Here is a 57102-nt window from a genome sequence, read left to right on the forward strand (position 1 = left end):
GCCTCCAGATAGAGGTGTCGTTGCGAGCGGACGAGGCGTTCCAGCTCCTTGCGCGACGGCCCATAGATACGGCGGTCGCGGCACCACAGGAAAACATGCTCGAGCATGGCATTGATCGACTGCCCGCCCGCACAAAGATCGTCGGAAATCCACCCCGACAACGCCCTGCGATCCGTCTGCGTCATACGGCGGAACCCGAGATGCCGCAAAATCTCCGCGCAATGCCGGCGGGCGGTGCGACCGGAAAAATCATAGTGGTTCACGGATTTGGCATCGAGACCAAGTTGCTCCGCCAGATACAAGACACCGTCGGAGGGTATCGACGCATGATCCGGCACAAAGAAGCCATGCGCGGCGAAAAATCTAAGCTGAACCGCCAATCCCAGTCGCGCCGTCTCCGCTTTGCCGGTCACGAACGCGATGTCCGAAAAACTCAGGCTCCAGGAGCCGATCAGATCCCCACTCGAAACGCCAAGGCTCATAACGCCACTCCCTTATCGGAGCGGAACGTCGTTCCTCGCATGGGCGACCGTCAACAACAACCAGCCCGTTCCCGACGTGTTCTCCAAGATGACCAAAATCGCAGCTTCGGGCCGACTGGGCCTATTCTGGAACACCATGAAGCTCGGCGAGGTCGTCAATACCCGGGCCGCCAGCGGTACCCATATCGCGCCTGATCTACTCGCCCACGTCTCGCCGTTGGGATGGGAACACATCAATCTAACCGGGGAATATCGCTGGCCCAAATCCTTAGCGTAGGATTCCGCCCCCTCCCGCAAACGCCCCCAAAGACATGGTCCGTCGCGCCGCCGGTATCAGTGTAATGCTCATGCAGCGGTAGCGCGCCGGCGCCGAGCATCAGGCCATCCACCACGTAGGGGGCCTCGCCGGCGGTGGCCGACATGATCCGCGATCCGAACGAGGCAAAATGATCGGACAGGTGGGAGTAGATCTTCAGGCCCGGCTCGCTGCCATATTTCGCATTGATGTCGGCCGCCGCCGATCGGTTGCGGCCCGAGCGGAAGAACTGCCCATCGGAGGATGAACTAGTGCCGGCTCCCCAATGGCGCGTGAAAGGAAGATCATGGTGCGCGGCAACGATCATCCCCAACGCGGCCTGATAGTTTTCGGGCGACAAATACCAGTTGTGGGTCCAGGCAAGCTGGGCGTAGCTCACCCCGTCGCTGGCGTTGGCCATGCGCTCTAGACCCAGATTCGATCCATCAGCGAGAATGGCGGCGAGGATCGCGTGCGGGTTGTCATGCTCCTTGCGGGACCGAAGATCGCGAAATGCGCTCAGGAACCCGGTGCGCTCGGCCACCTCGACCAGGAGTTCGGTGATCCGCACGCGCGGAAGCAAGGCGTCGAGCCTGCGATCGAGAGCCTCCGCCTCGGGTGGAGTGATCGCCGGCATGGGTTGCAGCTTGAGCCGGTCGCGTTCGAGCGCCACGCCCGCGAGCCTGTTCGCCTTGAGTTGCTTGGCGAAACGGCGCAGCCGCCAGTCGAGCGTCCTTGCCCGCTCCTCCAGATAGGCGGCCGCATCGGTCTGGAATGGCAGGCTGTCGGCCACCTTATCGGCATCGCGTCGACTCAGCAAATAGGTGTCGAAGCGGCGATAATTGCGGGTTCCTTCGACCCATATGTCGCCGGCGCGCAACCGATCGCGCAGCGTGGCCATGATGGCCGTCTCGTATCGCCGGCGATCGACCTGGCCACCTTCGGTGATGAGGCGCTTCCACTGCCGGTTGGCGAATGGGAGCGGAACGCCCTCGGGCAGGCTGCGGGCCTTGCGGGCATTGGTATCGCGGATGACCTCGATGGCCTTGACCAGTTGCGATCCGCTCCCCGATGCCTTGAACGTGAATGTATCGAGGAAAGCCGGGCTGAACCGCCGCAGCGTCGCATAGCGACCAGTCGCCGCGACAAGCGCATCTTCGCCCGCCAGCTCGGCCAGCGCATCGACCTGCGATTTGGCTGCGACCAGTCTGTGCCAGCCTACCGCTTCGTCGATCAGTTCGAGCGGATTACCGCCATGTTCGACCGCCTCTCCCAGCGCGGCGATCGTCGCGCCGAACAGCCGCATAAGTTCGCCGACCGAGCGGATGCTGTCCTGATAGCGCCTTTCCCGCCCGCGCCGCGCCCGTGTGAACAGGCTTCCGACAAGCCTGTCGAACATCTGGATCGCACCATCGGCGAGCCTGGCATCGAGGTCGATGACCGCCGCGATCAGCGTCGCGCGGCGCCTGTTAAGGCTATAATCGGAGAGCAGGAACGCCGGCGCAACGCCACCTTCGCGCATGAACTGCGCGAACCGGAAGTCGGGGATTTTCGCGCCGATCGCCGGGTCGATGCCGATTCCGCGCACATAGCGTAGCCGTTCCAGCAGCCCGTTGATGTTCGCCGTGGTGGGCGCTTCCTCGAAATTGCGCAGCCAGGCCAGCGGCGTCATGCCGAAGTCGCTGTTGTTGACGATCAGATCATCGATCCGCGCCAGTTCGGCATGACCCAGGCTTTCGACAATGAGCGCCGCCGCGGCTTTGCGGGCGCGTGCCCTGCCGGCGAGGCCCGCACGTTCGAGCGTGTCTGCCGATGGAAGAATGAAGCGTTCCTGCTTCAGCCCCTCCATCAATGCGCGGACAATAGGTTCGCCCCGATCGGTCCGCTCCGCAGCTCTTGCGGCGAGATCGAGCGCGAGCGGTATATCCCCTCGCCGAAAAGGGTGTAGCCCCAGATGCCGTGCCGCAATGTCGGCATGATCGTTACGTGTTTGCGCGCGCTGGTCATAGTCGGCGAACGCATCAACATCGACGAAGAGCTGGGCGGCGAGATAGTGAAGGACCGCATCGGGGACGTCGACGTCGGGCTGCAAACCGAAGCCGGGATGCCGCATAAGCGCGATCTGCGTTGCCAGACCGAGGCGGTTGGCAGGGCGATAGCGGCGACCGACCAGTTCGAGATCCTCGGCGGCAAGGGTATAGTGGCCGACGATCGCGGTTTCGTCATGGGGGATATCGAACAGGCGACGCCTTTCTTCTCCGGTCAATAATCGCCGCCGCGCCATCCTGCCTCCATCCCGAGTCGAGAGCGACAGGCTAGCGTCAATCTGGAGTATAGCCTAACCGGACGTCAGGATGCAGCGGCGGTTTCTGTCAGGATAGGGTTATGGCAAGCATTTATTGACGCATGTTCCGCCGTGTCATAGAATTCAACCTGACATTTTGACCGGAGGCGGCGATGAAAGGCCAGAGGATCGGTTACGTCCGGGTGAGCACATTCGATCAGAATGTCGATCGCCAGTTGGACGGGCAGTCGCTCGACCGGATTTTCACCGACAAGGCATCGGGCAAGGACATCAACCGCCCCGAACTCGATGCCATGCTCGCCTTCGCCCGCGAGGGTGACACCGTCGTGGTCCACAGCATGGATCGATTGGCGCGTAATCTCGACGATCTGCGCAAACTGGTTCAGTCCCTCACCAAAAGAGGCGTCCGGATCGAGTTCGTGAAGGAAAGCCTGGCCTTCTCGGGCGAGGATTCCCCGATGGCCAACCTGATGCTCTCGGTCATGGGTGCGTTCGCCGAATTCGAGCGCGCCCTGATCCGGGAGCGGCAGCGCGAAGGCATTGCGGTCGCCAGACAACGCGGTGCTTATCGCGGGCGGAAACGTTCCCTCTCCGACGAAATAGTCGCCGAGCTGCACCGCCGTGTTGATGACGGCGAGCGCAAGGCCGTCATCGCCCGTGACCTGGGGATCAGTCGCGAAACCCTCTACCAGTATCTCCGCGCTGCCACCTGAGCCGGTTTCACCCAGCCTCGCTCACCCTTAGGCTTGTCTGATTGATACGACCAATGTCACGTCTCTTGAATTGCTTGAATCATATCAATGAGGATTGGAGGTCTCCTTCGTCAAACGAATGGCAAGAACGCGACCGATTGCCGCTGCGGCGACTGGCTGGACGGCGCTTGGCGGAAATGGTGCAACCGAACTAGCATTGATCTCGCAAAGCGCATAGGAGCCATCGCTGATGGCTTCACCAGGGCGAAATAGGAAGTCGGCGTCCCAAAGAAGCGGAAGATCGTGGTCGGCGATCGACAGCAACCTTTGCATCTCTGGAATCCAGCGATCCTCCATCGCTTTCCGTAAGGCTGCGAAGCGCGTCACCTCCGGTCCGAACATGGCGCGGCCCATCGGCTGTGGGGTTGACGACGTTGTATCAATGGCCGTTGGCGTCATCAGCGCAGTGATCAGGTTGTGCCCAAAGCCAACCACTCGGTGCCCGCACACGTAGCAGCGGACCATGCCCTCGGACGACTGCGGCTGATAAGCCTGATCGATCAGCACGCCGCCGTCGTTTAGAAACGGCACCCACCTTTCCAAGCACTCGGCTAGGCTGATGCGCTCCGATTTGCTTCCTTGGCGGGCCTCTTGAACTTTCACCGACGTTTTCAAAGCCGGAGCGTTTCCCGCTTCGTCTAGTTGGACACGCCATACATTCCTGCCGCCGTTGCCGTAGTTCGGCTTCAGCACGCGCGGGCCTGCGGCAAGATGTTCGGGGAAACGAGCGCGAAGGCCTTCAGCGTCCACGTATCGATCGACATCGCTGCCCCATTCCATGGATCGCGTTGTGTAGAGCACTTCCTTGACGCCGATTTTGGCGATCACGTCAGGATGCGCGCTGACGACAACGCCGCACCCCGCGACTTCGCGCAGCATTGGATCGAGCTGCGAGCGGTCGCCTGAAATGTCCAACGGATTCACCCAGACCAGCACTGTGTCGCACGACAGCAGCTCGTCCCGAATCTCGCGAACCGCCTCGTCCCTGTACAGTACAGGCCTTGCGGTCGCCCCGAGCGCCCGCAAGGCCTGCATTATCGGCCACTGCCGGGCTTCATGAAAGCGATGCGTCCACTCGGCTGCTTGCCCACGCCAAAGAAGAGCGATGTTCGGGCCGGATGTCATTGTTGCATCTCCCCATCGGACCTGTCCCCTTTGTGGTCGCGAACTCAGGTGTCGCGCAGCAGTGGGTGTTAAGCCACGGCGGTCGGGTTCAGCCGCCGCCGCGCAAAGCCGCGGCATAGCGCCGGTCGACCACTTCCCAGTCGATGTTGCGGAAGAAGGCGTCGACATATTTGGCGGCGGCGGTGCCGTAATCCATGTGGAAACTGTGCTCGTACATATCGAGCGCGAGCAGCGGCACGCCGGCAATCGCACCGTGCATATGATCCCACGCCCAATGGTTGTGCAGCGAGCGCGTGTGGAGATTGTAGACGAGCACGCACCAGCCCGATCCGCCGGCAAGGCTCATCCCGGTACGGCGGAAGTCGGCTTCCCAGCGGTCGAACGAGCCGAACGCCGCGCCCAGCGCGTCGCGGATGGAACCGGCTGCCTGGCCGTTGCCGCCGAGCCCGTCGAAATAGACCTCATGGAGCACCACCGAGCCGGTGCGGTGCAGCTCCTCGCGCTTCAATCCGCCATAGACCACCGGCGGCAGGTCCGTGTCAGCGAGCGCGGCGGCAAGTCGTGTCTCGATCATATTCAGGGCCTTGACCGAGCCCGCATAATTGTTCTCGTGGTGCGATGTGATCAGCCTTTCGGAGAGGCCGTGAAGCCTGGCGGGATTGAACCTGAGCGGCTTGACCTGATGATTTCCGGCAAAGGCGGGGACAGCCGCCGGCGCTGCGGCCGGCGTCTGCGCAGAGGCTTCGTTGATAGTCATGGCGGCGGCTCCGATGCCAAGAGTTGCGATTGCACTGCGTCGGGAAAGATGGTCGATCGTCACGCGTCACTCCTTCAGATGATCATTACATATGCGGCCCCGAGGACCGAGCAGACGCCGAGCACCGGCAGCATGCCGGCCTTGAACCGGAACATGGCGAGTATCGCACCCACCGCGAGCGCCAGCGCCGGCCAGTTGACGGACGTTAGGACTGGGAGATCGATGGTGCCGGCTGCGAACGGCACTTCGCGGACTTGCTCGAACAGAGTGTGGATACCAAACCAGACCGCCAGATTGAGGATCACGCCGACCACTGCGGCGGTGATCGCCGAAAGCGCGGCCGACAATGCGCGGTTGCCGCGCAGCCGCTCGATGAATGGCGCGCCGGCGAAGATCCACAGGAAGCATGGCAGGAAGGTAACCCAGGTGGTGAGGATTGCGCCGAAGGTCGCGGCGACGAGCGGCGGCAGCCCGGTCGCTTCGCGGAAGGCCGCGAGGAAGCCGACGAACTGCGTCACCATGATCAGCGGCCCGGGCGTGGTCTCGGCCATGCCGAGCCCGTCGAGCATCTCGCCGGGCTGGAGCCAGCCATAGGTCTCGACTGCCTCCTGCGCGACATAGGCGAGCACCGCATAGGCGCCGCCGAAGGTCACCACCGCCATCTGGCTGAAGAAGGTGGCGATGCGGCTGAACACGTCGTCGGGGCCGAACGCGAACAGCAGCGCTGCGACCGGCCCGAGCCAGAGCAGCAGCAGGACGCCGGAGATGCGCAGCGACCAGGAAAGGTTCGGCCGCGCATGGTCGGGAAGGCCCTCGCCAAGAGCGGTGTCGCGGTCGTGGATTATCTCAGCGCCGGCGGGACCATGTCCGCCGCCGCCCTTGAATGCGGCGTAACCAGCGCGGCCACCGAAGAAGCCGATCAGCGCGGCGGCAAGCACGATCAGCGGGAAGGGCACGTCGAGCACGAAGATCGCGACGAACGCCAGCGCGGCAAAACCGCGCATGACGTTGTTCTTCAAGGCACGCGAACCCACCCGGACCACCGCCTGTAGCACCACCGCCAGCACGGCGGCCTTCAATCCGAAGAACAATCCCTCGACCAGCGGCACTTCGCCGAGCAGCACATAGACATAGCTGAGCCCTAAAATCGCGAGGAAGCCGGGCAGCACGAATAGCGCGCCCGCGACCAGGCCGCCCTTGGTCTTATGGAGCAACCAGCCAATATAGACAGCTAGCTGTTGCGCTTCAGGGCCGGGCAGCAGCATGCAATAGTTGAGCGCGTGGAGGAACCGCTCCTCGCCGATCCAGCGCTTCTCCTCGACCAGGATGCGATGCATCACCGCTATCTGGCCCGCCGGTCCGCCGAAGCTGAGCAGCGCGACCCTGATCCAGACGCGCACCGCCTCGCCAAAGCTGATGCCGTGCTCGTGCAGCGTCTCGACTGCGATTTCAGCGCGTGCGCTGGCCTCCATCTTTAGTCCTCTTTTCGCCGGGTGAAGTGAGCATAGAATCCGTCGAGCGCGGTCGATCCGCGCGCGATCCGCTCCTCGTCGTCGTCGGTGCCGGCACAGATGCCGGCGATAAGCGCGCTCACTCCCGGAGTTTCCGGGCGCTCGAACCGAGCATCGGCAATATCAAGGTCGTGAACAATTTCGCCGAGCGCCCGCAGCGCGGGGTCGGTCTCGAGACCGGTGAGGAACACCAAGGTCTCGAAGGAGCAGCGGTCGCCTTCGTGGGTGAACTCAGCGTCCGCCATGTCGAACCTCAGTTCGTCAGGCTCCGGCACATATCCTTTGCCCTCGACGAACTTGAAGCTCGCCTCGGGGTCGATGAAGCGGCGAATGAGCCAGGCGGACGCGATGCGATCGACATGGACATGGCGGCGCGTCACCCAAACGCGGCGCTTTAGCTCCGCCGGGGTCAGCTCGGGCGCACCGGGGCCGCTCACATCGGGATGTTGGTGAGAGCGGCGGTCCGCCTCGGTGATGGCGGCCTGTGCCGCCTGCCGACCATGCGCACCGAAAAAGTCGATCGCGGCGACCTCGTTCAGGCGTTTGCGCAGGCGGCCCACATCCGCCGCCGCGACATACTCGCCCTCACACAGCGCGCGCGCCTCGCGTGCCAACTCCTCATAGTCGGCGTCACGCGCAGCGTCGAACACTCCGCGCAGCTCCGCATCGCCCATGCCGCCGACAAGGCGCGCTTCGAGGATCAGCGCCTCGCCGCCATTTTCGGTGATCTCGCGATGCAGTTCTTCGAACAGCGCGCGCGTGTCCTCGCGATTGGGGAGCGCATGGACGGCGTTCTTGAGCGGCGCGGCCCCGATCGCCTGCAAACGCCGCCAGACCTTCACCCGCAAATAGGCAGGCTTAGCCGGAAGCTGCGGGATCAGGAGCAACCAAGGGGAAGCTTGTGTGTTTGTCATAGTTGTATCGTCACTAGCCTACAAGTGTAAGGGTTGCATCACAAGCCTCATGAGCATAGGACTGCTTATCCCGAAGAAAGAAACCGGAGCGCAATGTCGCGGCTCGCCGGCGGCGCGCTCGCATGACGTGAGGCTTTCCGTGTCGAGTGCGCTGATGAAGGATCAATTATGCTGAAAAAGACCATCGCCTTGGGATTCGCCAGCCTCCTGCTGGCAAGCCCGGCATGGGCAGCGCCGGACTGGTCGGCTGTCGACCGGGCGATAGGACGAGCGGGGGCCGAACAGCCGGGGGGCGTTCACCGCTACAGCTTCCCGCGTTCGGACCTGAGCGTCACGCTGGATGGGGTGACGATCAAGCCCTCCCTCGCGCTCGGCTCTTGGGCGGCGTTTCAGCCGATGGGCGACGAGGCGATGGTGATGGGCGATCTCGTGCTGACCCACGACGAGGTGAACCCCGTTTTGAGCCGCCTGCTCGCAAGCGGTTTTACGATCACCGCGCTCCACAATCACCTGCTCCGCTCTTCGCCTGCGACCATGTACATGCACATTGCCGGCCACGGCGACCCGGTGAAGCTCGCGGCCGCGCTCCGGCAAGCGCTATCAGCCAGTCGGACCCCGCTCGCCGCGCCGCAATCGCCTTCGGCCAGCGCAGCCGCATCGCGGCTCGACCTCGATGTGGCCGCGCTCAACCGGTTGATGGGCGGTGAGGGCAAGACGGCCGGTGGCATCCTCCAATACAGCTTTCCGCGCGCCGAGCGGCTGATGGACGGCGATATGGAGACTCCGCCGACGATGGGCACGGCGACCGCGATCAACTTTCAGCCAACCGGGGACGGCCGAGCCGCCATCACCGGCGATTTCGTACTTGTCGCAAACGAGGTCGATCCGGTCCTGCGCGTGCTGCGGACGAACGGGATCGAGGTCACGGCGCTGCATAATCATATGCTAAACGACGAGCCGCGGCTGTTCTTCATGCACTTCTGGGCCAACGACGACGCAGCCAAGCTCGCCCGTGGGCTGCGCGCGGCGCTCGACAGGATGAACAATCAGAGGAGTTGAACTCGGACGACGGCTCATTGGGCCGTAACCGCCGCCCGCCCGACCCCACGGCCCTTATGCAGGAAGTGGAATGGAACATGGCTAGCAAACGAACTCTCACTGTTGTCGCAGGCGTGGGCGCGGCCGCGCTGGCGATCGCGGGCGTGGCGATCGCGCAAAACCACGAGGCGAACGAAAACCGGATAATCGGCAAGCACAGCGAACGAGACATCCCGCTTGCTCAGGTGCCCGAGGCCGCGATGAACGCGGCACGCGCGCAACTCGCGTCAATAAGCAAAGCGGAGCAAGTCACCCGAAAGGCGGACGGAAGCACGCTCTATGAAATCAAGGGCAAGAACAGCGACGGAAAGACGATCGAACTGTTCGTCACGCCCGAAGGCCAGGTGCTCGGCCGCGAATGATGGATCAGCACGGGGCGCCGGCCGTCGAGGGCCGTGCGCCCCTTCCGAAATGATACTGCGGAATAGGAGACGAAAATGCGGCCAAGGCGATGGATATTGTTATGCGCCGCTTTGGCCGCCCTGCCTGATAGTGCGATCGGCCAAACCGAACCCGCGTCGGCGACGGGCTCGGCGTTGTTCGTAAGCTGTCAAGCGAATGAGCCGCGATGCGGCGCTTACCTCCAAGGCGTGCTCGACATGATGATCGTCGCGCGAAAAGCGGAATGCCGCGCTCCACGCTATGACCGATCGGCGCTGCGCGCGGCATATTTACGCTGGGCGGAGCAGAATAGCTATTTTATGAGTGTTCATATGGTGGCCGGAGCTGAACGCTCGTTAGCGAAGGCTTGGCCATGTCAGTAGCATCGTACCCCGCGGCGTAGCCTGCCCGGCGGCTGCCTTTGAGGGCAGGCGGAGCGTCCGCCTGGCGGTGAATTCCGCCAGCTCAACGATTCCATGTCGCGCCTCAAGCTCGCTAATTAGCCGATGTTCGCATTATGTCTGCCAAATCGTTGTCTGGCGCACAAACCTTGAGGTGACGCCAAATATGTGAGCTGGTTGCCCATCCCCGGTATGGCGAAGGATTGCCGATAAACCAGAGCGTGGACTGCATGGGCCGCGCACCGGTCAACGTCCATCAAACCCAACCTCCCCCACTTCAAATCGCTGAGGGCAGCCATGTCTGTGTCGATTCCACCGGGTGCAAAAGATCCAACACTCACTCCCGTCCCGGCAAGCTCCACGGAAAGCGCTCGCATGAGGGTGCTCACATAGGCTTTCGACGCGCCGTAGACCGCTTGGAAGGGCACGGATGTTTCGCCCGCCAGGCTCGACACGGCGATTACTGAGGATTCAAACGGCTGCTCCCTGAAAATCGCAATCAGGCGAGCCAGCAAATCCGTGAAACCGAGTATGTTTGTTTCAATTACCTCGGCATAAGTGTCGGCACGGCCTGCATCAAATGAACCAACGCTCGTCATTCCGGCAACCACCAAAGCGGCTGTTACTTGCAATTCTGCAACCTTAGCCGCGATTTTCTCCCTGCCCTCGATTTCACGTTGATCAGCCACTATAATCTCGCACGGCACATTGAACCGCTCGTCAATTTCGGTCTGTAGCTCCCGCAAGTTGTCGAGCCTTCGTCCAACAATCAGGGGCTTGGCCTGGTACGATGCCGCCAAGCGGAGGGCGGACGCTCTGCCCAAACCGGTCGAAGCCCCTGTGACCAGCACCCACGAGTTCTTGATCGCCAGCGGTTTCACGCGTTTTCCAGAGCCTTGTATAGGGCGGTTTTGCCGATCTTGAGCCGGGCCGCCGCCTCACGAACAGTGAGGCCCGCTGCGATATGCGCCCGCGCTTTACGTAGTTTGTCGGGGGTAACGACAGGCCGGCGACCACCCTTGTTGCCCCGCTCGCGTGCGGCCTTGAGGCCGGCATGAGTGCGTTCACGGATCAGGTCACGCTCGAATTGGGCCAGCGAGCCGAAGATGTTGAACACCAGCATGCCGCCCGAAGTGGTGGTGTCGATATTCTCGGTGAGTGAGCGGAACCCGATGCCGCGCGCCGCAAGCTCGCCGACCTTCTCGATCAGGTGGCTCATCGAGCGGCCGAGGCGGTCGAGTTTCCAGACCACCAGCGTGTCGCCGGGGCGCAAATAGGCGAGCGCTTCGGTTAGGCCAGGCCGATCGGCTTTTGCCCCGGATGCGTGATCGTCGAATATACGGTCGCACCCGGCAGTGTTCAGCGCGTCAAGCTGGAGCGACAGCTTCTGGTCTGCGGTCGAGACGCGCGCATAGCCGATCAGCGCCACATGATGCCCGATCCTGTCCGTTTTCCCGTCATTATGCGATCTTGTCCGAATCGCCGTTACAGGTCCAGAGTTAACGGACATATTCCTGTTGGCCGCCAGAGGACCGTCTGACGGACACGCAAAGCGAAGGAGATGATGCTTGGCGAGACGGCGACTGGTGAGCCTGGAAATCTGGGCGAGGCATTATGGCGCGCCGCTCGATGAGCGCGAGATCGCGCGTCATTATACGCTGACCAGCGACGACCTGGAAATTGTCGGCCGCCGTCGCGGCGATGCCACCCGGCTCGGCTATGCGATGCTCATGCTATATATGAGATGGCCTGGCCGTGCGCTGGAAGCGGGCGAAGTCCCGCCCGCTCCTGTGCTCGCCTATGTGGCGCAGCAACTCGGCGTCGCGCCGGCAGCCTTCGCGGATTATGCCCATCGGGACCAGACCCGTCGCGAGCATCTCGTCGAAATCCGACGATCGCACGGGTTCAGGATTTTTGACCGCAACGCTTTCCGTGAAGTTGTCGCCTTCTCGGTCCCAATCGCGCAGACCATCATACACCCCGGCCAGATGGCAGACGTCATCGTCGATGAACTCCGGCGCCTGCAGATCCTCCTGCCTTCTCCGTCGATTCTCGAAGCGGTGCTGCGGCGGGCGCGCCAGCAAGCCGAACAGCTTACCTATGAAGTGCTCACGAATGGCCTGCTGCCTGACACCCTTCAGGGCCTGGACGATTTGCTGGCCCGACGACCGGGGCAGGTCGCGACATGGCTATCCTGGATGCGCAATGCGCCACAATCGCCGGCAGCGCGCAACATCCTGCGCCTGATCGAACGGCTCGCCTATATCCGCGCGCTGGGCCTCGATCGCGCCCGTGCCGACATGATCCCGGCTTTGACTTTTGACAGGCTGGCGGACGAAGGCAGCCGCATCACACCCCAGCACCTTGGCGAACTCAATGCCCTGCGCCGCCATGCGACGCTGGCGGCAACCGGCATCCGGCTTGAGGAAAGCCTGACCGACGCCACCCTGACGATGTTCGACAAGCTGTTGGGCAGCATGGCGCGCCGCGCCGAGAACCGGACCCGCGACAAAGCCCTCAAGACGGTGCGCGAGTTGCAAGGCCACCTCCGGACGCTCACGGGGTCTTGCCGCCTCCTCATCGACGCGCGCAGCAAGGGCGTGGATTCTCTGGCGCAGATCGAGGCGCTGGACTGGCAGCACTTCGCCGTGGCCGTCGAGCAGGCCGAAGTGCTCGGGCGACCGGAAACCGTCGATCGCACCGCCGAATTGATCGAGCGGCATCGGACGGTGAAGCTCTTTGTCGGCGCTTTTCTCAACGCCTTCGAGTTTCGCGGCGCCGGCGCGGTTCAGGGGCTCCTGTCAGCGCTGGCCATCATCGCGGAGCTATATCGGACCGGCAAACGGCGCTTGCCTGATCGCGTGCCGCTACGCTTTGTGCCGCCCGCATGGCGCCCGTTCGTCCTGCGGGATGGCATCGTTGATCGTGCCGCTTATGAACTATGCGCCTTGTCGCAACTACGCGAGCGGTTGCGAGCCGGGGATATATGGGTCGCGGGAAGCCGGCAGTTTCGCGATTTCGACAGCTATCTCATACCGCCGGCGACCTTTGCGGCGCTGCGCGAGAAGGGGCCGTTGCCGCTCGCCATCGAAACGGATTTCGAGCGCCATATCGAGGAACGGCGCACCAGGCTCGACACGGCGATCGAGCAGGTAACGGTCCTTGCACGGCAAGGGGAGCTGCCCCAGGTTAAGCTTGACGAAAACGGTCTCATCATCTCGCCGCTGAAGGCGGCAACACCGCCCGCCACCGAGATTGCCCGTCGCGCCGCCTATGATCGACTGCCGCGCGTGAAGATCACCGATCTTCTGCTGGAGGTCGATGCCTGGACCGGGTTCAGCGAATGCTTCATCCATCGTCGTTCGGGCCGGGAAGCCGACGATCGCAATGCGCTGCTCACGGTCATCCTCGCCGATGGCATCAATCTCGGCCTCACACGCATGGCGGAAACCTGCCGGGGCGCAAGTCTGCGTCAGCTCGCCCATCTTCACGACTGGCACATCAGCGAAGCCGCCTATGGCGAAGCGTTGGGAAGGCTGATCGACGCCCATCGCGCCATGCCGCTCGCCGCGCTGTAGGGAGACGGCACCACTTCGTCGAGCGACGGACAGCAATTTCATGCCGGGGGCCGTGGGGCCGCGATCGGCGACATCAACGCGCGCAGCGGCAACGAACCAGGCGTTGCCTTCTACACCCATGTCTCGGATCGATATGACCCCTTCGCAAGTCGGGTGATCGCGGCGACCGCTGGCGAAGCGCCCTATGTGCTGGATGGCTTGCTGTATCACCAGACCGGCCTGACGATCGAGGAGCACTACACCGATACGGGCGGGGCATCGGACCATGTGTTCGGCCTCATGCCCTTCTTCGGCTACCGCTTCGCGCCGCGCCTGCGCGACATCAAGGAGCGTCGTTTACACCTCCTTCCCGGCCAAGAATCCGGCCCCTTGCTTGCCGGCATGACGGCCGAACCGATCGCATTGGGTCATGTCGCGGCGCATTGGGACGAACTGCTGCGGTTCGCCACGTCGATCCGCACCGGCACCGTCACTGCTTCGGCAATGCTGCGCCGCTTGTCCGCCTATCCGCGACAGAACGGACTGGCCCTCGCACTACGCGAGCTGGGCCGCCTCGAACGCTCCATTTTCATGCTCGACTGGCTGCGCGACATCGACCTGCGCCGGCGCACCCAGGCGGGCCTCAACAAAGGCGAAGCCCGCAACGCGCTCGCCCGCGCGCTCTTCTTCAACCAGCTCGGCGAACTGCGCGATCGTCGGTTCGAGAACCAGACCTATCGCGCCTCCGGCCTCAACCTGCTCGTCGCCGCCATCATCTTGTGGAACACTCGCTATCTCGAAATGGCGCTGGCGGACATCGGCACAGCCGACGAAATCGCACGCCACATCGCGCCATTGGGCTGGGAGCATATCTCGCTGACCGGTGACTATAGCTGGAATGTTGAAGATCAACCCGATCCGGACGCCTTGCGACCGCTGCGCGCCGTCAACTCCCTACTTGCCGCGTGACGTTCGCTATCCGTTCGCCCTTTCCGTGCAGATACGTCACTTTCGTGTAGTCACCCCCGCTAGGCATCCGAGCTGTCGATCGTGAGGAATCAATTCATGGACGCCCTTGCTCTGCCGGGCACGCGGAATCTTGAGAAGGAATGGGCGGATTGCGAGCGACAGTTGCACGCGACCGCAATGCCTGACGTGCAACGATACCAGTCCGATTTGCGCGCCCTGCGAGCAGAGGCCGATCGCCTGGCGGATGACCACACGATCAACGCATTGGTTGAACGCTGGACATCCTTACGCCCGGACGAAACGGATCACCGAGCAATGCTCGTCCGGGGCGCCGCTTTCGCGTTGCGTGCAAGCCAGATCAGAGCGGCGAGTGACGCGCGCAGGGTGTTGGAACGGATTACACTGGCTCGCGAGGCAGGCCAGACGTGGGCGGTCCTCCAAGACACGGGAACCGCAGATCGCGAGCAATCGGCAGAATTCAGCGTCACGACGATGCATCTACAGAGCGGTTTCGCGATCCTGTCCATGGGCCAATATGCGCCGATGAACACCAAAATCACATATGCGCTTGCCGTCATACGCCTGGCGCCGGATACCGGGACGCTGATCGAGGCGACTCCCGGGCTTGCGGACTGGCTGGAAACGTCCAGCCGCGCTGAGCACGAAGCATCGGTCGAAACATGGCGCGGGCGCATCGAAGCTGGCATCCAGCAGGGCTGATCGGAACGACATCGTCATCCATCGCCGGCTGCGGCCCGAACGAGCCTGACTGGAACCGGGCCTTGCTTCATCGCATGGCATGACGCAGGTCAATCGGCTGCAGCATGTGGGATTTATTGGAGAGTATTTTGGCGACACGGGCAAAAAAGGACAGCGAGCAGAAATCCGAGGCCTCGACCGCCAAGGCACGCAAGCCGCGCACGCCCGCCCCGAAGAAAAAGCGCGTGCAGGACGCTTCCGACGGCGTGGACGTCATCGTGAGCAAGGTCGGCGAAAAGGTGCATGCCCTCAGGACCAAGAAGAAGCTGTCCTTGCAGGGCCTCTCGGACATCAGCGATGTGGCGACCGGCACCATCCACAAGATCGAGAGCAGCGGAATGGTGCCGACGATCACCACGCTCCTGAAGCTCGCAACGGCCCTGGGCGTGACGGTCGGCTATTTCGTCGAGGAGGATGAAAATGCCTCGCAGCGAGTGCAGTTCACCCAGGCTGATCATCGCCAGCCGGTCTACACCCCGCACAAGGGGCTGACCCTTGGCGGCATCACGGGATCCTATCGCCAGTTCCAGACCGCGGCGGCAGTCGCGACAATGGCCGCGGGCGCGTCGAGCGGCAAAAACACGCTGAATCATACCGGCGAAGAGCTGATCTACGTCCTCTCAGGCGAAGTCGTGTTCCGCATGAACGACGACGACTTCGTGCTCAAGCCCGGTGACTCGCTACACTTCCAAGGTAGTGTTCCGCACCATTGGGAAAACCGCGGCGATGTGCCGGCCCAGCTTATCTGGTACGTCTTTCGCAATCCCGAGGGAGCCTGATCCCTGGCCGGCGGCCGGAATCCGAACCGCCGGTCTACAAGGGCATAAATCCTAGCTGTTGATGATCTGATCGACACGATCGAGCAGCGTGCGCTCGATCAGGTCGAAATCAGCAAGCCGTTCGGCCGCCCGTTGTTCAAGACCCCTGGCGGCTTGCGCATAGCGCTCCGCCATGTCCGCCACGATCGCCGGCGCCGCTCCGCCCTGCGCCGAGCGGCTCGCCACGATCTGGCGCGGGTCCAGCGCTGCTTTGAGCCCGTCGGGGTCAAGCCACAGCTCGATTCCCGCCACTTCCCTGCCCGCCTGCGCCAAAGCGTCGACATCGATGTCGATGCCACGGCGACCGGCCGCACTGGCCGCGCGCACGGCCTGGCCCACGATCTTGTAGGCGCTCCGATAATCGATCCCACCTTCAACCATGACATATTCAGCCAGATCCGTGGCCTGGCTGAAGCCGTCCTCCAGCGTCTTCCACAGCCGCGCCTCGTTGACCGTGAGGGTCTCGACCACCCCGCGGCTGAGGTTGCTGATCTTGACGGCATAGTCGAGCGCGCGCGGGAGCTCTCCATAGGCAAAGATCAGATTGTCGCTACGCGCGGAGGGGGTTTTCACCACAGCGAGAAAGCCGGACAGGCGGCCAATCAACATGCCGCTACCGCCGCGGATAATCGTGAGCGCATAGGGATTGCGCTTCTGCGGCATCAGGACCGACGAGCGTGTGTAGGGGCCCGCGAGGTCCACATAGTTGAATTCCTGGCTCGACCAGATTTCGAGATCCTCGGCGAGCTTGGACTGGTTCGAGAGCAGGCTGACGCCGGTCGACAGGATATCGATGAAGGTATCCACCTGCCACATCGCATCGCGGGTGTGCTCGATGACGGAATCGAAGCCGAGCAGCGATGCGAGGTAGCCGCGATCCGCAAGCAGATGGCTGCCATTCACACACCCCGCGCCGCCAGGGCTGCGGTTGACAGCGTCAAGAGCAGCTTCCAGGCGTTCGCCATCCCGAAGCGCAGGCGGGACGAAACCAAGAAGATAATGACCGAACGTCGAGGGCTGCGCCTGCTGAAGATAGGTTTGGTCCGCCATGAAGGTCTCACGGTGCCGCTCGGCGACCGCGCAGGCAGACCCGGCAAAAGAGGCCGACGATTTGAGCAGCTCCGCCGTCAGCCTGCGTAGCACGATGCGGAAGGCCACCCGGGCCGCCTCACGGCGAGGGCGCCCCGCGTGAAGCCAGCCCGCGCTGTCCCCGATGCGCTCCGCGAAAAAACGCTCGCGCGAGTTATAGGCTTCGCCATGATGGGGATCATAAGGGAAAGCCCCGGCCTCCATCTCATAGGCTTCGCGGATGACTGACAGAAGCTGGCGCGCAACATCGTCGGAAATGATCTCGCGGTGGTGCAGGTCCAGCACATGCGCGAAATCCGCAATATTGAGGCCATGATGCAGCACGCCGGCATCAGCGATTTCCCAACCGAAACCCGCCTCGATCAGTTCCGGCGCAGGCCCATCGGCGGAAGGGCCTTCAACGCGGCGCGGGGCTTGTGCTTGTCCGGCAGGGAGCTTGGTCATGTCGTCTCCAGATGGGGGGTAGAAGGGAAAGCCGGCCGGGCAAGCCAATCTGCGACAGCAAGCGCCCCGCCCGTATGCCAATAGAGGATCGGCCGCGCGGCGGAGAGCCGCTGGTCGCGCAGCCAGCGAAGGGCCTTCCCGTTATAGGTCGTGTCGATGAGGAGACCCGATCGGCGCATGATCGCGTCGACCAATGCGGCATCATCCGCGTCATAGTGGTTGAAGCCGGCACCGCGCCCATCGACGAGCCGCCACCGGCAGTCGACCGACGTCAGCCGCGCGCGCCCGGCGCCGCAGGCCTGGGCCTTCGCCTCGATGGCAGCCCGCAATTCGTCGGCCGGACGCGAGACGCTCACACCGATGAGATCCACATCCAGCGGAAGCGCTTCCTCGTCTTCCTCGAACGCGAAGAGGAAGCCCGACAAAAGCCCGGCAATACTCCCGCCCGATCCGACCGGCATGACGATGGTGACAGCATGGATCCCGCATTGCCGAAGCTGGCACCGCACCTCGCTGGCCGCATGGGCGTAGCCGAGCGCACCGACGACAGTGGCACCCCCGCGCGGCACCAGATAGGGATGCCGCCCCTCTGCTCGCAAACGATCGGCGAGCGCAGCCGCGACCTCCTCCATGGTCGAGCGGTCGGACGATCCGGTGAAATGAAGGACCGCGCCAGCCGCCTCCCCTGCAGCCAGCGCGACAGGCTTCACCTCCGGCTCGTTCCCATAGCTGACCTGGAAGACCGATAGCCCGCGAGCCGCACAGGCATATGCCATCAGCGCCGTGAAGTTCGATGTCGGACCGCCGCACAACACGACCGTATCGCAGCCCTGCGCCTCAGCATCCCCGATCAGATATTCGATGGTGCGGATCTTGTTCCCGCCCCAGGAATAGCCGGTAAGATCGTCGCGCTTGACCCAGATCGCCTTACCTCCAAGGACCGCACCCAGATCCGGGCGGTGCTGAAATGGCGTCGGCAGAGCTGCCAGAGAGACGTGCGGCGGGGTGATCAACGCCAGTCTTCCGGCTCGGATTGCCGACGCATCCGCGCCGCGGCGACCACCCGATCCACCATTTCGGGTCCCGATCCGAGATCGACATTCGCGATCGCCTCCAATTCATCGGACGTCGCCACGCCTTCCAGCGCCTCGGCGAGTGAGAGCCGATCCTCGGCGGCACGCCGATAGGCCTGCTGCAGCGTTTGCTGCGCAACATGCTTGCCCAGGCGTTCGCTCATGAGGCTGAGCAGATGCTCGGACGCCGGGACCAGCGCCAGATTGCGTGCCATCGCGCGCGGATCGACCTCCAGTCCGTCAAGCAACGCTTTTGTGAGCGAGGCAGCCGTCAGCACGGAATGGCATAAGGTCGGGAATACCGACCATTCCAGCTTCCAGGCCCGGCCATCGCGCTCATGCTCATGGACCAGCGCGTCGGTGAGGAGAGCGCTTTGCGCGCGCGCGAGCTGCGCCAGCGTCACGATCTGCTCGCTATTCTCCGGGTTGCGCTTGTGCGGCATGGTGATGCTGCCGACAGTCCGCGCGGCGGGCCGCTCCCCAAGCTCGCCGATTTCGCGTCGCTGAAGACCATAGACCTCGTTGGCGATCCGGGCGAGCGTGCTCGCGGCGATCGCGGCCGCACTGGCGAAATCCGAAAAGCGGTCACGCGCCGAGAGCCAGGAAATGGCGGGCTCCGCCAGGCCGAGGCGCCGGCAAAAGGCCTGACGCAGCGGCAGACCCTCACCCCCGAAAAAGCCGAGCGTGCCGACGGCGCCGCCGAACTGGCCTGTCAGCCAACGCTCGCGCCCATCATCGAGCCTGGAAAGGTCGCGCCCGATTTGATCCGCCCAGCTCGCCATTTTGAAGCCCAACGGAATCGGCGACCCGAGCTGACCATGCGTGCGACCCGCCATCGGAGTCGTGCGGTGGGTGACGGCAAGACCGAGCAGACGGTCTTCGATTATCCGCAGGTCGCGCCAGAGCAGGGCTCCAGTTGCGGCAAGCTCGAGGACCTGGGAGGTGTCCGTGATGTCCTGAACGGTCGCGCCATAATAAACGAAAGGCGCGGCAACAGGCGACAGCAGGCCCTGCAGAACCTGAATCAGACCCAGGGTGGAATGCCCTGTTGTGCGTGTCGCCTCGGCGATGCTCTCGATCGGGAGGTCGCATTGCGCAAGCTCCGCTATCTCTTCCGCAGCCTTGGTGGGGATCAGCCCGATTTCGGCCTGGGACTGGGCCAGGGCGATGAGAACATCGACCCAGCGACGAACCCGCGCATCTTCGTCGAAGATAGAATGGCTTTCCGGGGTCGACCAGAGATGGCCGAAGATCCGGGAGTCGATCATGTGCGCGTCCACGGCACGTCCACCGTCGAAAGAATATGGATGATCGCAGTGCGGACCTCATCCAGCGAGCAGCCCCAGGGGACATATGTCGCAAGCTCGCGCGCCTCGACACCCTCCTGCATCAGGCAGCAGCGTGTGAGGGTCCGCGCAGGGTCAAGGTGTTTACCTAGGAACTTGGTCGGACAGATATCGACGACATTCGCCTGCTTGCCATAGAACCAGCGGTGAATCTGTTGCGAACGGTCGCATCCCAGCAGGATCCAATCGACTTCGCGCGGGCGCTCATCGAGATAGGAGACCTTGGTGTCGGCAAAGACCAGGCCGGAACCACGGCACGGCACCAACACCTCGGCCGGCAGCGGGTTGACGTGCGCAGCGAGCTCGTCGCGGCTGTCGACCAGCACCGGAACAGGCACGATGGGCGGCAGGTCTTCCGCGACGGCAAGCACACGCTCGACCTGATCGACCAGCTTCGACGGGAATGGCGGCACGATGTCGAAGACGTTGAGGAGGAGCGGCGCGGGATTGAGAATGAAGCTCACATGCCCATATTGCCCCTCGACGATCACGCAGGGCACGTCGGGGTGCTGGACAGCCACCAGCGCAAGCTGGGAGGGGATCGCGGTATCGATTTCGGGCTCGTAGAAATATCGGCAGCTCGCAGCGGGTGCGATCACCCTGACGCCGGTGATGTCGGAGAACAATGCCTTGCTCTCCGGCCGATCGACCTCGACGAGCGCGCACTCTTCGCCGAGCCTGGCGACAATGAATCGCGTGCGCATATAGGCTTCGCGCCCGAGGAAATGCTGCTCCAGCCAGGTCGGCTCCAGACTCTCGACGTCGCTGCTGATCGCCACCTGCCGATAGCGGGTCGGCATGATATTCTTCGCATCGGGGTCAAGCGTGAACAAGGCGCGCTCCTCCCCGTTCATCGGCGGCCAGCAACTGCATCGTGTCAGCCCGCAACCCGAGGCGAAGGGTTTCCAGGCTGATCACGTCGTCGATGAGAATATTGCCGAGATTGACCTCCGGTCCGTACTCTCGGATCAGGAAAGCCTGCTGCGCTCGTTGCGGCGCCTCGAAGATCAGCTTGTCGGAGAACTGATTCCGCGCGATCGCGTGGAGGACTTCGTTACGAACCTTTCCAGTCTCATCGTATAGACCAACGGTTCCGCTTTCTCGCCCCTCGATGACAATCCAATGCGCGCCGGCCTGCGCATCCGCCTCGAGCTGGCTGACCCACTCCACCGACGAGAGGCGTTTGCTCGGATCCTTGCTTCCGACTTCGGACAGCACCTCGAACCCAAGTGCATTCGCCCGCTCGATCAACGCAAGCTTGTCGCGCCTTGGCATATCCGTCGCGCCATCGGACACTTCGACACAGTCGAAGCCCATCTCGGCCGCGAAAGCGAAGAAACCCTCGGTGCGTTCTCGCAGCCAGGCAATTTCGAGCAGCGTGCCTCCGACACAGGTCTTGATGCCCGCGGTTTTCAGCAGCGCAATCTTGGCCGCCGCCATCGGGTCGACATAGGACGTGCCGAAGCCGAGCTTCCAGATGTCGACATAGCGTGTCGCGGAGGGAAGCATGGCCTCGACAGCCGCAAGTGTGCTGCCCTTGTCGAGGATATGGGTGATCCCGGTGCGGCGCGGCTTGGTCGATCGGGCTGAGAGATCAAGGAATGTGGGTAATTGGCCAGCGGACATACGCGCCGCTCTCCTATCGCATATTTGATACTATAGTGAACGCGATAATTCCAATACGATACGCCGTCAATGATGGGACTCACGTGGCGTCACGCAAACGACGCGCCATGCCGATGCCAGCAGCATGAGGATAATGTGCTCGAAATGCCCGGAATCGGCGAATTTCAGGCGCGGCCGCAACCACTATGGCAGCAATCCGATCAGACATTGGAAATGTCGATCGCAGACATGGTGAGAATCGACTGACGGAATGGCGCGAGCAAGAGCACGCGCCATTTTATGGATGTCGCCAGGCTTGGCCTTCTACGGCAGCTATGCCCCAATCAATTCAGGCACAATCTCGAGGGTCAGTTCCGATCTGAGCGTATTGGTGACGTAGCAAACCCGCTCTGCCTGTTGCACGAGACCCGGCAATTCCGCAGGGTCGCACGCCACATGGGCATGGACTCGGACCGATCGGAAACGCGGCCCGTCATATACTCCGGTCACGGTGACGTTGATCGCATCGACAACGGTGCCGCGGCGCTTGGCACTATAAGCCAGGGCAAGGGTGAAGCAGGACGCGACCGAGGACAGAAAAAGCTCCGTCGGCTGCGGCCCCATATCGGAGCCTCCGGCACTTTCCGGCTCATCGACAATCAGCCTGAACCTGCCCGCCTGGACCTCACAGCGAAGGCTGTCCTGCCATTCGCTGACCACTGACCGTTCGACAGCTCTCGACATTGTTTCGCTCTCCTCTTCCTTTGGCCAGGAACCGCTGCACAGCCGCCACAGCGCCGCGCGGGGGCTCGGCAGGTTATTAAAGAAAGGAAGTCACCGCCGCTGGAAGGGCCTCCAGGGCGTGAGCGGCGCACTCGAGCGCTCGCTCGACGGTAGATCGCGACGCGGGCCCGCCGAGGCAGATGCGCACTGCCTCCGGCGGGGTTCCCGACACGGTGAAGGCATCGCTCGGAACGATGCCCACCCCCGTCGAGCGCATATGGCCGACGAAGGCCGAACGGGTCCAACCCTCCGGGAGCGACAGCCAGATATTGAAGCTGTCCGGATCACCTTCGAGGCGCTGGTGCGCGAGGATGCGATGCGCGAGCTTCTGCCTTTCCTCCGTCTCGGCTCTCACCGCGCGCAAGACGGCGTCGGCAGTCCCGTCTTCAATCCAGCGCGTCGCGAGCGCCATGGTGATCGGCGAAGCCATGACCGCGGCCGAACGCACCGCGGACGCGAAGGCCCACGCCGAACGGTTCTCTGGCACGATCACATAGGCCGTGCGCAAGCCGGCGCCGATGCATTTGGCAAGCGAGGCGACGTACCAGGTCAGATCGGGCGCGAGGGCTGCGAGCGGCGGCGGCGTGCCCTGGGCGATGAAGCCATAGGCATCGTCCTCGATCAGCGCGACCCCATACTTGCGCGCGATCTCGATGATCGCGTGGCGCCGCGCCAGGGAGATGGTGAGATTGGTGGGGTTCTGGAGCGTCGGATTGAGATAGAGCGCCTTCGGCGATAAACGCTCGCAGGCCTCGGCGAAGGCTTCGGGGACAATGCCTTCGGCGTCCATCGGCAGACCGTGAAGCTCGACACCGACAAGCGCGGCGACCGCGCGGACGCCGGGATAGGTGAGGTTTTCGCTCAGCAGCACGTCGCCCGGCTTGGCGAGGGCACTCAATATGCCGAGCAATGCCGCATGCGCGCCCGGGGTGACATAGAGCTGCTCGATCGCCGGCGCGAGATCACGCCGAGCCAGCCAGTGAAGGGCAGCCTCCTTATCGCGCGTGCCGCCACCGAAGGATCGGTATCGGAGCATCGGGATGATGTCTTGCCCCAGCGCATCCCACCCAGCCCGCATACGTGCGATCAGCTCCGGGTTCTCCGGCTCCGGCGGCAGGTTCATCGATAGATCAGTGTCGTCGCCATGGGCGCGGGCCGGCTGGATCGTCTCCGGCCGCGCGGCCGCCCGCTGCGCCGACAGGACGAACGTCCCCTGCCCCTGTCGAGCTTCGACGAGACCCCGCTTCTGCGCCTCGCCATATCCGCGAGCGACCGTGGTGAAATCGATCCCGAGCTTCGCCGCCAACGACCGTTGTGCGGGAAGACGATCGCCGGCGACCAAACGGCCAGACTGCATATCCAGCGCGATACGGTCGGCAAGAGCCAGATAACGAGGCTTGGTCGAGGTTGAAAGATCAGGCGTCCAGTCGTGCATGGGCTCTTGGTTTCGAAAGCTACGGTAGATTGACCGTACAATGTTGCATGACTGGAAGCCAGCCCCACGCAACATCCCTTCAGCAATCCAGCCAGAAAGCCGGTGAAGGCATGTTGTTCAATGGCATGACAAGAAAGCTGAACCCCATATTGACGGCTTTCGGCAAGGCGTTTACCTCATATGACAGGACCGTGAACGGATTAACGACGGCATAATGAGTCGTATCCTAAGCCGCATTGATGTAGTGATTGACTGTATGAAATCCAATCAATCTCCAGTCGCCCCATCGCGGGGATTCTCGGCGGCCATCGGCAAAGAACGAAGTGTCCCTGCAACCAGAGAGGAAATTTATGTCTGAAAAACGCGTGATCCGAGCTGCCGCCGTGCAGATCGCCCCCGACCTCGAGACTCCGCTGGGCACGCTCGACCGCGTACTCGCCGCGATCTCCGACGCGGCGGCGAAGGGCGTCCAGTTCATCGTCTTTCCCGAGACGTTCGTCCCTTATTATCCCTATTTCTCGTTCGTCCGCCCTCCGATGGCGAGCGGTGGCGATCACATGCGCTTCTACGAAAACGCAGTCGTCGTGCCGGGCCCGGTCACCGAGGCGGTCAGCCAGGCGGCGCGCCGCCACAAGATGGTCATCGTGCTCGGCGTGAACGAGCTGGATCATGGCTCGATCTACAATGCCCAGCTGATCTTCGACACCGACGGAAAACTTCTCCTGAAGCGTCGCAAGCTGACCGCGACTTTCCATGAGCGGATGATTTGGGGCGGCGGTGACGGTGCCGGGCTCAAGGTCGTCGAGACCGCCGTCGGCCGCGTCGGCGCGCTCGCCTGCTGGGAGCATTATAATCCCCTGGCCCGCTACGCTCTGATGGCGCAGCACGAGGAAATCCACGCCGGTCAGTTCCCCGGCTCGCTGGTGGGCGACATCTTCGGCGACCAGACCGAAGTGACCATCCGGCATCATGCCCTCGAAAGCGGCTGCTTCGTCGTCAACTCGACCGGCTGGCTGACCGAGGAGCAGATCGCGTCGATCACGCCCGACGAGGGCCTGCAGCGCGGCCTGCGCGGCGGCTGCATGACCGCGATCATCTCGCCGGAGGGCAGGCATCTTGTCGATCCGATGCGGGCCGGCGAAGGCCTGCTCGTCGCCGATCTCGATATGAGCCTCATCACCAAGCGCAAGCGGATGATGGACTCGGTCGGCCACTATGCCCGCCCCGAGCTTCTGTCGCTGCTGATCAACGACCAGCCCGCCGTCCCGATGCGCAGCGCCGATACGATCCGCACCGTCCCCCACACGGTCGCGAATGCCGACGCCAGCGATGAGCAGGGGGCAACCGAGCATGTCGACTGAGACCTTGATCAACGAGCTGCAATCCTTCGGGATTCGGCTCGTCGATCCGAAGAGCTCGGGGGTTAGCCGGCGCGGTGGCGCCGGCCCTTCGGATCACATGCCGGTAACGATCGACGGCATCACGGTGATGGTGCCGGTGCACAATGCACCCGCGTTCGAGAGCCCGTATCAGGCAGACAGCCCGGATGCGGACGGCAAGAGCCGGCTGAGCCGGGACGGCGTCGAACTCGCCGCCCTGTCCTTCCAGACAAAGCCGAAATTCTACGAGCGCAGCACGTCTGACGGAATCCCCTATTCCCACATCGCGACCCTACACGGCCGCGACGTGCTCGCCACGACGATCCTTCAGACCTGTATCCGATATCAGAGCCGCACCAAGGCGTGTCAGTTCTGCGCGATCGGCCAGTCTCTGGCCGCCGGCCGCACGATCGAGCGAAAGACGCCGGCGCAGCTCGCCGAGGTCGCCAAGGCGGCGGTCGAACTCGACAATGTGCGGCACATGGTGATGACGACCGGCACTCCGCCGGGTTCGGATCGCGGCGCCGCCATCCTCGCGGAGAGCGCGGCCGGCGTGCGGACCGCGGTGGATCTGCCGATCCAGGCACAGTGCGAGCCACCCGACGACGATCTCTGGTTCCAGCGGATGAAGGATGCCGGTGTCGACTCGCTCGGCATGCATCTCGAGGTGGTCACGCCAGAGGTCCGCGCGCGGATCATGCCGGGCAAGGCCCAGGTTTCGCTCGAGCGCTACTTCGACGCCTTCGAGGCCGCTCTCGAAGTGTTCGGCCGCGGGCAGGTCTCGACCTTCATCCTGGCGGGGCTCGGCGACAGCCAGGAGGAACTGCTCTCGGTCTGCCGCCGGCTGGTCGGGATCGGTGTCTATCCGTTCGTGGTGCCGTTCGTCCCGATCGCGGGGACGCCGCTCGAGAGCCATCCGGCCCCGACACCTGCCTTCATGCACAGCCTGTTGCAGCCGCTCGGCAAGATGCTGCGAGAGGCGGGCATGCAGTCTAGCGACATCAAGGCCGGCTGCGGGCGCTGCGGTGCCTGCTCTGCGCTATCGACCTATGAGCGGCGCGCATCGTGAGCGCCCAGGCCAGCCTCGCGACCGCGGCTCCTGAAGTTCGCATCAAATGGGCGACCGCGGAGTGGGAGCGCTCCGCGGCGTTCGCGCTGCGCCGCGATATCTTCTGCGAGGAGCAGGGGATTTTCTCGGAGAGCGATCGCGACGAGATCGATGCTTTCGCCATCCCGCTCGTGGCCGTCCGCCAGGATGATGATGGACGCGAGTTGGTGGTTGGCACGGTTCGGATCCATGAGGATCGCGATACGCCCAGGACATGGTGGGGTTCGCGCCTCGCCGTGGCGCAGGCCTATCGCGGCCGGGCGGCAGGGCGGATCGGGGCGGACCTGATCCGCCTCGCGGTTTCCTCGGCGCATGCGCGGGGATGCGAGCGCTTTCTCGCCAATGTGCAGAGCCAGAATGCCCTGCTGTTCCAGCGGCTGCATTGGCGGTCCCTGGAGGAATTCGACTGGTTCGGCCGATCCCATCACCGAATGGAAGCGGATCTGACGCATTATCCCCCTTTCCGTACGCCTGAGGTGGGATTCCTCGTGGACGGGCTGGGATGAGCGGCGAGGATATCAGCGCGGCAGGCATCGCGCGTTGGCTACGCGAGAGCCGTAGTTTCGCCGCGAAGGCGGACATCGCCGAGGTCGTGAACGCCCTCGGAATCGACCCCAGCGCAAGCGTGGCGGTCGGCGACGATTGCGCGGCCATTCCCGATGGCGATGGATATCTGCTCTTCGCGATCGAAGGTTTCATCAACGAGTTCGTCGCCAGCGATCCCTGGTTTGCCGGCTGGTGCGGCGTCATGGTCAATCTGTCGGACATCGCGGCGATGGGCGGCAGGCCCGTCGCGGCGGTGAACGCGCTGTGGGCGGATGGACGCGACGGGGCCCTGCCCATGCTCGAAGGATTGCGCGACGCTTCGCGGGCGTTCCAGGTGCCCATCGTCGGCGGGCATAGCAATTTGCAGACCAAGACTAGCCAGCTCGCGCTCGCGATCCTTGGCAGGGCAAATCGGCTGCTGACCAGCTTCGACGCGGCGCCCGGCGACCATCTGGTCGCGGCCATCGACCTGCGCGGGGGATATCGCGAGCCCTATGCGAACTGGAACGCGGCAACGCAGGCGCCGGTCGCGAGGCTTCGTGGAGATCTCGATCTTCTGCCACAAATCGCGGAAGCAGGGCTCGCCAAGGCGGCAAAGGACATCAGCCAAGGCGGCATCATCGGCACCGCCACCATGCTCGCGGAATGTTCCGGGGTCGGAGCCGTGATCGATATCGATCACATCCCGATTCCGGGCGAGGCGCCGCTGGAGCGATGGCTCCAGACCTTCCCCAGCTTCGGCTATCTGCTCTCCGTCGATCCTAGGCATCTCGATGCGGTGCTGGCGCGCTTCCACGCGAGGGATATTGCTGCAGCGTCGATCGGGACCATTACCCGGGATCCGCGCGTGCGGATCGAACGGCAAGGACAATGCGAGACCGTTTGGGATCTCTCCGAGCGGCCGTTCATCGGGTGCGCTCCCCTGCCCCTCAATGTCAGCGCCAGGACTTTGTCATGAGCGGCATGGCGCAGACACATGGTGAGGTTCTCCATGACACCACTCGGGAACCGTGCCCGGCTTGCGGGCAGAATTGGTTGCTGAGCGCCTTCGGCCGTATCCAGGATCGATGCGGGCATTGCGGCTATGATCCCGTCGCCGAAACCGGGACGTCCGAGAGCGACAACAAATCTGCGGCAACGTGGCTGCGTAATAGCAGCGAGACGATCCTTCTCGGAATGCCGCAACTGTGCCTCCAAGGCCTGTCGGAAACCTGGCTGCTGAAACAGCTCGGGCATCAGCATTGGATGATGCTCGCGAGTCTCGCGGGACAAAAGGCGCCGAGCTTCATCGATGGCGAAGGGCGCCCAGTTTATGCCGCTTTCTGCGCTATCTCAATCCAGGATGGTAATTTCGGTTCAGTCAGGGAGAACGACGAACTGATCGTGCGATCGCGACTGCGCAGGGTGACACAGACGCAGATGTTGAGCCGGCATCGTCTGCTTGTCGACGGTCGCCTTATCGGTCAGGTCGAAATGGTCTCGGTCTTTGTGCGCCGCGGCCAGACCGGCGGCAACCGGAGCGTTTCGCGGTTCGTCGTGCCAGGCCTACCCAAACCGGATCCGTATCGCAGTCAGGAAGACTTACCTGGCCAAGCCGCCGCAGTCCGCGCGGGCCGAGCCACGCAACACTTGGGCTTTGCCTTCAAAAAGCCGAGCAGCAACCGGATCATCGCCATCGACCCGGTGCCGTCACAAGACTTCAATGGCGCCGGCTTCCTGTATTTCAGCAGCTTCGTCTCTTTCGTTGACCGAGCGGAATGGCTGTTCGCTCGCGCCTGCGCGCAGACGGCAACGACCATAAGGCGGGACATTTTCTTCGCTGGCAACCTCGACCCAGGCGAGGCACTGTCGGTGGATCTCGTCGCACAACGCACATCGCCTGCCGACCACAATGGCTCGGCAATGAAGACGCTCTCCCATCACTGTCGACTGGTTCGAGCGGGAGACAATGAACCCCTAGCGGAGGTCTTCACGATTCGTCGCGTTGACTGATCCCCAGGGTTGGCATGCAGCATCTTGCTTCGCTGCTCCTCGATTCCGCTGCAGGCAGGACTTGGCCGGTAGCGCCCTATGCGCCGTTTCAGCGCAATCTAGTGGACGTGCAAATGCAAGCAACTGTTCTCGTCATCCTCTATCAGGGAAAAGAAACCCTAGGAGTGTATGATGACGATGCTGCGGCCTGGGATGCTCTACTAGCCTTTGTCGATCAAAATTGGGTGAGCCGCTTCGATTCCACTCCTCCCCCGGAGAGCGGAGACGTTCGCGTTGAAATGTTTTTCAATGGCGAGGACATGTATCTGCTCGCATCAAGTGACGTAACAGACCTTTAGCGGTCGGGACCGACGCTGCGCGCAAACTTGCGCCTCTCCACAATGCTGCCGATTGAGCGGCTAATTCTCTGCGAGACGCTCCGCCATGCGTGCGCTGGCACCGCTTTTCGCCGCGAGCCTCGCACCATAGCGCATCACCGTCCTGGGATCGCGCCATCTATAGGCCTGCATGATCGCCGGCAGACTTTCGTCCGCCGCAAAATTATCCTGCGCAACGCCTACCCGGATCGAATGGCTCGACACCGCAGCGACCCAGCGCTCAAGTTCGGCCTCGCCCATAACCCCGAGCAGTTTCTTCGCATGGGCTGCCCGGATCAGCCTCCGATAAATCAACGTGATGCTGTTCGGATGAAGAGCAGCCCGACCGACAGCGGCGACCGACCCGTCAAAATGCGTCTCGACCCTCCGAAACAGCGGCCCCCTGTCGATGTGCGCAGCGTCTCGCCAGCGCGCGATCGCGCGCATCGTCACAGGGGAGAGATAGGCATAGGCCCCCTCCCCTTCCTGATCGGTCTTGCTTTTCGGAATGAACAGCGTGCCTGCCCCCTGCCCGTCCGGCGCTTCGACATGTGCGACATCGATCGCGACGAGTTCCGAGCGCCGGCCAGCACTGTCGTACGCCATCCGCAGCAGGGCTTCGTCGCGAAGCCCCAGGAGATCACGACGGCAGGCCTTGATGAGATGCGCAAGGCAGACGCCGCTCGCCGGGCTGTCCAAATCCGCGATATCGCCCTTGAACCGGATCGCGCGCGCCTGGCGCTGTCGGACCCCGAGCCTCTTGCGCGCTGCCTTCTTCTCGAGCTTGACCAGCGGCGCGGTCGTTGGATCGGTGAGAGCCGCCATGCGATAGGCCCATCCGACATGCACGAGGTAGCGTTCGATCGTGGCCATCGCGCGCGGCGTTTCATCTGACAGATCGGTTCCCGCGAGCGCGCGCACCCACGCGGCCACCAGTTCGGGCGTCGCATCAGCCGCCGCAACCCGACGCTTGCGGCACCATTGCCCCCACAAGGTGAGATCCGACTGGAAGGCTCGTCGCGTATTGGCTGACCAGCCGCGTAGCGCGGCATCGAGGAGGCTTTCGTCGATCGCCGCGGCGGGCCCGATCAACGCGCGGACGTCGCTAACGATGAGATCGAGCGACGTCCCCTCGCCGACGACCGGGCGCACCGCCGTCATCGTCTGGTCGGGGCTCCGCGCCACCGAGCGAGCGGCCCTTCCCAGACGAACCAGAACGTGAGCGCCAGAGCACCGACCGCCGTGGCGTCGACGAGCCAAGCAGGCAGACCGAAGGGATCGGGCGTCGCGCGCGCGACATTCTGCGCCACGGTGATGACCAGCCAGAGCGAAACCCCGGCGCGCAGCAGCAAATCGATCATCTCGGCCTCCTTCGTCCTGCCCTTTGGACTGTCAGTTTGACCAAACGGACAGACCGAAATTGCCAGGCTTTTCAATCTTCATCTATCCCAAATACCTCCGGACTCTCGCCCGTCCATCCCGTTTCTGATACAATACCGGTGGACCCGGCAACACGAGTCCCTGGCAAGATCGGGGATAGGTCATGGCCGAAACGGGCACAGCTCTTACGAGAGCGGATTCTACAGCCTGGAGCATTGCTTGCAATCGCGAGCCGGCTATTCGTGCACTCGCCAGCCTGCCCAAGATTACCCGCGCTGCGATGTTGAACGCGAGCGCGGAGCTGGGCCTGAGCAGGTCGCGCGTCTTTGAGCTTGTCGCCCGCTATCGCGCTGAGCCCGTTACCAGCTCCCTCGTCGATCGGCCCGAAGGTTTTCCCAAAGGGCGTCGCCGACTGGCGCCGGAGATCGACCAAGTGATCGCCTCCGAAATCGAACGGTTCTACTTGACGCGCCCCAAACCGACCCTCGCGAGATTGCAGCGCGACATCCGGCATGCCTGTTATGAACGCGGCCTTCGCGCGCCCACTCGCAAGACCATCGCCGCGCGCGTTGCCGCGATTGACCGAGAACGCCTCACCAGAACGCGCGAAGGCGCGAAGGCAGCGTCTGATCGATACCGACCCGTGATTCGATCTTACACTGCCGACTACCCGCTGCAGATCGTACAAATAGACCACACACCCGCCGATATCATCATCGTCGACGAGCATTTCCGCAAACCGCTTGGCCGACCAACGCTCACCCTCCAGATCGACATAGCGACCCGAGTCATTCCGGGCTTCTACATCTCGCTCGAGAAACCCTCAGCTACGTCTGTAGGCATGGCGATCCGCCATGCGGTCCTGCCAAAGGCAGCCTGGCTTCAAGAACGCGAGATCAATCTCGACTATCCCGTCTTTGGCATCCCCGAAACTCTGCATCTCGACAATGCCGCAGAGTTTAGGTCCAGGGCGCTCGAGCGTGGCTGTGAGCAGCATGGCATCGACCTCAAGCACCGCCCCCGGCGCACGCCGCACTACGGTGGCCACATCGAACGCTTGATCGGAACCGCGGTCGGCGCCGTGCATCTCCTACCGGGTACGACCTTCTCAAACATCCAGGCCAAAGGCGACTACGACGCGGAGGGCCAAGCCTGCATGACGCTGCGCGAGTTCGAGCGCTGGTTTACACTCGAGGTCGGCGTCTATCATGGCTCGATTCACAGCGAGCTTGGCGTTCCTCCGCTCACGGCCTGGGCTGACGGGCTCGGGAGCCGCGCTGACCCGCTCCGGCTCCCGGCTGATCCCGCTCGCTTCCTCTTCAACTTTCTCCCGTTCGAGATGCGGAAGGTCAGGCGTGAGGGTATCGAGCTGTTCCATGCATTTTACTGGCATGGCAGTTTGTCCGGCCTCCTCGCGAACTGCGATCACAAGCTCCCGATCAAGTATAATCCGCTCAACCTCTCGGCTGTCTACGTCGAGCTGTCCGATACCGAGCATTTGACGGTTCCGCTCCGTGATCGGCGGCGGCCTGCCATCACGAAGTTCGAGCACGACCTCGCGGTGCGAGCACTGCGCGAACGCGGGCGTCAGGCCGTCGACGAGCAATCGCTGTTTGACATGGTGAACGAGCAGCGGCGCATCGTCCTCGAAGCGGCCCACAAGACCAAGGCTGCGCGAAAATCCGCCCAGCGCATCGCCTATGCGCTGGAGGCTGGCCTCCCTCCTGCCACCGCAGTTCCTTCAATGGCTTTGCCGGTATCGTCCGAGCCGGAGGATAGCGCGCCTATCGTTCCATTCCAGATCGAGGAGCGACTATGACCGACCTCTACGATCATCTGTTTCCGGCATATCGCGAGCAGGCAGGGTTATCCGACGACGAACGCATCGACTGGCTGAGACGCGATCGATGGCTATCGCTGCCACAATCCGAAGCCGCGCTCGGCAGGCTCGAAGATCTGCTGACCTATCCCCCGCGCGGCCGCATGCCCTGCCTCCTGCTTTTCGGTTCCACTGGCATGGGCAAGAGCGAGATCCTCAATCGCTTCGCAGAGCTGCACGCAACCCGGTACGATAAGAATGCCGGCCTTACGATTATGCCGGTCGTCATGGTCCAGATGCCGCCACAGCCTACCGAGGAAGAGTTCTACACCGAGCTTATGCTGGCTATGAACTACTCCGAGTTCGACCATATCTCCCTGCGATCACTGCGCTCTCTGGCCCGTCGCACCCTCGGGGAATTCGGGACCAAGGTGCTGGTTCTGGACGAAATCGACAAGATGCTGGCGGGCTCGCCGCGCCAGCAGCGGATTTTTCTCAACACCATTCGCTTTCTGACCAACGACCTCAGAATTCCGATCGTGTGCGCGGGCACGGAAGATGCGCGTATCGCGATCCTCACCGATCCCAATCTCGCCGACCGCTTCGCCGCATTCGAGCTTTCACCCTGGCGCAACGATCACGCCCTGCGCCAGCTCATGGCGAGCTTCGCCGGTCTGCTCCCCTTGCGCCGCCCTTCCCTGCTCGATGAAGCTGAGGTCCGCCAGCGCGTCATCGCATTGAGTGAGGGCGTGACAGGCCGAATCTTCCGGTTGATGGAGGCTGTCGCGATCGCGGCGATCCGAAGCGGCCGCGAGATGATCGACGCCGACAGCTTCGATGATGAGCAGCTATTGCTCCCGCTCGTCTCGATGCAGGTCATCGCCAGTGCCAAGCGGGCATTGCGGCGCCGTGCGGCATGAAAATCCTTTCGCTGACGAACTGCTGACGTCCTGGCACGCGCGTCAGCGCCATTCCCGCCGAGGGCGAGCGCTACCGGAGCCAAAGGCTGTCCGAAATCGCAAGGGCGACTGGCGCCACCCGGATATTCGCCCGACAAGAGCCTGGCTCAATGGGACTGCCGACGACCTCAACGTGCCGGCGACGCGCTTAGTCGAACATAGTCTTGCGAAGCACTATCCCTACTTACCGGTCGATTTTCTGGCTTGGGAACACCCGCCGGGCTCAGCCGGTTCTACCGGGCTGATCCCGGTGCCGCGGCTGCACGTCAGTTGGTGCAGCCGGTGCCTCGCGGAAGATTTCGCATCCGACCGGCCAGCGCACGTCCGGCGTCAGTGGGTACTGGCCGCTGTGGGCTATTGCCATCGGCACCGCTGGCCGCTGGAGGATCGTTGTAATGGTTGCGGATCGCGGACATGGCGATTTGCGATGCCCGCGCGCGGTCCGCTGCGGATGATTTGCGATGCCTGCTGGCAACCGATGGAAAGAACCTCGGCCCCGGCCATTTATGCCGGGAAGGACGCCCTGCTCTGCTGGGATCATGTTATTGCGTTCGAGCAGCAATGCATAGGCGCGATAAAGGGTAGGACCCCCGACCAGTTCCGCTTCAACTTCACGTCGGCCGACCAACTCCTCAACGAGGTTCGAGGCATTTGCCGCCTCCTGACCAGGAAGCCGCCAAACGACGAATATTGGTGGTGCAGGACACGGAACATCCCGCTGAACGATTTCGCGTGCGACGCGATGACGCCCGGTTACATGGGCCTCCAATTCTATTCGAGCGACACTCTCAACCCGCTCGCCGCCGCATCGCCGCTCCTGCGCCGGCGCCTGCTTGCCGCCGCTTGCGGCATCATCGAGACCAATCCCGAGATAGGCGCCGCGCTTTTTGGTCCTGACGCACCGTCAGCGATCGAACGGTTCATTGCCAGAGCAGATCGTGGCGTGCTCGATCGCTTGCTGATGACAGACGGACACTGGTCTTCCGCCTTTATCTCTCAGATCAAAGCCGCACGAGAGCGAATGGCCCGCCGGTTCACGATCTCGAAGCTGGAAGCGGCGCATCGAGCGATACGCAACGTATTCGCCCATGCATCGACAAACGAACAAACCGAACCTCGCGATCTCGCTGGCCAAAGCTGATTCCATGTCGTTGGAAGCGGTTACTGATTGAGCCCCCGCCCTTCACCGGCTAGAACCCCATCCATGCGCATTTCGAGGCTCTTCCTGGCGAACCGGTTTTGGGCGATGTTTTGTATCGCCTTGGCCGTCGTCTTTGCTGGCGCCTCGCTTTCCACGTCTATCGACAAGATCCAGCATGCGCCGGGTGTTTCGTTCGAACACGACCATTCCTTATTCAGCGATGCTTCCATCATACAAGACCATGCCGACGATCATCACGTGCCCCAACCCGGCGACAACGATCCGTCCGACCATCTACCCGGCAGCCATCACCATCATGGCGATGGCGGCTCGGCTGTGCCGGTGACGGCCTCGGCGGATTCCGTCCAAGTCGCTTTGTCCAGCGAACTGCTCGGGCTTGCGCCGGATAACCAGACACCAGGCCTGCGCATTCCCGGCCCCGAACGACCTCCCAAGAGCCTCGCGATCCCAAGCTGAGCCGCCGCGTCATGTGAGGCGCGGCATCTGCCACGCCTGCTCGTGAGGCCGTTCTTGTCATGCTTTCCATCCTCGTTGCGCGCCGACCGGCGCGTTTGCGGCGCGCGCTTGCGATAGGCGCAGCGCTGGCCGCCCTGTCCGCGCCTTCAATCGGCGCGGCGCAGTCCCTCAGCCTGTCGGATGCGCTGTCGCGCGTCGCATCCGGCGATCCTTCCGTCGCAGCGAACGCCGCGCGGCTCCGTGCGGCCGATGCCGCCATTACCCAAGCCGATGTGCGGCCACGCGATGTCGTCGGCGTCGATGTCGAGGATTTCGCGGGCACCGGCCCCTATTCCCCGCTCGAACGATCGCAGACCACCGCCTGGTATGAGCGAACGTGGGAACGCGGCGGCAAGCGCGAAGCCCGCATCGGTGCGGCCCGCTCGGACCTGGGCATCGCTGTCGAGCGCAACCGCCTACGGATGCTCGACCTCTTGGCCCAGGTGCAAGCCGCCTGGGTCGATGCGCTGGCAGCCGAAGCAGTGATCTCTATTGCCGAACAGCGCCTCGCCGCCGCCCAGCGCGTGGAAGCGGAGACCGGCCGCCGTGTCGGGCGCGCGCTCGATCCGCTGTTCGCGGGCGAACGGGCGAGGACCGCCGTGGCGCAAGCCCGCATCGCGCTCGATCAGGCGCGGGAGACTGCGCGGATCGCCCGCGCCAGTCTCGCTGCCTTCTGGGGCGGCACGGCCGATTACAGTCTCGATCCCTCGCCGTTCGGGATCGCTACCCCCGGCGCGACGGCGGCCGAGGACAGTCCCGACCTCGCCCTGCTCGCCGCCAAGCGCGACGCTGCCGGTGCCCGCGTGCGGCTTGCGGAGACCGGCAATGCCGGCGACCCGACCGCGCGGGTTGGCGTTCGCCATTTCGGGCAAGGCAATGACGTGGCGATTATAGTTGGCGGCTCGATCCCGCTCGGCAACCGCGCCGCCAATCGCGGCAATGTCGCGCGCGCCAATGCCGAAGCTCAGGCCGCCGAAGCCGAGATCGCCGTCGCGCGGGTGCAGGTGCGGCGTGAAATCGACCGGCTGACAGCCGAACGGGCGAGCCTTGCCGCCGAGATCGTCCGGATCGAACGCGAGGTTCTGCCGAGCGCGGAGCGCGCGGTGGTGCTGGTGCGCGATGGTTTCGCGCGCGGCGGCACCGCCTTCACCTTCCTCGAAGTCAACCAGGCCCAGCAGGCCGTCGTCGATGCCCGGTCCCGCCGGGTCGAGCTGCTGCGCCGCTTCCATCTCGATGGCGCCCGGCTCGACCGGCTGACCGGTCGCCATGCCTCCCTCCTTGCCAGCGCGGAGAACCGCTGATGACACGATCCTTCCTTTTCGCGGGCTCGCTGCTCGCTCTTTCCCTGCTCGCCGGATGCGGCGAGTCCCCTGCCACCAAGGAGGCGGCCGAACCCAAGGCGGCCGCTGCCGCCGACGACTATGAACGCGGGCCGCATCGCGGGCGAATGCTGCGCGACGGCGATTTCGCGGTCGAGATCACCATCTTCGAGGATGGCGTAGATCCCGAGTTCCACGTCTATGCCTACCGGAAAGACAAGCCCATTCCGCCAGGCGAAGTCCAGCTTGCGATCGAGCTGTCGCGCCTTGGCGGCAAGGTCGATCGTTTTGCCTTCACCCCGCAGGAGGACTATCTGCGCGGCGGCGGTGTGGTGATCGAGCCTCATTCGTTCGACGTGAAGGTGCGCGCGGTCGAAGGCGGCCGCACGCACAACTGGACCTACGCCTCCTATGAGGGCCGGACGACGATTTCGGCCGAGGCGGCGCGGGCCGGAGGCGTCAAGACCGAGCGCGCGGGTTCCGCGACCGTTGCCGAGCTGATCGACATGGGCGGGCGGATCGAGATCACGCCCGAAGGCAAGGCCGATGTCCGCGCCCGGCTTCCCGGCCAGATCGTCTGGATGACCGGCAAGCTGGGCGATCGGGTCAGCCGGGGGCAGACACTCCTGCGCGTCGAGTCCAGCCATTCGCTCCAGACCTACGCGGTGCCGGCGCCGATCAGCGGCACCATCATCGAGAAGAACGCCAATGTCGGCGACACCACCGGCGACCGGGCGCTGTTCGTGGTTGCCGATCCCACGAAGCTCCATGCCGAGTTCTTCGTCTATCCCCGCGACGCCGAGCGCGTGCGCGTGGGCCAGCGGGTGAGCGTGCGAAGCCTGTCGGGCGAAGCGAAGCTCGACGCGCCCGTGGAAGCCGTGCTGCCGACCGCGGACGTCGCCAGCCAGACGATGATGGCGCATGTCCATCTGCCGCCCGAAGCGTCGCGAACCTTCCGCCCCGGCATGGGCGTCGAGGGATCGTTCGCCGTGGCCGAAGCGCAAGTGCCGCTCGCGGTCAGGACCAAGGCCATCCAGCGGTTCCGCGATTTCGAGGTGGTCTATGCCAGGGTCGGCAACACCTACGAGGTGCGGATGCTGGAGATCGGGCGGCGCACGCCTGAATGGACCGAAGTGCTCGGCGGCCTCGAACCCGGCACCGAATATGTGACCGACGGCGCTTTCCTGATCCGCGCCGACATCGACAAGTCGGGGGCCAGCCATGACCACTGAGACCGCCACCCACAAGCATACGCCCTTGCTTGAACGCCCACCTCTTCTGGAAAAGATTGTCGCCTCCGCGATCCGCTTCCGCTGGGCCGTGCTGGTCGTTGTCGCGCTGCTCTGCGGCATCGGCGTCTGGGCCTTCCAGCGCCTGCCGATCGACGCGACGCCGGACATCACCAACGTCCAGGTGCAGATCAACAGCGAAGCGACCGGCTTCTCGCCGCTCGAAGCCGAGCAGCGCGTCACCTTCCCGGTCGAGACCGCGATCGCCGGTTTGCCGGGCCTGCAATATACCCGCTCGATCTCGCGCTACGGTCTTTCCCAGGTAACGGCCGTGTTCGAGGACGGCACCAATATCTACTTTGCGCGCCAGCTCATCAACGAACGGCTCCAGACGGCGCGCGACCAGCTTCCCGATGGCGTCGCGCCCGAGATGGGGCCGATCGCCACCGGGCTGGGCGAGATCTTCATGTATACGCTGGAAGCGGCGCCGAATGCCCGCAAGCCGGATGGGAGCCGCTATACACCCGAAGATCTGCGCACGCTTCAGGATTGGGTGATCCGGCCCCAGCTCAGGAACACCCCCGGCGTCACCGAGGTCAACAGCATCGGCGGCTATGAGCGACAGTATCATGTGACGCCGCTGCCTGACCGGCTCTCGGCCTATGGGCTTACTCTCAACGATGTTGTCGAGGCATTGGGGCGCAACAACGCCAATGTCGGCGCGGGCTATGTCGAGCGCTACGGCGAGCAATATCTGGTCCGCGTGCCGGGCCAGGCGTCGGGCATCGACGATCTCAAGTCGATCATCGTAACCAATCGGGGCGGGATACCGATCCGCGTGGCCGATGTCGCCGATGTCGGCATGGGCGAAGAACTGCGCACCGGCGCGGCGACCGAGAACGGCCAGGAAGTCGTGCTCGGCACCGTGTTCATGCTGGCTGGTGAGAACAGCCGGATCGTCGCGCGCGCGGCCGCCGCGCGGCTCGAGGAAGCGGCCAGGGCGCTCCCGGCGGGCGTGAAGGCCGTGCCGATCTACGATCGCACCGATCTCGTCGAACGGGCGATCTGGACCGTCGAGAAGAACCTGCTCGAAGGTGCGCTGCTGGTGATCGTCGTCCTGTTCCTGCTGCTCGGCAATATCCGCGCGGCGCTCATCACGGCGGCGGTGATCCCGATTACCATGCTGATGACCATCACCGGCATGGTGCGCGCGGGCGTCTCGGGCAATCTCATGAGCCTGGGCGCGCTCGACTTCGGGCTGATCGTCGATGGCGCGGTCATCATCGTCGAGAACTGCCTGCGCCGGTTCGGCGAGGCACAGCACCAGCTAGGGCGGCTGCTGAAACGCGAGGAACGCTTCGCGCTCGCCGCGTCGGCGACGTCGGAGGTCATCCGGCCGTCGCTGTTCGGGATGCTCATCATCGCTCTGGTCTATGTGCCGATCTTCGCGCTCACCGGCGTCGAGGGGAAAATGTTCCACCCGATGGCGATCACCGTCGTCATGGCGCTGACCTTCGCGCTGATCCTGTCGCTGAGCTTCGTGCCGGCGGCAGTCGCGCTGTTCGTCACCGGCAAGGTTGAGGAGAAGGAAAGCCGTCTGATGGGCTGGGCGCGCAAGGTCTATGCGCCCGCGCTCGATGCCGCCCTGCGGCTCCGGGTTGCGTTCGTCGCGGGCGCGGTGGCGCTGGTCGCCATCGCGGGCTTTGCCGCGACGCGCATGGGATCGGAGTTCGTTCCCAATCTCGACGAGGGCGACATCGCGCTCCACGCCCTGCGCATCCCCGGCACAAGTCTCAGCCAGGCGATCCAGATGCAGACCACGCTCGAAGCGCGATTGAAGCGGTTCCCCGAGGTCGAGCGGATCGTCGCCAAGATCGGCACCGCCGAAGTGGCGACCGATCCGATGCCCCCTTCGGTCGCCGATACCTTTATAATGCTCAAGGATCGCAGCGAATGGCCGGACCCGCGCAAGCCCAAGGCCGAGCTGGTCCGCGAGATGCAGGAAGCCGCCGCGACCATTCCCGGCAACAATTACGAGTTCACCCAGCCGATCCAGATGCGATTCAACGAACTGCTGTCGGGCGTCCGGGCCGATGTCGCGATCAAGGTGTTCGGCGACGATCTCGATCAGTTGTTGGAGATCGGTCAGGCCGTCGAAGGCGTGGTGAGCGGCATCGAGGGCGCGCAGGATGTGAGCGTCGAGCAGGTTACGGGGCTGCCCGTCCTCCAGATCACGCCCGACCGGGCGGCGCTGGCGCGGCTCGGCCTCAACATCGGTGATATCCAGGAGGTGGTGGCGGTCTCGATCGGCGGCCGGGAGGCCGGGCGGATATTCGAGGGCGACCGGCGCTTCCCGGTGATCGTGCGATTGCCCGAGGACATCAGGAGCAAGGCCGACGAGATCGGGCGCTTGCGGATTCCGCTGGCAGGCAATGGCGCCAACCCGCGCGGGTTCGTGCCGCTCGCCGATGTCGCCAAGGTCGAGGTGGTGATCGGACCCAACCAGATCAGCCGCGAGGACGGCAAGCGCCGCGTCGTCGTGACCGCCAACGTGCGCGGGCGCGATCTCGGCTCGTTCATCGAGGAGCTTCAGCAAAAGGTGGACGCCGAGGTCGAAGTCCCCTCCGGCTATTGGGTGAGCTATGGCGGTACGTTCGAGCAATTGATCTCGGCGGCCGAGCGGCTGCGCCTGGTGGTGCCCGCCGCGCTGCTGCTGATCTTCGGCTTGCTCTACGGCCTGTTCCGATCCGCCAGGGATTCCGCCATCGTCTTCTCCGGCGTGCCGCTGGCGCTGACCGGCGGCGTGGCGGCGCTGCTGATCCGGGGTATGCCGCTCTCGATCTCGGCGGGTGTCGGGTTCATCGCGCTCTCGGGCGTGGCGGTCCTGAACGGCGTGGTGATGCTAAGCTTCATCCGGCAGCTCCGCGCCAGTGGCAACGGCCTTGAGGATGCGATCCGCGAAGGCGCCCTCACCAGGCTGAGACCCGTGCTGATGACCGCGCTGGTGGCAAGCCTCGGGTTCGTGCCGATGGCGTTCAACGTCGGCGCGGGCGCGGAAGTGCAGCGGCCGCTCGCAACAGTTGTGATCGGCGGCATCATCTCCTCGACACTGCTGACGCTGCTGGTCCTGCCCGCGCTCTATCGCCTCGTGCATGGCCGCAGGGCCGAACCCGAAACGCGAACGCCGCCGGACATGGCGCCCGCCATAAACTGACCCATGCCGCTCCCATGCGTCGATCGCGCATGGGAGCGGACAGTCTGAGGAATTGCCCATGCTCTCGGTTCTCGCCAATCGCACCTACCGCCACCTGTTCCTGGCGCAGATAATCGCGCTGGTCGGCACCGGCCTCGCCACGGTCGCGCTCGGCCTGCTCGCCTATGACATCGCCGGGGCCGATGCGGGGGCCGTGCTCGGCACGGCGATGGCGATCAAGATGATCGCCTATATCGGCGTCGCCCCGGCCGTCGGCGCCTATGCGAGCCGCTTGCCGCGCCGCAGCTTCCTTGTCGCGATGGACGTGATCCGTGGGCTGGTCGCGCTGGCGCTGCCGTTCGTCGATCAGGTCTGGCAGGTCTATTTCCTGATCTTCGTGCTGCAATCAGCCTCGGCCGGATTCACGCCCACCTTCCAGGCCACCATTCCTGACGTGCTGCCCGACGAGAAGGACTATACTAGCGCATTGTCGCTCTCGCGCCTCGCTTACGACATGGAAAGCCTGACCAGCCCGATGCTCGCCGCCGCGCTGCTGACGGTGATGAACTTCCACTGGCTGTTTTCGGGCACCGCGATCGGCTTTGCCTGCTCGGCGCTGCTGGTCCTGACGACGGTTCTGCCGCGTGCTGCCGCCGCCAAGCCAAAAGGCGGCATCTACGACAACACCACGCGCGGCGCCCGGCTCTATCTCAAGACGCCCCGGCTGCGCGGGCTGCTGGCGGTGACGCTCGCCGCCGCCGCCGCGAGCGCGATGGTGATCGTCAATACGCCGGTGCTGGTGCAGGCGGCGCTCGGGTTGGGGCAACGGGAGGTGGCGATCACGCTCGCCGCGTTCGGCGGCGGCTCGATGTTGGCCGCGCTGCTGCTGCCGCGCCTGCTCGACAAGCTGCCCGACCGCACGGTGATGCTTGCGGCGGCCTCGGCAATGACCATCGCGCTGGCCGCGCTGGCTCTCTCATGGCGCGGTCATGCCTCGCCCGGCTATTGGAGCGTCATTCTCGCGGGGTGGGCGGTGCTCGGCATTGCCTATTCGGCGAGCATCACGCCGGGCGGCCGCCTGTTACGACGATCGTCGGGCGAAGCGGATCGGCCCGCCCTGTTCGCCGCGCAGTTCGCGCTCAGCCATGTGTGCTGGCTCGTCGCCTATCCGCTGGCTGGCCAGACCGGCGCGCAGGGTGGCATGGGCCTGGCGTTCGCGGTCGCCGCCGCGCTGTCGCTGATCGGCGTGGGACTAGCGTTCCTGATCTGGCCAAAGGAGGATGCCGACGTGGTGGAGCACGATCACGCCGCCCTTCCGCCCGACCATCCCCATCTCGCCGTAGGCCATCCGCAGGGTCGCGCGGCCCATATATTCGTGATCGACGAACTGCATCCGCACTGGCCGATCCGATAGGATCGCGGAGTCGGAAAAGCGGACGCCGGGGGATGGCCCCGGCGTCCTTGCAGGGTCAAGGCTGGCGGAAGTCGCCCAAGACGAACTGGCCGCCTGCCGTCAGCACGACATGGAACAGCTTGCGCGCCGCATTCGGTTCGGCTTCGTTGCGAAAGGTCACGATCGTCTGGCGCTGACCCTGGCTGGTGCGCTCGCGCGTGCCGGCAACGGTCGCCTTCGACCAGCTCGCCGGCAGCTTCGCCTGGCTGATGAGCCGCACCACATTGTCGCGGGCGGTCTGCTGGGGGGTGCGCGCCTCATGCTCCTCGTCGTCATGGTCGGGATGGGCGAGCGCCGGGGCAGCATGGAGCGCGAAGGCGGCAAGAGCGATAAGAGCAATACGCATGGAAATATCCTTTTCAGATTGGAAATGAGGTTCAGGGAAGCGCGGCGAACTTCTCGAAGTCGCCGGTTGCGGTCACGGTGATGGTGACGGGCTGGTCGGTGCGGTTCTTCCAATACCAGCCATGCGTGCCGTCGAAGGGCGCGCGGAACTTGCCCGATGCGCCAGCCGAGCTGCCTTTCTCATAGCTCGTATAGTCGTCGCTCGCAGCGCCTGCCGGCTCGCCGTGCAGCTCGAAACGGACCTCCGCGCCATCCGTGGCCCAGCGATAGTCGAACTCGCCGCCCGCCTTCATGGTCGCCTTGACCTCACGGCCTTCATTGGGAGCGAGCGTCAGCTTCACCTCGACGGGTTCCCCGGCCTTCAGCGCGGGCGCCGGGGATGCGGCGGGCGCTGCGGCCACGGGCGTCGCCGGGACGGCATGGCTTGCGGCTTCCGCCCGCTTGACCTTGCCCATCTCAGTCAGCCCGAGCAAGCGGCCGACGCCGGTGGGATCGACGCCATATTCGGCCGGAAGCACGGTCGTCACAAGAATGACGGCGGCGGCTCCGAGAGCGATCAGGGTCGCGCGGTTGAGCTGGCGCAGGCTCGGCAACTCCCCGATGCCGGGTTGCGGAACTTGGTTCATGATGCGGCTCCTTCCAGAGCAAAGCCCGCGAGCTGATAGCCGGTGAGCACGAAGCCCGCGGTCATCAGCACGACGTTGGCGGTGAAGGCATGGGCCGAAAAGCTGCGCGTGCGCCGCCAGTAGCCCATGACGATAAGGATGGCGGCGAGCGCGAGGATCTGCCCGATCTCGACGCCGACATTGAACGAGAGGAGATTGACGATCAGCCCATCCGGGGACAGCGAGAAGTCTTGTAGCTTGGTCGCAAGGCCGAAGCCGTGGAACAGGCCGAAGATCAGCACCGCCGCCTTGGTATTGGGCTGGACGCCGAACCATCGCTGGAACGCGCCGAGGTTGTCGAGCGCCTTGTAAACGACCGACAGGCCGATGATCGCATCGACCAGATAGGCGCTGACATTCGTGCCCATGAGGACGCCCGCGATCAGCGTCGTCGAGTGACCGATCGCGAACAGCGTCACATAGGCGGCGATGTCCTTCATCCGGTAGAGGAAGAAGATCACGCCGAACAGGAACAGCAGATGGTCGTAGCCCGTCACCATATGCTTGGCGCCGAGATAGAGGAACGCGCCGATCTGTGGCCCGCTCGTCTGTTCGATATAGCCCTGATCGCCCTCGGCGACGCCGTGCGCGAAAGCCGCGCCAGCGAAGGAAAAGGCCATCAGGGCAAGGAGGACCGTGCGGCAAATCGCCGGAGGTCTGGCCCGTAAGGAATTCATGACATGACTTTCCTGAGCGCCGGACGGGCAAGCGGCCCGCCAGGCACATGCCTGGAGAAACGGCGCGAAACAAACCCGCACCGCGTTCACGCGGCGGCTGCCGCATCAGGCTCAGGCGGCGGGTGGCTCGAGCAGCGGCGCGAGAACGGCCGATGGCAGTTGCGGTTGGTTGTGCGGCCAGTGTCGGGGCGCTCGGTCAAGCCTCGTCGCCGGGACCGGCGCCGCATACGCGAGCCGGTCGACGAGCAGATGAACATGGGCGCTGGTCCCGTCCGATTCATGATCGGTATCGGGCGCATCGCTAGGGCTATGGCCATGCCCGGCATGATGATGTTCGGCCGTGAGCGCGTGATCGTGGCTGATCGACGCGATCGGACCGCCGTGGGAGAAAGCCAGCGTCAGCACGAACAGCAAGGAAAGTAGCCGGACGATCAACATAGCAAGGTCGAGAGGCCTTTCCTTCCAAAGTGTTCTTAAGCCCGAATCCTGCGAACTTCGCAATTCCTGACCGCGCTTATCTGCGAATTATTCGCAAAAAGGAAGCTCTGGATCAATCCTGGAGCAATTGCAGCTTCTGCGCTTGCCCAATCACCCGCCGCACGCCCTCGGGCGACCATGCCAATCCGCCGCGCGGCGTTGGCTCACGCAGATCTCGGGTCAGCCAGGACGCAATGTCCCGTAACGAGGAATCCGGATGCGTTTTCAGGCGATCGGCGACAAGCCGCGCGACCCGCGTATCAGGCGGCAGGCGCGGTGCCTGGTCAAGGATGATTGCATCGGCATAGCCGGCCTTTACCAGGGCTCGGCACGCTTTCACCAGAGTTCGCTCGCTGAACGAGCGCACGGGTGGCGTGATGGCGCGGATTTGCCGTAGGACTAGTGCCCAAGGCAGATGCGGCCGCAATCTGGCAACCGTCGGCAACCAGCGGTGCCGATCGTCGATCAACTCATTGAGATAGCGTTCCTTGAGGCTGTAGCGGATATCGGCGATCGCCGCCGGATCGCGTGCGCGCATCTTCGGGTTTCCAGGTTTAGCTCCTCGTGCAACGGCCGCCTTAAGACCGGCGCGGGTCCGCTCGCGGATCAGCGCACGCTCGAACTCCGCGAAGGCGCCGAGCATTTGCGTCATCAGCATGCCCTGCGCGCTCGATGTATCGATCGGATCGTTGATCGAGCGAAAATAGGCGCCCTTCCCCCTCAGGGTCTCCACGATCTCGAGCAGATGCGAAAGCGATCGTGCCAAACGGTCGATCCGAACCACCAGCAACGTATCGCCATGCCCGACGCGTGCGAGCGCACGCGCGAGGTTCGGACGATCGCGGCTGCCCCCGCTCGCCTTGTCCTCGAGGATCACCGTGCAGCCTTCGGCGCGCAGCGCACTGAGCTGGATGGCCGTGTCCTGCTCGTCGGTCGAGACCCGCGCGTAGCCGATCAAAGCCATTTGTCACATTCCATATAACGGGGTCAAACGACCGGTTGCCCCCATATGATATGAATTCGAGGACCTTATGGCCAGCTTTGATTGAGGTGGTCGAGTTCGATCGGCCCATCTCGACGGCCACAGAACCCGCTGTCAGCCCGGCTCTCCCGCGCGGACAGGCAGCGTCGGCTTTCACATCCTGGCGAGCTCGAAAATGCGGGCAGTCTGCGGGGTTTTCTCGGCAGAGGCCGCACCAGTCCGGGGGTTTGCTACCCAGAATCCGGCGGTTTGGGGACAATCTGGCGCGCTACGTCGCGCGGTAAGCCAGAGTCCGGTCGTATGGGGAAACCGACATGGACCGGCATAACCGCGCCGGCTTCTATTGTATAGAGTGGTGATAACGATCCATTATCAACACTACGCATCATGGCATGGTTTACTGAAGGTTTCGTTCAGTTTATTATTAGGCGTGGATAACGCCCCCTCCCCTGCCCGCTATGGCCCCGATTATACGCCTAAAATGGTCGCCGCCATAGCCTCTTGTATGGCATCGATTGCGCGGTTGGATGCCCGGATTTCCGTGAGTTCCGTTGCATCGGCCTGGGCACGGCGAGCCGCTTGGTCGGGCTATGCGCGAGCGCTCCAACTGCAGTCGGCCGAGATCGACGAAATAGACGTATTTTCCTGGGGCTGCGGGCTCCAGATTCCCGGCCGACCGCAACGTTCATGTGAACGGACAAAGATAACTGCATCCGCCGCCCCACGCCGATTCGCCTGACTGACAGAATTCTCTGCACCGGCGTTATTTCCTGACACCCTTCAACATGCGCGCCGCAGCGTTCGAAGATGGGGCAAGCTTGCGACCGTAGCGCAGCGCGGTTGCGGTAGAGGTCCATCGGAGCGCCTGCGCGATCGGTCCGGCATCCTCGCCATTGGCGAACAGATCCTGGGTCAACCCCACCCGCAGCGAATGCGAGCTCAACGCATCGATCGCCTTGTCGAGATCGGCGCCCATGAGATCGACCAGGCCCTGGTCGGCTGCGGCGAGCGCCGTGCGCTTGATGATCAGCCGCATCGCCGCCGGCGTCAGCGCGCGCTCGCCAATTCCGTAGGTCACCGTGGCCGCGCGCGCAGGCCGCGCCGCCATGCGTTCCCGATCGACCTGGGCATGATAGGCAAGATCCTCAATCGCGAGCGCGCGGCGCGCTTCGCGGGGCTTGGTCCGGATCACCGCCACCCGGCGGAACAAAGCGCCCGCGCGGATCGACGCGGCCTCGCGCCACAGAGCGACGCGCCGCATCGTGTCAGGCGACAGCCACACCCAGGCCCCTTGCCCTTCCTGATCGGTTTTCGAGTGGGGCACCTCGAGCAGTCCCGACCCATCCTCTTGCGCTTCGATCAATTCGACGGCGACGGCCACCAGCTCCGATACGCGCAAACCCGCATCATAGCCGAGCGACAGGATCGCCGCGTCGCGCAGGCCGGCAACGTCGCGCCCGCACGCCTCGAGCAGCACCGACAGCGTGAACCCCTTGACGGCCTCCCGCCCGATCCCTTCGCCGAGCCGTAACGGGCCGGCCTGGCGCTGCCGGATCCCGGCCCGGCGCCGCAGCCCGCGCAGCGCATCGCGAACCACGACGGCGCCGACGGGGCTTGGAACGTCGAGAAGGTGATGGGCCACCGCCAGCGAGGACAGGCGCCGGGACACGGTCGCCGGCTTGAGCCGCCGCGTCTCGCAATAGTCGATATAGGCGACAAGCCGCGCTTCGTCGGCGGGCAGGCCGATCCCGCCGCGCGTCGCCGAGAAGCGCGCGTAGCAATCGAGGTCAACCGCGAGCGCCTTGATGCTGGCGGGCGCCCGCGCCTCGAGGCTCTTCTGGAAGTTGAGTTCGACCAGGCTGGCGCCTTCGCCTGTCAGCTCCTGTAGCAGCTCGACGAGCTGGACCGCGCGATCTTGCGCGGCGCCCGACCGCCGCTGGGGCAGCGGTGCCTCGCCCGGGACCAGGATCGTCACGATCTCCGCGGAAACCGCGCGCTTGGGCGTCGGCAGACGCTCTGTCTGTGCAGCGATCGACAAGACGGATTTGGCGCGCATACCACGGGACTATAACCCCGATTTCGGCTAAGTCACTATCGATAAGACCCTATTATCGATAGTGCAAAAAAGGGCGTATCAGGGATGGTGCAGTTAAGGCGGTTTAGGTTACCCTTGCGCCATGCCCGATTTTTCCGATCCATCGACCCGATTCCATCCGCTCCGATCGGACGAGGATGCGCCGATCGAAACGCTGATGGCGGCCCGGGTGCGCGCCGCGCTGACATGGGGTCAGCTGCAAGGCCGTTTAGCACATTTACCCCCCGAAGTGGCGCATCAGTTTTGCGCCGCGCTCGCCCGCCTGCTCCTCGTCGAAGCGCTCGCGGGCAGCGGCTTTTCCGGCGCGAACAGCTGGTTTTCCGCATGGTTTGCCGGCCTCGAGCCCGTGCCCGACGCCACCGCCCATGTCGCGGCCCCGGCCTCGCTGATCGCCGACACGCTGCTCGCCGAGCTCTCGCTGTCAGCGTGGGCGCCGCTCGCCGACACGGCGACGCAAATCCGCGCCGCCGCGCATTTCCATCGCGGCGAGGGCACGCACGCCCAGCACCACCCCCAGCACCATCCCCAGCAAGACCAGCGGGAGGATGCCCCCGCGGTCGCCGTCGCGGAAGCGGCGCGGCTCGCCGAGCCGCCCGCCGACGATCGCACAGACGATCCGGGGGACGAACCCGGGGACGACTGGCCGCTCGCAGCGCTCGATCGCCTGCATCGGGCGGCGGCCGCCTCGCCGCATTTCGCGCCTACCGAGCGCAGCTACCAGCTGCTCCCCCTGCCCGCCGGGCCGGTCTCCTTCGAGCAGACGCGGACGGCCACGCCGCTGTGGGCGCTCGATCTCCTCGCCGGCCCGCTGATCGCGCGCAGCGCGCCGGCCACCAGGCCGCTGCCCTTGCCCGGAGCCGTGCGCGCCGAGGCCCTCAGACCCGAGCTCTGGCCCCGCGAGCGCGCCATTCTCACGGCCGAGGCCGCCGGCAAAACCGCACAGCGGCTGAGCGACCAGCTCGATGCGGCGCATGCGAGCGTGCGCGACATGCAAGAGGCGATGACCGTCCTGCGTTCGACCTCGCGCGCGCCGCTACTCTACCGGCTGCTCGCCGGCTTCGGGCCGCTGCGCCCGCTCCAGATCGAAAAGGCCCTTGGCGTTTCGAAAAACGGCGTGCGCGATCTCGTCACCGCTCTCGTCAAAGCGGGCCTCGCCGAGCGAGCGGCGCACGGACACCACACGATCATCCGCGCCCTGCCTCGCGCGCACCGCGCCGCGCCGGCGGCCGAGGGTGAAAGCAGATCCGTTGAGACCAGCACCGACGCGACGTTCGCCGCGTTCGACGCGGCCATGGCCGACATCGATCGCCTGCTCGCCCGCACGGGGACGGCGAGCGAATGATCCGGCAACACGAACAGGATCGGAAACACCCGGCGAAAACTTCAAATCGACGCGCGCGATACGGGACGAGCGCCGCCGTTTCAGGCAAATATTTGTTTTTGAACGATAAAAGGAAAGTGCCCGCAAAGGCCCCTTAGAGCGCGAAAAGGACGCCCTAGATAAGTGAGGGTGCCCAGAGGCCGCCAACGCGTCCTGCGGGCTTCCAGGGGGCAAAATCGAGCAATAGGCCCAAGACGCGACCATCGCCGTCCGGATTTACCATCTGAGCCCATGACCCGGCAGATCGAGCAGCGTGCGAAACCTGGGAGCGTCGAAGCAGGCGGCGAGCCGCGCCCGCCACAGATCGCCATTCGCGCTGCAATCCGGCTCGGCGCAGCCGGCGGACATCGCCGCGCCCACCATCCCCGATGCTTGCAGGTAAAACAGCGCCTGCTGCAAACCACGGCGCTGCGCTGACGCCGCTGCGCTCTCCATCGTGGCGGCGTCTCGTACCTCGCGCGCCAGCGCCGCGCGGCGGGCCTTCAGCCCCTGCATCAAATGGGCACGGGGATAGTTGCGCTTGGCCTGCTCGAGCTGATCGCAGACCATGGCGAGCCGGCGACGCTCACGGTCGAGCTGCCGCAGGCCGACCCTGGCGATCGCCGCGGCGAGATCCGATAATTGGGGTCCGGCGCCGGGGGCCGCCTTTCGCGGCAGGCGTGCGGGCTGCGCATCGAAGCGGAAGATTTCCTCCCATCGCCCGGCTTTCAGCCCGTCACTGGTGTGGAGCGCCGCCAGCAGCAGATGACGCACCGGCGCGTAGTGGAAGCGGTTGCCGACCAGCGCCGAGCAATAGCGCTCCGAACCTAACCGGACACCGGAGCGGCCGCCGCGGATTTGCTCCCGCGCAATCATCCCGTTCCACAGCACACGGGTTTTGACGAAGGCAAACAGCGCCATTTGCGCTCGGGTGCGCGCGACCCGCGCCGCGAGCGCCCGCTCGGCGGCCTGCGTCCGCCCCAGGCCCATGATCCCCGCAAGATCGGTCAGCAATAGCGCATGACGGTCGCAGAAGGTCGTCACGCGCAAGATCCAGCTCCGCTCGATCCGCCACGGCGCGCCGGACACCAGCCAGTCAAGCCAGCACTGGGCGCAGCCGATGGAACGCAGCGCCGGCGGCAACAGATCGCCGCGCTCACAGCCGACGAACGTCCTCGAAATTGCCTTCGCGGGCACCATCGTCGCCCAGGCGAGCCGTTCCACCATCACCTCGCGGCGGTCCGGCACGCGAGCGGCCGCCGGCGCCGGCGCCGGCGCCGGCGCGGCCCACCAAGCCGGTGCGGCCAATGGGGCCGATGCGCGTGACGTGGCCGGTGCGGCCGACGCGGCGAGGTCGCGATCGGCGAGCGCCGCGTCGATGCCGAGATGGCGAAACAGCGCTTTGGGCGTGGTCTCATGACGCGCGGCCAGGCGGCGCAGCCAGGATTCGAAACATTCCTCGGGCAGCGGCTTCACCCGAAACGCCAGCGGCTCGATCTCCCGCCCGCTCATTCCGGGCTATAGGGCGTGAACAATTGCAGCGCCTCGGTGATATCGTCCTGGGTCACGAACCGGCGGTCATGCCGCCGCGCGACCTTCCCCGACCAGTGCAGGATGCGCTTGAAGTTCCCGGTGACCCCGCCGCTGGTCCGCCAGATGCGCTCGGCGAAAGCCGGTTCGGCAAGATGGTCGGGTTCCTCCATCCCCATGCCGCGGGCCAGCGCGCGGATCAGGCGCTGCGCGGGCTCGCCCGGCTCCCATAACGGCAATTTGAGGATGATCGAGCGGTACGCCAGCTCGACATCGTCGGCGAAGATCTGCCGGGCGACATCGAGGCCCGCCACGACCAGCGGCACATTGCCCGCGCTCATCAGGAAACGGAATGCATCGAGCGTATCGCGCCGCGCAACGCCGCTCGCGGTCAGGATCACATGGACATTGTCGATCGCAACGAGCCGCGTGCCCTGTTCCGCCAAGAGGTCGACGACCTTCAGATCGGCCGTTTTGTGCGTGTTCGTGCGGATCGGCCAGCCCTGTTTCCAGAGCAAGGCGAGGTTGATCTTGAGCGAGGTCGGGCTCGAGGGAATGACGGTGCGCAGCACCGGCTGATAGCGCGCCTCGCCCCAATCGGCGGGCTCGGGAAAGGCTTCGGCGAGGCGCCGCTGCGCTTCGCGCAAGATCGAGGTCTTGCCCATCCCGGACTGGCCGGTGAGCACGATGCAAGTCGGGCGTTCCTCGGGATCGTCATGCGCGACGTCGACGATCGTCTCGACAGCGTTTCGCGCTTCTTCGAAATCGATCCAGAAGGAGGACGAAGGCGCAGCGACGCTCATATCCGCTCCTGCAACCAGTCATCTTCGCCGAGCTCCGCGACCGGTTTCCATTCAATGGGCGGCTTTGTGGGCGCTTCGGGAACCCGCAGGTCCGCGAGCGTCGTCCCCTCCCCTTCGCGGCGCTTGGCGTGGCGCCGCGCCTCCTTCGTGCGAACGCGGGCGCGGTGAATTTCCTGATTGGCGGCGGCCACCGCCCGCGCCGTCGCTGCGCGGCCGCCATCGGCCTGGTACGCCCGGCCCAACGCCCGCACCCCTGCCCTGGCGGCTTCCCAGTCCGCCTCCCAGACGTCGGGATAGTCGCCGACCACCGGCAGTTCGACATAGCGGCCGTCGAGGTCGGCATAGACATGCTGGATCGTCCGCTCGTCCCAGCTAATTTCGATCTTTTGGCCGATCCGAACGGCAAGGTCCGGATGCCAGTAATGGCGATATTTGATCTGAATGCCCTTGGCATGGACCGTCAGCGACTTCGACGGCAGAAACTGGCGGAACAGCTCGTCCGCATCGACCGACACGGGCAACAGCGGGCTGTGCTTCGCCGCTTCGCGCTCCCACATCTGGGCCGGACACAGGCCGCCCAGTGCGCTATGCGGCGCGTGATGATAGATCGCGATCTGGCACAGCAGCCAGCGCTCGAATTCCGCAAGCGTCATCGCCGCGTCCGCCTCGGCATCATAGCCGTCGCGCGCCGCCACGTTCGATCCGGTCGCACCGGGCAACAGCCGCAGTTTTCCAACCATCGTGCCGATCAGCCGCTCGATATGCCCGCCGAGATGAGCCGGCCCGGGCTTACGGACGTCGGGAGCAATCCCGTTGCGGATACAGGCGCGCCTGAAAGCCTCCGAGCGATGCGGTTTGGCCTGATCGGCATGCAAGCGCCGGAAGAGGCCGTGCATCGGGTAGCCGACGTCGACGCCAAGGTGGGCAAGGACCGGCTCTTTGGGCAACACAGCGCTCGCAACCGCGCGCCCACACCGGAATATCGAGGGGTCGCCGAAGCTGACATAATAGCCGAGAATGGACCGGGTCCAGATTTCGATGAGGAGGGTAATCCACGGTCTTCCGAGCTGTTCGCGCCGCAGGCTATCGACCAGGATGACATCGCCCTTGGTATGATCCATCTGGACCAGGTCGAGAAATCCCTCGCTTGCATATTCGCCGGGATGCGGTTCATGCGCGCTCCGCGTCTTCGATCCCATCGTCGCTTTCGCCCAAACACGGCTCGGAATCTCAGCCAGAAGCCGCTCGATCGTTTTCTCGCTTGGGATCAGATCGGCGGGAAACCGATGATCTCCGTTATCCGCGTGGAGCAGGCCCCAAATCTGCCGCGCCGCTTCCGCGCGCGATGGCGAGACCATCTTGAGCGCGATTTCCTCGATCAACGTCTCGATGGCAGCCCTCACCTCGGGGTCGATCCTGTGCGATCCGACCGCGGGTCCGCGCGGTTTTGGAGCGAGCGTTTCCGCGACCGGATGCAGCCGGAAGCGCGCGGCCAGCGCCCGTATCCGCCGCTCTTTCAGGCCGGTTGCCTCGGAAATCGCCTGAACCTGAGCCGCCGTCACCGGGCCGCTAAGCGATATATGTCGCCGGAAGTGCGGGTAGAGCGCCAATCCCGTCTCAAGAGATTTGAGGCTCCGCCGCGGCGCAGGAGACGGCTTGCGCTCAATCATGGAACGGGCTCCCCAACGATTTTTGCTGCCCGCGGAATGTAGCTTATTTTGTCTAAAGCCGCGACGTGCATATCGCCCTGGACAGATTTACTTGCCGCCCATTCGAGATAATATCTTGATATTACGAGATAGTTTGGAAATGCAGCCTATTCTGTCGGCTGACAGTTCAACGACAATCGACCTATTCGACCGCTTCGACGCCTGGGCCTCGGCCCTGACCGATCGCGACCTGCATGCTTGGCGCGATGCCCTGCCGACTGCCGTCGTTGAGCCGCAGATTGCCACCGAGCACCCTACCCTCATCCGTGCGCTCGACCGAGTGCGCCAGCTCGCCCGTATTGATGGCACCGCCTTGCCCTGGCTCGGCCTACCCTTTGCCTTGCGGGATACCGGCCTCAGCGCGGTTCCCCTCCCCTGCCTCGTCGGTGGTGCCAAGGCTTTTCGGCTGAAGCGCAAGCCTGATGGCTCCGACTGGCTGGCGACCGTGCGGAGTATAGAAGAAGCAGCGCGAACCGGTCTCGAGCGCCTGCACGACGTTGAGCGCTTCCATCGCGATGCACAGCGAGCGATCGTCGCCGAGTTCCGTCCCGGCGCTCTGCCCGCACTGCTGGCTCTTGCAATTCATCTGCCACTACTGTCACCGCGGGCGGTTTCCGCGCACTTGGAGATCACCGTTGCCGGGGCGAGCAAGCTAATGGAACGGACGGCCAGCGCCGGGCTGCTGATCGAGATCACCCAGCGGCGGAGTTGGCGACTGTTCCTGCCGCCGGATCTGGCTATCGAATTTGGCTACTCCCCCACCAAGCGGGGACGCCCGGCACGGGAGGCCCCTCCCCTTCCCGTCAATCGCGCGCTTGCGGATGTTTTCGCCGACTTTGACGAGCAGATGGCGCATATCGATCGACTTCTTGATCAGCGTTAAAGGAGCCCGAATGGGCAACGGCTAGAGATCTGGCCGCCTTCATTTCGCAGATTTCCGCCGTTTTTGGTATGTGCCGCGCATTGTGTCGCGTATTGTATCGCGCGTTGTGACGCGCTGGGTGCCGCGATGTCGCGTAGCATTGCGACAGCGCCAGCGCGTTTGCATTCGCAAGCGCTCTGCATCGCGCATTCACCAGTGCTGGTACATGCGCAGCACCCTGCGCTTGCGCATACGAGGGCGCTATGACGAGCGCGTATAGACGCGGTAGCGCGTTGCACCGCGCGTCAGAAGGCGCTATGTGAGACGCACACCAATTGTGCCGCGCTGCCTGTCTTACGCTACAAAGGTGCCGCGCCCGCGACCCACAGGGAGCTGTTTCGTGCCAGTCATCACAATTGCGCAGAGTAAGGGCGGAGCCGGCAAGACGACGCTTGCACTCGCCCTCGCATCGGAATTCGAGGCGCTCGGCGGCTCGGTCTTCATGCTCGATGCCGACCGCCAGAATAGCCTGCTGAACTGGCACCGCGATCGGATCGGCGCGGGGAGGGGAGGGGACTCGCGCATTACGGTCGAAGACGCATCACAGCTTCGGGACTCCGATATCGGCGCTGCAATTGCGCGAGCCCGCGAGACGGCGCAGCTCGTGGTTGTCGACTCCGAGGGAACCTCGAACTTCAAGACCGCCTATTCCGCGATGGACTCGGACTTCGTCGTCATCCCGACGCGATCATCGCGCCTCGACCTCGAACGAACCGTCGAAACCAGCGATATGCTCGAAAAAATGTGCCGCGGCGTCCCATACCGCGTCCTCATCACACAGACGGGGCAGGTGGCCCGTTCGAAAGCCGAATGGGAAATCGATGGGCAGATTCGCAAAGCACTGCCGACGTTTAGCGACCAGATGTTCACCCTCGACGCGTTTCGCGCCATGTCGAACTACCGGATGACGCTCGCTGAAGTCGAGACCGCCAACCTTGCCAAAACTGACAAGGCGCGCCGTATCGCACAAAGCATCCTCGCCGATATCCTCAGCGAAATTCAGAGCAAGGAGGCGGTGGATGCCTAACGACAATACCACGGCCAGCAGCATGGGCGACATCATCGGATCGACACGCCAACGCCTGGAGCAGCCCGAAGCACCTGCCGATCGCCTCAAGAATCTCGTGGCAGCGACGGCTGCCCAAAAGCCCTCGGGCGCGCCACCGATCCATCGCGAGCCTGCCGGGTCTGCGCTGCCCGCCAACTATTTCCCGCAGATCACCGCTGACCTCTCCGTCACGCCGAAGCGCAAGCCTCAGCGCGGACCAGCGCGGTCTCTCCATATAAGCATGCGCCTGTCGCCGCCTGAGCGCGACCGCCTCGTACGCTGGTGCGATGATCGCAATCTCAGTCTCCCGGACGGGATCATGGCGCTGATCGACCAAGCCGAGGGGAGGGCTCCCGAATAAGCCCTGTCTCGCTTTATGTGAGGGATCGGGGGGCCTGCTGCTAAGGCCGCCCGCGAAGTCCGACAAAGCTTTTGCAGAAGCCTTCCCAGGACTTGTATAGCGGCGCACCCGTCAAGGTCTGCAGTCGGCTTCCCATCTTCTCACGAAACGCATCGGCGATGAGATCCTTGTCCCAACCACCCCCAAAATCGGCCACGATCGTTAGGAGGCGCTGATCCGGGCAGTAATGCAGGGAACCGGTGGGGAAGGGTTTGCTCGACGGCAGCGCAGCAACGGGCGCCGCTGCAATTACCTCCACACTGCCATCGCGCCTTGCTCGCCTTCCGACCTTTGGCCGGTCGAGCTCTTTGGCCGTCTCTTCCTGGTCGACCGGATTCTTGGGACTGAAAGTCAGCTTGACCGACTCAACTGGCCGACCGCGCCCTGAACCCCGGATCTCTTCCCATTCGACGATGAAATCGGCGAGCTGGTCGATCTCCGCTTTCGACTTGGCCAGCACGTCGCGCCGAAATTCGGCAAAGTTCTTGAAACTCCCCTCCGGCACACCCAAACGTCGGCGCAGTTCTTCCACGTTCATTTTGACGACACGGTTCTGCCGATTGATGATGAGGCATCCGAGATCGTACAGGGTAAGCGAATAGCGCGACTGCAGCGCAAGCATAACGCCTAGATTCACGCGCGCATAATAATCCGAACGCTGGATCACACGTTTGAAGCTCTCGGAGAACTGATACTCCACGACGCTCATGCCGTCCTCAGAGATTTCCTCCACACAGCTCGACAGCAGCGATTGCGACATGATCGCAGGTTTGCCCTTCTTCGAGGTCGTCCGAATACGGACAATGACGCGCAGCAGTTCATCCATCACTGGTTGAATGCGCTCATTGCCCTTGTGCGAGCCACGCAGTTCCTTCTTCGTGATCGTGAACGTCTTGCTGTCCTCGCCAGCTTCCGGCCCGGCCTTGCGCAGCATCAACGCGAAAGCCTTTCTTCCAGCCGCACTCAACGACCCCGTCTCGAACTCCGATTCGACTAGTTCGCCAGGCTTACTTACAAAGTCGAGGTCACGTCGCCGAATCACGTCGGCGACTCGCAACGTCCGGCTCAGACCCTCCAGGTCAGGCGGAACCTCGATTTCTACCGTGTCCGAATCGAGCTTCATGTGAGTTGCATACCATCAGCTTGTCATAATGAGAACAACCCCCCGTTCACTCACATAGACGCGCGCCCGGCGCTCATATCAGTGTCGCTGGGTCCGCTCGATCACTGGCCCCCAGGCACTCATATAAAGCTGACGGGCTCCCAACACACGACTCGTGTTCTAACGCCGAGTCGTGGTGGCTCCCCCGAAAACTCACATAAAAGATTCGACTGAACGCAGACGGGCAAGGGGAGGTTTTAATCCACGCTCGGGATTACCCCCGGCGACTCACATATAGAAACCTCCATCATATTGATTTTATGCCGTTTTATTGGGCCACCCCGATCGCTCATATAAAGCCTGGGAGTTTCGCCATTTCGAACGATCACGTCCTGCTGTCCGCCCCCGGACGCTCACACAAAGGACCAAGGGGCACGGATGCGCCCCCCCCCAATCCCTCACATAGAGGCAGCTCCTTGGCGCCACCCATCACGTCCGGAGCAAAAACCACAGAGATTCATGCTTTTCCTGGCAACTCCTAAACCTGTTTCGCCTCGTCCCCCCGAAAACTCATATTATCCCCCGATCGCTCAGGTTCGAGCCCCCGCCACCTCGCTTAGATGCCCCCGAGGCCTCACGCAAAAGCCCCCGCATCCTCATAAAGAGGCATATCAAGCTATTGGTATTGCTTCGATAAT

Annotated in this window: 52 protein-coding genes and 4 pseudogenes; 29 read left to right on the plus strand and 27 right to left on the minus strand. The window is 64.0% G+C overall.

Translation table 11 applies throughout. From position 1 onward, the window contains the following. The coding region (locus YP76_RS21020; RefSeq protein ID WP_046765575.1) for a DUF4158 domain-containing protein at positions 1 to 482 on the minus strand (482 nt) is incomplete at its 3' end. Positions 483 to 618: 136 nt separating this feature from the next. Between YP76_RS21020 and YP76_RS27280 the strand changes: the two genes are divergently transcribed. After that, entirely contained in the window at positions 619 to 759 is a 141-nt protein-coding gene (locus YP76_RS27280; RefSeq protein ID WP_232307681.1) for a Tn3 family transposase, read from the plus strand. Between the two features lie 28 nt (positions 760 to 787). Here YP76_RS27280 and YP76_RS21025 read toward each other — a convergent pair. Then, a pseudogene (locus YP76_RS21025) lies at positions 788 to 3061 on the minus strand (Tn3 family transposase); the annotation flags it as partial. Positions 3062 to 3234: 173 nt separating this feature from the next. On the opposite strand from YP76_RS21025, the gene YP76_RS21035 reads away from it, so the two are divergent. Beyond that, positions 3235 to 3795 (plus strand): recombinase family protein, encoded by a 561-nt coding sequence (locus YP76_RS21035; RefSeq protein WP_046765576.1) that lies wholly within the window; start codon positions 3235 to 3237, stop codon positions 3793 to 3795. Positions 3796 to 3879: 84 nt separating this feature from the next. Here YP76_RS21035 and YP76_RS21040 read toward each other — a convergent pair whose 3' ends face one another. The 4 genes from YP76_RS21040 to YP76_RS21055 form a co-directional block, all read right to left on the minus strand. Further along, positions 3880 to 4959, minus strand: coding sequence for a Cj0069 family protein (locus YP76_RS21040; protein ID WP_184106684.1), 1080 nt, complete (start codon positions 4957 to 4959; stop codon positions 3880 to 3882). 88 nt (positions 4960 to 5047) lie between these two features. Continuing rightward, on the minus strand, positions 5048 to 5716 hold the full coding sequence (locus YP76_RS21045) for a superoxide dismutase (RefSeq protein WP_017184236.1): 669 nt from the start codon (positions 5714 to 5716) through the stop codon (positions 5048 to 5050). A 74-nt stretch (positions 5717 to 5790) separates the two neighbouring features. Then, positions 5791 to 7188, minus strand: a complete 1398-nt coding sequence (gene chrA, locus YP76_RS21050) for a chromate efflux transporter (protein WP_040110184.1) — start codon at positions 7186 to 7188, stop codon at positions 5791 to 5793. 2 nt (positions 7189 to 7190) lie between these two features. After that, positions 7191 to 8069: a chromate resistance protein ChrB domain-containing protein gene (locus YP76_RS21055; RefSeq protein WP_232307676.1), complete on the minus strand. Its 879-nt coding sequence runs from the start codon at positions 8067 to 8069 to the stop codon at positions 7191 to 7193. 240 nt (positions 8070 to 8309) lie between these two features. Here YP76_RS21055 and YP76_RS21060 point away from each other — a divergent pair, with 240 nt between their 5' ends. The 3 genes from YP76_RS21060 to YP76_RS29305 all read left to right on the plus strand — a co-directional run bounded on the left by YP76_RS21060 (position 8310) and on the right by YP76_RS29305 (position 10003). Next, a complete protein-coding gene (locus YP76_RS21060; RefSeq protein WP_008603797.1) occupies positions 8310 to 9200 on the plus strand; it encodes a DUF1259 domain-containing protein in 891 nt (296 codons plus the stop codon). A gap of 113 nt (positions 9201 to 9313) precedes the next feature. Then, a complete protein-coding gene (locus tag YP76_RS21065) occupies positions 9314 to 9601 on the plus strand; it encodes a hypothetical protein (RefSeq protein ID WP_008603796.1) in 288 nt (95 codons plus the stop codon). A gap of 75 nt (positions 9602 to 9676) precedes the next feature. After that, positions 9677 to 10003 (plus strand): Rap1a/Tai family immunity protein, encoded by a 327-nt coding sequence (locus YP76_RS29305; RefSeq protein ID WP_223178489.1) that lies wholly within the window; start codon positions 9677 to 9679, stop codon positions 10001 to 10003. Between the two features lie 116 nt (positions 10004 to 10119). On the opposite strand, the gene YP76_RS21070 is transcribed toward YP76_RS29305, so the two are convergent. Together YP76_RS21070 and YP76_RS21075 are read right to left on the minus strand one after the other, a co-directional pair. Then, entirely contained in the window at positions 10120 to 10902 is a 783-nt protein-coding gene (locus tag YP76_RS21070) for an SDR family NAD(P)-dependent oxidoreductase (RefSeq protein ID WP_046765577.1), read from the minus strand. Further along, positions 10899 to 11450, minus strand: a complete 552-nt coding sequence (locus YP76_RS21075) for a recombinase family protein (RefSeq protein WP_004213210.1) — start codon at positions 11448 to 11450, stop codon at positions 10899 to 10901. The genes YP76_RS21070 and YP76_RS21075 overlap by 4 nt, the downstream gene beginning before the upstream one ends. 139 nt (positions 11451 to 11589) lie before the next feature. Here YP76_RS21075 and YP76_RS21080 point away from each other — a divergent pair. The 3 genes and pseudogenes from YP76_RS21080 to YP76_RS21090 all read left to right on the plus strand — a co-directional run bounded on the left by YP76_RS21080 (position 11590) and on the right by YP76_RS21090 (position 16085). Further along, positions 11590 to 14547: pseudogene (locus YP76_RS21080) on the plus strand (Tn3 family transposase). A gap of 96 nt (positions 14548 to 14643) precedes the next feature. Then, positions 14644 to 15267, plus strand: a complete 624-nt coding sequence (locus YP76_RS21085; RefSeq protein WP_046765578.1) for a hypothetical protein — start codon at positions 14644 to 14646, stop codon at positions 15265 to 15267. A 128-nt stretch (positions 15268 to 15395) separates the two neighbouring features. Then, a complete protein-coding gene (locus YP76_RS21090; RefSeq protein WP_046765579.1) occupies positions 15396 to 16085 on the plus strand; it encodes a helix-turn-helix domain-containing protein in 690 nt (229 codons plus the stop codon). A gap of 51 nt (positions 16086 to 16136) precedes the next feature. Here YP76_RS21090 and YP76_RS21095 read toward each other — a convergent pair whose 3' ends face one another. The 7 genes from YP76_RS21095 to YP76_RS21125 all read right to left on the minus strand — a co-directional run bounded on the left by YP76_RS21095 (position 16137) and on the right by YP76_RS21125 (position 23899). Next, positions 16137 to 17657 carry an argininosuccinate lyase gene (locus YP76_RS21095; RefSeq protein ID WP_046765580.1) on the minus strand — a complete coding sequence of 507 codons (1521 nt, stop codon included), beginning with the start codon at positions 17655 to 17657 and terminating at the stop codon, positions 16137 to 16139. Further along, positions 17654 to 18670 carry a 1-aminocyclopropane-1-carboxylate deaminase/D-cysteine desulfhydrase gene (locus YP76_RS21100; protein WP_052757540.1) on the minus strand — a complete coding sequence of 339 codons (1017 nt, stop codon included), beginning with the start codon at positions 18668 to 18670 and terminating at the stop codon, positions 17654 to 17656. The genes YP76_RS21095 and YP76_RS21100 overlap by 4 nt, the downstream gene beginning before the upstream one ends. Beyond that, the gene (locus YP76_RS21105) at positions 18667 to 19998 is read right to left on the minus strand and encodes a class-II fumarase/aspartase family protein (RefSeq protein ID WP_046765612.1); all 1332 of its coding nucleotides are present in this window, start codon (positions 19996 to 19998) and stop codon (positions 18667 to 18669) included. The genes YP76_RS21100 and YP76_RS21105 overlap by 4 nt, the downstream gene beginning before the upstream one ends. Beyond that, the gene (locus YP76_RS21110) at positions 19995 to 20909 is read right to left on the minus strand and encodes a DUF7714 family protein (protein WP_052757541.1); all 915 of its coding nucleotides are present in this window, start codon (positions 20907 to 20909) and stop codon (positions 19995 to 19997) included. Before YP76_RS21110 ends, YP76_RS21105 begins: the two co-directional genes overlap by 4 nt. Further along, positions 20896 to 21702, minus strand: coding sequence for a phosphosulfolactate synthase (locus YP76_RS21115; RefSeq protein WP_046765581.1), 807 nt, complete (start codon positions 21700 to 21702; stop codon positions 20896 to 20898). Before YP76_RS21115 ends, YP76_RS21110 begins: the two co-directional genes overlap by 14 nt. A gap of 312 nt (positions 21703 to 22014) precedes the next feature. After that, the gene (locus tag YP76_RS21120) at positions 22015 to 22425 is read right to left on the minus strand and encodes an OsmC family protein (protein WP_084733306.1); all 411 of its coding nucleotides are present in this window, start codon (positions 22423 to 22425) and stop codon (positions 22015 to 22017) included. A 76-nt stretch (positions 22426 to 22501) separates the two neighbouring features. After that, positions 22502 to 23899: an aminotransferase-like domain-containing protein gene (locus tag YP76_RS21125; protein ID WP_046765583.1), complete on the minus strand. Its 1398-nt coding sequence runs from the start codon at positions 23897 to 23899 to the stop codon at positions 22502 to 22504. 47 nt (positions 23900 to 23946) lie between these two features. On the opposite strand from YP76_RS21125, the gene YP76_RS28845 reads away from it, so the two are divergent. The 7 genes from YP76_RS28845 to YP76_RS21155 all read left to right on the plus strand — a co-directional run bounded on the left by YP76_RS28845 (position 23947) and on the right by YP76_RS21155 (position 29262). Beyond that, on the plus strand, positions 23947 to 24114 hold the full coding sequence (locus YP76_RS28845) for a hypothetical protein (RefSeq protein WP_232307677.1): 168 nt from the start codon (positions 23947 to 23949) through the stop codon (positions 24112 to 24114). A 150-nt stretch (positions 24115 to 24264) separates the two neighbouring features. Beyond that, positions 24265 to 25260, plus strand: a complete 996-nt coding sequence (locus YP76_RS21130) for a Nit6803 family nitrilase (protein ID WP_232307678.1) — start codon at positions 24265 to 24267, stop codon at positions 25258 to 25260. After that, a complete protein-coding gene (locus YP76_RS21135) occupies positions 25250 to 26347 on the plus strand; it encodes an MSMEG_0568 family radical SAM protein (protein ID WP_157035853.1) in 1098 nt (365 codons plus the stop codon). Before YP76_RS21130 ends, YP76_RS21135 begins: the two co-directional genes overlap by 11 nt. Further along, the gene (locus YP76_RS21140; RefSeq protein ID WP_046765586.1) at positions 26344 to 26892 is read left to right on the plus strand and encodes an MSMEG_0567/Sll0786 family nitrogen starvation N-acetyltransferase; all 549 of its coding nucleotides are present in this window, start codon (positions 26344 to 26346) and stop codon (positions 26890 to 26892) included. The genes YP76_RS21135 and YP76_RS21140 overlap by 4 nt, the downstream gene beginning before the upstream one ends. Then, entirely contained in the window at positions 26889 to 27890 is a 1002-nt protein-coding gene (locus YP76_RS21145; protein ID WP_046765587.1) for a sll0787 family AIR synthase-like protein, read from the plus strand. Before YP76_RS21140 ends, YP76_RS21145 begins: the two co-directional genes overlap by 4 nt. Beyond that, positions 27887 to 28924 (plus strand): Pnap_2097 family protein, encoded by a 1038-nt coding sequence (locus tag YP76_RS21150; RefSeq protein WP_198147575.1) that lies wholly within the window; start codon positions 27887 to 27889, stop codon positions 28922 to 28924. The genes YP76_RS21145 and YP76_RS21150 overlap by 4 nt, the downstream gene beginning before the upstream one ends. Positions 28925 to 28938: 14 nt before the next feature. Then, entirely contained in the window at positions 28939 to 29262 is a 324-nt protein-coding gene (locus YP76_RS21155; protein ID WP_232307679.1) for a hypothetical protein, read from the plus strand. A 60-nt stretch (positions 29263 to 29322) separates the two neighbouring features. On the opposite strand, the gene YP76_RS21160 is transcribed toward YP76_RS21155, so the two are convergent. Continuing rightward, a complete protein-coding gene (locus tag YP76_RS21160) occupies positions 29323 to 30441 on the minus strand; it encodes a site-specific integrase (protein WP_046765616.1) in 1119 nt (372 codons plus the stop codon). After that, entirely contained in the window at positions 30438 to 30641 is a 204-nt protein-coding gene (locus YP76_RS21165; protein ID WP_046765588.1) for a hypothetical protein, read from the minus strand. Before YP76_RS21165 ends, YP76_RS21160 begins: the two co-directional genes overlap by 4 nt. Positions 30642 to 30823: 182 nt before the next feature. Here YP76_RS21165 and YP76_RS21170 point away from each other — a divergent pair, with 182 nt between their 5' ends. The 9 genes and pseudogenes from YP76_RS21170 (at position 30824) to YP76_RS21205 (ending at position 42250) form a co-directional block, all read left to right on the plus strand. Then, positions 30824 to 32479 (plus strand): Mu transposase C-terminal domain-containing protein, encoded by a 1656-nt coding sequence (locus YP76_RS21170; protein WP_046765589.1) that lies wholly within the window; start codon positions 30824 to 30826, stop codon positions 32477 to 32479. Further along, positions 32476 to 33399 carry a TniB family NTP-binding protein gene (locus YP76_RS21175; protein ID WP_016744740.1) on the plus strand — a complete coding sequence of 308 codons (924 nt, stop codon included), beginning with the start codon at positions 32476 to 32478 and terminating at the stop codon, positions 33397 to 33399. The genes YP76_RS21170 and YP76_RS21175 overlap by 4 nt, the downstream gene beginning before the upstream one ends. After that, positions 33320 to 33808: pseudogene (locus YP76_RS29310) on the plus strand (TniQ family protein); the annotation flags it as partial. The gene YP76_RS21175 and the pseudogene YP76_RS29310, both read left to right, overlap by 80 nt. A gap of 57 nt (positions 33809 to 33865) precedes the next feature. Next, on the plus strand, positions 33866 to 34579 hold the full coding sequence (locus YP76_RS28850; RefSeq protein ID WP_029548570.1) for a hypothetical protein: 714 nt from the start codon (positions 33866 to 33868) through the stop codon (positions 34577 to 34579). Positions 34580 to 34642: 63 nt separating this feature from the next. Further along, a complete protein-coding gene (locus YP76_RS26770; protein WP_020372088.1) occupies positions 34643 to 35056 on the plus strand; it encodes a hypothetical protein in 414 nt (137 codons plus the stop codon). Positions 35057 to 35115: 59 nt separating this feature from the next. Next, complete coding sequence (locus tag YP76_RS21190; RefSeq protein ID WP_046765590.1) at positions 35116 to 36396, plus strand: TolC family protein; 1281 nt, start codon at positions 35116 to 35118, stop codon at positions 36394 to 36396. Further along, complete coding sequence (locus YP76_RS21195; protein ID WP_016744737.1) at positions 36396 to 37646, plus strand: efflux RND transporter periplasmic adaptor subunit; 1251 nt, start codon at positions 36396 to 36398, stop codon at positions 37644 to 37646. Before YP76_RS21190 ends, YP76_RS21195 begins: the two co-directional genes overlap by 1 nt. Next, positions 37636 to 40857, plus strand: a complete 3222-nt coding sequence (locus YP76_RS21200) for an efflux RND transporter permease subunit (RefSeq protein WP_016744736.1) — start codon at positions 37636 to 37638, stop codon at positions 40855 to 40857. Before YP76_RS21195 ends, YP76_RS21200 begins: the two co-directional genes overlap by 11 nt. A gap of 58 nt (positions 40858 to 40915) precedes the next feature. After that, positions 40916 to 42250 (plus strand): MFS transporter, encoded by a 1335-nt coding sequence (locus tag YP76_RS21205; RefSeq protein ID WP_046765591.1) that lies wholly within the window; start codon positions 40916 to 40918, stop codon positions 42248 to 42250. A gap of 55 nt (positions 42251 to 42305) precedes the next feature. On the opposite strand, the gene YP76_RS21210 is transcribed toward YP76_RS21205, so the two are convergent. The 5 genes from YP76_RS21210 to YP76_RS21230 form a co-directional block, all read right to left on the minus strand. Further along, entirely contained in the window at positions 42306 to 42635 is a 330-nt protein-coding gene (locus tag YP76_RS21210) for a DUF6488 family protein (protein WP_016744734.1), read from the minus strand. 31 nt (positions 42636 to 42666) lie between these two features. Next, positions 42667 to 43260, minus strand: a complete 594-nt coding sequence (locus YP76_RS21215; protein WP_029548568.1) for a hypothetical protein — start codon at positions 43258 to 43260, stop codon at positions 42667 to 42669. Next, on the minus strand, positions 43257 to 43919 hold the full coding sequence (locus tag YP76_RS21220) for a HupE/UreJ family protein (protein ID WP_016744732.1): 663 nt from the start codon (positions 43917 to 43919) through the stop codon (positions 43257 to 43259). Before YP76_RS21220 ends, YP76_RS21215 begins: the two co-directional genes overlap by 4 nt. A gap of 168 nt (positions 43920 to 44087) precedes the next feature. Further along, entirely contained in the window at positions 44088 to 44414 is a 327-nt protein-coding gene (locus YP76_RS21225; RefSeq protein WP_046765592.1) for a hypothetical protein, read from the minus strand. A 112-nt stretch (positions 44415 to 44526) separates the two neighbouring features. Beyond that, positions 44527 to 45417, minus strand: coding sequence for a recombinase family protein (locus YP76_RS21230; protein WP_016744730.1), 891 nt, complete (start codon positions 45415 to 45417; stop codon positions 44527 to 44529). A 499-nt stretch (positions 45418 to 45916) separates the two neighbouring features. Between YP76_RS21230 and YP76_RS28855 the strand changes: the two are divergent. Then, positions 45917 to 46123: pseudogene (locus tag YP76_RS28855) on the plus strand (hypothetical protein); the annotation flags it as partial. A gap of 75 nt (positions 46124 to 46198) precedes the next feature. Here the strand turns inward: YP76_RS28855 and YP76_RS21235 are convergent. Beyond that, the gene (locus YP76_RS21235; RefSeq protein ID WP_052757544.1) at positions 46199 to 47473 is read right to left on the minus strand and encodes a site-specific integrase; all 1275 of its coding nucleotides are present in this window, start codon (positions 47471 to 47473) and stop codon (positions 46199 to 46201) included. Positions 47474 to 47612: 139 nt separating this feature from the next. On the opposite strand from YP76_RS21235, the gene YP76_RS21240 reads away from it, so the two are divergent. Continuing rightward, complete coding sequence (locus YP76_RS21240) at positions 47613 to 48872, plus strand: MarR family transcriptional regulator (RefSeq protein WP_046765593.1); 1260 nt, start codon at positions 47613 to 47615, stop codon at positions 48870 to 48872. Between the two features lie 255 nt (positions 48873 to 49127). On the opposite strand, the gene YP76_RS21245 is transcribed toward YP76_RS21240, so the two are convergent. The 3 genes from YP76_RS21245 to YP76_RS21255 are packed head-to-tail and all read right to left on the minus strand — an operon-like array spanning position 49128 to position 52893. Then, positions 49128 to 50402, minus strand: a complete 1275-nt coding sequence (locus YP76_RS21245; protein WP_046765594.1) for a TniQ family protein — start codon at positions 50400 to 50402, stop codon at positions 49128 to 49130. Beyond that, positions 50399 to 51223 (minus strand): TniB family NTP-binding protein, encoded by an 825-nt coding sequence (locus YP76_RS21250; RefSeq protein WP_046765595.1) that lies wholly within the window; start codon positions 51221 to 51223, stop codon positions 50399 to 50401. Before YP76_RS21250 ends, YP76_RS21245 begins: the two co-directional genes overlap by 4 nt. Beyond that, on the minus strand, positions 51220 to 52893 hold the full coding sequence (locus YP76_RS21255) for a Mu transposase C-terminal domain-containing protein (protein ID WP_046765596.1): 1674 nt from the start codon (positions 52891 to 52893) through the stop codon (positions 51220 to 51222). Before YP76_RS21255 ends, YP76_RS21250 begins: the two co-directional genes overlap by 4 nt. A gap of 139 nt (positions 52894 to 53032) precedes the next feature. On the opposite strand from YP76_RS21255, the gene YP76_RS21260 reads away from it, so the two are divergent. The 3 genes from YP76_RS21260 to YP76_RS21270 all read left to right on the plus strand — a co-directional run bounded on the left by YP76_RS21260 (position 53033) and on the right by YP76_RS21270 (position 55263). After that, positions 53033 to 53815 (plus strand): hypothetical protein, encoded by a 783-nt coding sequence (locus YP76_RS21260; RefSeq protein ID WP_052757542.1) that lies wholly within the window; start codon positions 53033 to 53035, stop codon positions 53813 to 53815. 379 nt (positions 53816 to 54194) lie between these two features. Next, positions 54195 to 54881 (plus strand): ParA family protein, encoded by a 687-nt coding sequence (locus YP76_RS21265; RefSeq protein WP_046765597.1) that lies wholly within the window; start codon positions 54195 to 54197, stop codon positions 54879 to 54881. After that, complete coding sequence (locus YP76_RS21270) at positions 54874 to 55263, plus strand: hypothetical protein (protein ID WP_046765598.1); 390 nt, start codon at positions 54874 to 54876, stop codon at positions 55261 to 55263. Before YP76_RS21265 ends, YP76_RS21270 begins: the two co-directional genes overlap by 8 nt. A gap of 40 nt (positions 55264 to 55303) precedes the next feature. On the opposite strand, the gene YP76_RS21275 is transcribed toward YP76_RS21270, so the two are convergent. Next, complete coding sequence (locus tag YP76_RS21275) at positions 55304 to 56425, minus strand: replication initiation protein (protein WP_046765599.1); 1122 nt, start codon at positions 56423 to 56425, stop codon at positions 55304 to 55306. Positions 56426 to 57102 lie beyond the last annotated feature (677 nt).

The organism is Sphingobium chungbukense (assembly GCF_001005725.1).
Lineage (GTDB): Bacteria > Pseudomonadota > Alphaproteobacteria > Sphingomonadales > Sphingomonadaceae > Sphingobium > Sphingobium chungbukense.

Bases quoted from the DNA above. Each gene is read 5' to 3' on its own strand.
- YP76_RS21190 (WP_046765590.1), top strand. From the start codon at position 35,116: ATGCTTTCCATCCTCGTTGCGCGCCGACCGGCGCGTTTGCGGCGCGCG.
- YP76_RS21255 (WP_046765596.1), bottom strand. From the start codon at position 52,893: ATGATTGAGCGCAAGCCGTCTCCTGCGCCGCGGCGGAGCCTCAAATCT.
- YP76_RS21150 (WP_198147575.1), top strand. From the start codon at position 27,887: ATGAGCGGCATGGCGCAGACACATGGTGAGGTTCTCCATGACACCACT.
- YP76_RS28850 (WP_029548570.1), top strand. From the start codon at position 33,866: ATGCCCGCGCGCGGTCCGCTGCGGATGATTTGCGATGCCTGCTGGCAA.
- YP76_RS21115 (WP_046765581.1), bottom strand. From the start codon at position 21,702: ATGTCCGCTGGCCAATTACCCACATTCCTTGATCTCTCAGCCCGATCG.
- YP76_RS21160 (WP_046765616.1), bottom strand. From the start codon at position 30,441: ATGACGGCGGTGCGCCCGGTCGTCGGCGAGGGGACGTCGCTCGATCTC.
- YP76_RS21215 (WP_029548568.1), bottom strand. From the start codon at position 43,260: ATGAACCAAGTTCCGCAACCCGGCATCGGGGAGTTGCCGAGCCTGCGC.
- YP76_RS21230 (WP_016744730.1), bottom strand. From the start codon at position 45,417: ATGGCTTTGATCGGCTACGCGCGGGTCTCGACCGACGAGCAGGACACG.
- YP76_RS21245 (WP_046765594.1), bottom strand. From the start codon at position 50,402: ATGAGCGGGCGGGAGATCGAGCCGCTGGCGTTTCGGGTGAAGCCGCTG.
- YP76_RS21095 (WP_046765580.1), bottom strand. From the start codon at position 17,657: ATGACCAAGCTCCCTGCCGGACAAGCACAAGCCCCGCGCCGCGTTGAA.
- YP76_RS21165 (WP_046765588.1), bottom strand. From the start codon at position 30,641: ATGATCGATTTGCTGCTGCGCGCCGGGGTTTCGCTCTGGCTGGTCATC.
- YP76_RS21220 (WP_016744732.1), bottom strand. From the start codon at position 43,919: ATGGCCTTTTCCTTCGCTGGCGCGGCTTTCGCGCACGGCGTCGCCGAG.
- YP76_RS21250 (WP_046765595.1), bottom strand. From the start codon at position 51,223: ATGAGCGTCGCTGCGCCTTCGTCCTCCTTCTGGATCGATTTCGAAGAA.
- YP76_RS21225 (WP_046765592.1), bottom strand. From the start codon at position 44,414: ATGTTGATCGTCCGGCTACTTTCCTTGCTGTTCGTGCTGACGCTGGCT.
- YP76_RS21035 (WP_046765576.1), top strand. From the start codon at position 3,235: ATGAAAGGCCAGAGGATCGGTTACGTCCGGGTGAGCACATTCGATCAG.
- YP76_RS21155 (WP_232307679.1), top strand. From the start codon at position 28,939: ATGCAGCATCTTGCTTCGCTGCTCCTCGATTCCGCTGCAGGCAGGACT.
- YP76_RS21200 (WP_016744736.1), top strand. From the start codon at position 37,636: ATGACCACTGAGACCGCCACCCACAAGCATACGCCCTTGCTTGAACGC.
- YP76_RS21145 (WP_046765587.1), top strand. From the start codon at position 26,889: ATGAGCGGCGAGGATATCAGCGCGGCAGGCATCGCGCGTTGGCTACGC.
- YP76_RS21125 (WP_046765583.1), bottom strand. From the start codon at position 23,899: ATGCACGACTGGACGCCTGATCTTTCAACCTCGACCAAGCCTCGTTAT.
- YP76_RS28845 (WP_232307677.1), top strand. From the start codon at position 23,947: ATGACTGGAAGCCAGCCCCACGCAACATCCCTTCAGCAATCCAGCCAG.
- YP76_RS21135 (WP_157035853.1), top strand. From the start codon at position 25,250: ATGTCGACTGAGACCTTGATCAACGAGCTGCAATCCTTCGGGATTCGG.
- YP76_RS27280 (WP_232307681.1), top strand. From the start codon at position 619: ATGAAGCTCGGCGAGGTCGTCAATACCCGGGCCGCCAGCGGTACCCAT.
- YP76_RS21270 (WP_046765598.1), top strand. From the start codon at position 54,874: ATGCCTAACGACAATACCACGGCCAGCAGCATGGGCGACATCATCGGA.
- YP76_RS21085 (WP_046765578.1), top strand. From the start codon at position 14,644: ATGGACGCCCTTGCTCTGCCGGGCACGCGGAATCTTGAGAAGGAATGG.
- YP76_RS21275 (WP_046765599.1), bottom strand. From the start codon at position 56,425: ATGAAGCTCGATTCGGACACGGTAGAAATCGAGGTTCCGCCTGACCTG.
- YP76_RS21205 (WP_046765591.1), top strand. From the start codon at position 40,916: ATGCTCTCGGTTCTCGCCAATCGCACCTACCGCCACCTGTTCCTGGCG.
- YP76_RS21195 (WP_016744737.1), top strand. From the start codon at position 36,396: ATGACACGATCCTTCCTTTTCGCGGGCTCGCTGCTCGCTCTTTCCCTG.
- YP76_RS26770 (WP_020372088.1), top strand. From the start codon at position 34,643: ATGCGCATTTCGAGGCTCTTCCTGGCGAACCGGTTTTGGGCGATGTTT.
- YP76_RS21210 (WP_016744734.1), bottom strand. From the start codon at position 42,635: ATGCGTATTGCTCTTATCGCTCTTGCCGCCTTCGCGCTCCATGCTGCC.
- YP76_RS21105 (WP_046765612.1), bottom strand. From the start codon at position 19,998: ATGATCGACTCCCGGATCTTCGGCCATCTCTGGTCGACCCCGGAAAGC.
- YP76_RS21040 (WP_184106684.1), bottom strand. From the start codon at position 4,959: ATGACATCCGGCCCGAACATCGCTCTTCTTTGGCGTGGGCAAGCAGCC.
- chrA (WP_040110184.1), bottom strand. From the start codon at position 7,188: ATGGAGGCCAGCGCACGCGCTGAAATCGCAGTCGAGACGCTGCACGAG.
- YP76_RS21240 (WP_046765593.1), top strand. From the start codon at position 47,613: ATGCCCGATTTTTCCGATCCATCGACCCGATTCCATCCGCTCCGATCG.
- YP76_RS29305 (WP_223178489.1), top strand. From the start codon at position 9,677: ATGCGGCCAAGGCGATGGATATTGTTATGCGCCGCTTTGGCCGCCCTG.
- YP76_RS21175 (WP_016744740.1), top strand. From the start codon at position 32,476: ATGACCGACCTCTACGATCATCTGTTTCCGGCATATCGCGAGCAGGCA.
- YP76_RS21170 (WP_046765589.1), top strand. From the start codon at position 30,824: ATGGCCGAAACGGGCACAGCTCTTACGAGAGCGGATTCTACAGCCTGG.
- YP76_RS21120 (WP_084733306.1), bottom strand. From the start codon at position 22,425: ATGTCGAGAGCTGTCGAACGGTCAGTGGTCAGCGAATGGCAGGACAGC.
- YP76_RS21045 (WP_017184236.1), bottom strand. From the start codon at position 5,716: ATGACTATCAACGAAGCCTCTGCGCAGACGCCGGCCGCAGCGCCGGCG.
- YP76_RS21060 (WP_008603797.1), top strand. From the start codon at position 8,310: ATGCTGAAAAAGACCATCGCCTTGGGATTCGCCAGCCTCCTGCTGGCA.
- YP76_RS21260 (WP_052757542.1), top strand. From the start codon at position 53,033: ATGCAGCCTATTCTGTCGGCTGACAGTTCAACGACAATCGACCTATTC.